The sequence below is a fragment of the Terriglobus albidus genome (assembly GCF_025685425.1).
GTDB lineage: Bacteria > Acidobacteriota > Terriglobia > Terriglobales > Acidobacteriaceae > Terriglobus > Terriglobus albidus.
Map to the genome: position 1 here is coordinate 288357 of NZ_JAGTAS010000058.1, position 57671 is coordinate 346027.

33 protein-coding genes (2 of these 33 cut by a window edge) are annotated in these 57671 nt (G+C 55.9%); 15 read left to right on the forward strand and 18 right to left on the reverse strand.

The features are described from left to right. Positions 1-974: the 5' portion of a LacI family DNA-binding transcriptional regulator gene (locus tag OHL21_RS20405; RefSeq protein WP_263419149.1), read on the reverse strand. The gene continues 49 nt to the left of window position 1, outside the view; the window shows 974 of its 1023 coding nt (coding positions 1-974); the start codon lies at positions 972-974; its stop codon lies off the left edge, out of view. Between the two features lie 135 nt (positions 975-1109). On the opposite strand from OHL21_RS20405, the gene OHL21_RS20410 reads away from it, so the two are divergent. Beyond that, a complete protein-coding gene (locus OHL21_RS20410) occupies positions 1110-2852 on the forward strand; it encodes a glycoside hydrolase family 28 protein (RefSeq protein ID WP_263419150.1) in 1743 nt (580 codons plus the stop codon). 52 nt (positions 2853-2904) lie between these two features. Here OHL21_RS20410 and OHL21_RS20415 read toward each other — a convergent pair whose 3' ends face one another. The 3 genes from OHL21_RS20415 to OHL21_RS20425 form a co-directional block, all read right to left on the reverse strand. Then, positions 2905-4509, reverse strand: a complete 1605-nt coding sequence (locus tag OHL21_RS20415) for a rhamnogalacturonidase (RefSeq protein ID WP_263419151.1) — start codon at positions 4507-4509, stop codon at positions 2905-2907. A 135-nt stretch (positions 4510-4644) separates the two neighbouring features. Then, entirely contained in the window at positions 4645-5838 is a 1194-nt protein-coding gene (locus tag OHL21_RS20420) for a glycoside hydrolase family 27 protein (RefSeq protein WP_263419152.1), read from the reverse strand. A gap of 90 nt (positions 5839-5928) precedes the next feature. Continuing rightward, on the reverse strand, positions 5929-9531 hold the full coding sequence (locus tag OHL21_RS20425; RefSeq protein ID WP_263419153.1) for a TonB-dependent receptor: 3603 nt from the start codon (positions 9529-9531) through the stop codon (positions 5929-5931). 406 nt (positions 9532-9937) lie between these two features. Here OHL21_RS20425 and OHL21_RS20430 point away from each other — a divergent pair, with 406 nt between their 5' ends. Beyond that, the gene (locus OHL21_RS20430; protein ID WP_263419154.1) at positions 9938-11293 is read left to right on the forward strand and encodes an alpha-L-fucosidase; all 1356 of its coding nucleotides are present in this window, start codon (positions 9938-9940) and stop codon (positions 11291-11293) included. Positions 11294-11410: 117 nt separating this feature from the next. Then, a complete protein-coding gene (locus OHL21_RS20435; RefSeq protein ID WP_263419155.1) occupies positions 11411-12583 on the forward strand; it encodes a glycoside hydrolase family 88/105 protein in 1173 nt (390 codons plus the stop codon). Positions 12584-12715: 132 nt separating this feature from the next. On the opposite strand, the gene OHL21_RS20440 is transcribed toward OHL21_RS20435, so the two are convergent. From OHL21_RS20440 to OHL21_RS20450, 3 genes are all read right to left on the reverse strand, one after another. After that, positions 12716-13519, reverse strand: a complete 804-nt coding sequence (locus tag OHL21_RS20440; protein ID WP_263419156.1) for an IclR family transcriptional regulator — start codon at positions 13517-13519, stop codon at positions 12716-12718. Positions 13520-13791: 272 nt separating this feature from the next. Further along, positions 13792-14577, reverse strand: coding sequence for an L-fucose dehydrogenase (locus OHL21_RS20445; protein ID WP_263419157.1), 786 nt, complete (start codon positions 14575-14577; stop codon positions 13792-13794). Between the two features lie 9 nt (positions 14578-14586). Next, positions 14587-15357, reverse strand: coding sequence for an SDR family NAD(P)-dependent oxidoreductase (locus OHL21_RS20450; protein ID WP_263419158.1), 771 nt, complete (start codon positions 15355-15357; stop codon positions 14587-14589). Between the two features lie 345 nt (positions 15358-15702). Between OHL21_RS20450 and OHL21_RS20455 the strand changes: the two genes are divergently transcribed. From OHL21_RS20455 to OHL21_RS20475, 5 genes are all read left to right on the forward strand, one after another. After that, complete coding sequence (locus OHL21_RS20455) at positions 15703-16086, forward strand: RbsD/FucU family protein (RefSeq protein ID WP_263419159.1); 384 nt, start codon at positions 15703-15705, stop codon at positions 16084-16086. Between the two features lie 4 nt (positions 16087-16090). Continuing rightward, on the forward strand, positions 16091-16975 hold the full coding sequence (locus OHL21_RS20460; protein ID WP_263419160.1) for an amidohydrolase family protein: 885 nt from the start codon (positions 16091-16093) through the stop codon (positions 16973-16975). Positions 16976-16977: 2 nt separating this feature from the next. Beyond that, complete coding sequence (gene fucP / locus OHL21_RS20465; protein WP_263419161.1) at positions 16978-18306, forward strand: L-fucose:H+ symporter permease; 1329 nt, start codon at positions 16978-16980, stop codon at positions 18304-18306. Between the two features lie 16 nt (positions 18307-18322). Further along, on the forward strand, positions 18323-19648 hold the full coding sequence (locus OHL21_RS20470; protein ID WP_263419162.1) for an enolase C-terminal domain-like protein: 1326 nt from the start codon (positions 18323-18325) through the stop codon (positions 19646-19648). Positions 19649-20075: 427 nt separating this feature from the next. Continuing rightward, entirely contained in the window at positions 20076-23378 is a 3303-nt protein-coding gene (locus OHL21_RS20475; RefSeq protein ID WP_263419163.1) for a TonB-dependent receptor, read from the forward strand. A gap of 75 nt (positions 23379-23453) precedes the next feature. Here OHL21_RS20475 and OHL21_RS20480 read toward each other — a convergent pair whose 3' ends face one another. Beyond that, a complete protein-coding gene (locus tag OHL21_RS20480; protein WP_263419164.1) occupies positions 23454-24509 on the reverse strand; it encodes an alginate lyase family protein in 1056 nt (351 codons plus the stop codon). A 272-nt stretch (positions 24510-24781) separates the two neighbouring features. Here OHL21_RS20480 and OHL21_RS20485 point away from each other — a divergent pair, with 272 nt between their 5' ends. The 5 genes from OHL21_RS20485 to OHL21_RS20505 all read left to right on the forward strand — a co-directional run bounded on the left by OHL21_RS20485 (position 24782) and on the right by OHL21_RS20505 (position 32827). After that, entirely contained in the window at positions 24782-26662 is a 1881-nt protein-coding gene (locus OHL21_RS20485; RefSeq protein WP_263419165.1) for a PAS domain-containing protein, read from the forward strand. A 575-nt stretch (positions 26663-27237) separates the two neighbouring features. Then, entirely contained in the window at positions 27238-29163 is a 1926-nt protein-coding gene (locus tag OHL21_RS20490; RefSeq protein ID WP_263419166.1) for a TonB-dependent receptor plug domain-containing protein, read from the forward strand. Between the two features lie 65 nt (positions 29164-29228). Beyond that, positions 29229-29768, forward strand: coding sequence for a YfiR family protein (locus tag OHL21_RS20495; RefSeq protein WP_263419167.1), 540 nt, complete (start codon positions 29229-29231; stop codon positions 29766-29768). A gap of 40 nt (positions 29769-29808) precedes the next feature. Then, complete coding sequence (locus OHL21_RS20500) at positions 29809-31995, forward strand: putative bifunctional diguanylate cyclase/phosphodiesterase (RefSeq protein ID WP_263419168.1); 2187 nt, start codon at positions 29809-29811, stop codon at positions 31993-31995. A 112-nt stretch (positions 31996-32107) separates the two neighbouring features. Further along, on the forward strand, positions 32108-32827 hold the full coding sequence (locus tag OHL21_RS20505; RefSeq protein WP_263419169.1) for an MgtC/SapB family protein: 720 nt from the start codon (positions 32108-32110) through the stop codon (positions 32825-32827). Between the two features lie 83 nt (positions 32828-32910). Here the strand turns inward: OHL21_RS20505 and OHL21_RS20510 are convergent, their stop codons facing one another. The 6 genes from OHL21_RS20510 to OHL21_RS20535 all read right to left on the reverse strand — a co-directional run bounded on the left by OHL21_RS20510 (position 32911) and on the right by OHL21_RS20535 (position 43983). Next, positions 32911-36930, reverse strand: coding sequence for a right-handed parallel beta-helix repeat-containing protein (locus OHL21_RS20510; RefSeq protein ID WP_263419170.1), 4020 nt, complete (start codon positions 36928-36930; stop codon positions 32911-32913). Between the two features lie 847 nt (positions 36931-37777). After that, positions 37778-38656: an NAD(P)-dependent oxidoreductase gene (locus OHL21_RS20515; RefSeq protein WP_263419171.1), complete on the reverse strand. Its 879-nt coding sequence runs from the start codon at positions 38654-38656 to the stop codon at positions 37778-37780. A 132-nt stretch (positions 38657-38788) separates the two neighbouring features. After that, a complete protein-coding gene (araD1, locus tag OHL21_RS20520; protein ID WP_263419172.1) occupies positions 38789-39796 on the reverse strand; it encodes an AraD1 family protein in 1008 nt (335 codons plus the stop codon). A gap of 3 nt (positions 39797-39799) precedes the next feature. Next, entirely contained in the window at positions 39800-40972 is a 1173-nt protein-coding gene (locus tag OHL21_RS20525) for an L-rhamnonate dehydratase (RefSeq protein ID WP_263419173.1), read from the reverse strand. Beyond that, complete coding sequence (locus OHL21_RS20530; RefSeq protein ID WP_263419174.1) at positions 40969-42252, reverse strand: MFS transporter; 1284 nt, start codon at positions 42250-42252, stop codon at positions 40969-40971. Before OHL21_RS20530 ends, OHL21_RS20525 begins: the two co-directional genes overlap by 4 nt. Before the next feature lie 12 nt (positions 42253-42264). Next, entirely contained in the window at positions 42265-43983 is a 1719-nt protein-coding gene (locus tag OHL21_RS20535) for a GH39 family glycosyl hydrolase (RefSeq protein WP_263419175.1), read from the reverse strand. A 90-nt stretch (positions 43984-44073) separates the two neighbouring features. Here OHL21_RS20535 and OHL21_RS20540 point away from each other — a divergent pair, with 90 nt between their 5' ends. After that, a complete protein-coding gene (locus tag OHL21_RS20540; protein ID WP_263419176.1) occupies positions 44074-44937 on the forward strand; it encodes a FadR/GntR family transcriptional regulator in 864 nt (287 codons plus the stop codon). A 58-nt stretch (positions 44938-44995) separates the two neighbouring features. Here OHL21_RS20540 and OHL21_RS20545 read toward each other — a convergent pair whose 3' ends face one another. Both OHL21_RS20545 and OHL21_RS20550 read right to left on the reverse strand, forming a co-directional pair. Then, on the reverse strand, positions 44996-48196 hold the full coding sequence (locus tag OHL21_RS20545) for a TonB-dependent receptor (protein WP_263419177.1): 3201 nt from the start codon (positions 48194-48196) through the stop codon (positions 44996-44998). Between the two features lie 259 nt (positions 48197-48455). Then, entirely contained in the window at positions 48456-48701 is a 246-nt protein-coding gene (locus tag OHL21_RS20550) for a hypothetical protein (RefSeq protein WP_263419178.1), read from the reverse strand. A gap of 93 nt (positions 48702-48794) precedes the next feature. Here OHL21_RS20550 and OHL21_RS20555 point away from each other — a divergent pair, with 93 nt between their 5' ends. Further along, positions 48795-50693, forward strand: coding sequence for an alpha-L-arabinofuranosidase C-terminal domain-containing protein (locus OHL21_RS20555; RefSeq protein ID WP_263419179.1), 1899 nt, complete (start codon positions 48795-48797; stop codon positions 50691-50693). A 108-nt stretch (positions 50694-50801) separates the two neighbouring features. Here OHL21_RS20555 and OHL21_RS20560 read toward each other — a convergent pair whose 3' ends face one another. Together OHL21_RS20560 and OHL21_RS20565 are read right to left on the reverse strand one after the other, a co-directional pair. Then, on the reverse strand, positions 50802-55904 hold the full coding sequence (locus OHL21_RS20560; protein WP_263419180.1) for a beta strand repeat-containing protein: 5103 nt from the start codon (positions 55902-55904) through the stop codon (positions 50802-50804). Positions 55905-56319: 415 nt separating this feature from the next. Then, positions 56320-57671: the 3' portion of an alpha-L-fucosidase gene (locus OHL21_RS20565; protein ID WP_263419181.1), read on the reverse strand. 580 nt of this gene lie beyond the right edge of the window; 1352 of the gene's 1932 nt are visible here — the last part of the coding sequence; its start codon lies off the right edge, out of view; its stop codon occupies positions 56320-56322.

Genomic DNA, 57671 nt, shown 5'->3' on the forward strand with positions numbered 1-57671 from the left:
CGGATCACGAGTGTGGAGCTCACCATGGACTGATGTCCTCTTCCGTGAGGATGCTTTGCCAGAACATCCAAAGCCCGAAACAGCGCCTGCGCCAGTTCCTGCCGCGGCAGGCGTAGCGTCGTCAATGCGGGATAAACGATCTCGCAGAGCTCAATGTCGTCAAACCCAATGATCGAGATCTCTTCAGGAATGCCGACGCCCTGCGCACGCGCTACGCGCATGGCTCCAATCGCCGTAAGGTCATTCGTTGCCAGAATGGCAGTCGGACGCGTTTTCATCGCCAGGATCTCGCGCATGCCGGCCTCTCCACCGCTGATCCGGTAATTTCCCGGAAGAACAAACTTCGGATCGTACTTCAATCCGGCTTCTTCGATTGCAGTACGGAAACCCTCCACACGATGCTCTGAGATCGTCAGGCCAAGTGAGCCACCGATATATCCAATGCGGCGATGCCCCAACCGCTTGAGATGTTCCACCGCCTGCTTCATGCCGCTTAGATACTCCACGGCAACGTCACTTACGCCGCGCGCAATACTGCGACGGTCGAGAGTGACAAGCGGAACCCGATTATGCATGAGCGATTCGATCGGTTGCGTTTCTATTTCCGCCGCAAGCAGGGCAACCGCATCCACCTTTCGGATCAACATTCGGCGAATGGTCCGCTGCAGCTTTGCGGGCTGAAAATCGGTCGTCGCCATCAGCATGTCCTGATCGTTGGAGACCAGGATGGCTTCAAAGCAGCGAATCAGTTCCGGAAAGAAGGGATTCGTGATGTCGGGAATGATAAGCCCGAAGGTGCTGCTGCGCCCGTACTTCAGAGTCGTCGCACTTCCATTGGGAACAAAGTTCGTCTTCTCGATCACCCGCTGAACGCGTTCCGCGGTTTCAGGGCGCACGAGGGGCGATCCATTGATGACCCGTGAGACCGTTGCGCTGGATACGCCTGCGATCTTCGCAATGTCTCGCATGTCCATGTGGGAAGAGACTCTCCAAAAGAGCGGAAATCACGGCGAAATTCACCGATTGAACTTAGTTTATAGGTTGACTCATGTATACGAATACATCTATCGTTGTCCCACCTCGAATTTCTTCGATCCGGACACCATTCCATGCCTGAAAACTATCTTCCTTCCGCACAAGGTGCATCTACTCGTCTCACGCGCCGTCAGTGGCTTGAAAAAGCTCCTCTGACAGCCCTTGCCGCGGGAGCTGCCTTCGACATGCTTCCGAAACAGGCTCATGCAGCAGCTCCGTCGCGAAGCGACATCGATCTCGGAAGCCGCGTCTACAACATTCGCAGCTATGGCGCGAAGGGTGACGGCGTTGCACTGGACACTAAAGCCCTGCAGGCAGCCATCGATGCATGCAATCACGATGGCGGAGGCACGGTCCTCGTACCTGCAGGCACCTTCCAGATCGGTACCGTAGAGCTGAAGAGCAACGTTACGTTGCATATCGCTGCGTCCGGCAAGCTGCTGGGATCGGCGGACGGAAAGCAGTATCACGCTGTCGATGCCATTCCGCTTAGCGGAGATACCACGCTCATCGACGGCAACTGGGCGCTGCTGTATGCCGTCAATGCCACCAACGTCACTGTCGAAGGCCCGGGAACGATCGATGGACAGGGTTATCAGTTCCACTCCCCAGTTCGTGGACAGAAGCCACCCAGCGGTCTGGGTGGTAACAGCCGGCCGTACCATATCCTGGCCTATCGCTGTGAAGGCCTCCGTGTACGCGACATCGACCTCCTTGACTGCGCGTATCACAGCATCCGGGTCATTCAGAGCAAGCGCGTCCACATGGATGGCATCTATATCCATAACCGGGTAAACGGCAATAATGACGGTTTCCACTTCATCAGCGCGCAGTATGTCACGGTCAACAACTGCATCATTCTGTCGCAGGATGATGCCTGTGCCTTGTTCGGCAGCTGCCAGAATGTTGCCATCACCAACTCCATCTTCAGCACCCGCTGGTCAGTCTTCCGCTTCGGGGGCGGCTCTCCGCGCAATATCACTGTCTCCAATTGCGTTCTGATGCAGGTATACGGATGCCCGATTAAGTTCCAGGGCAATCCCGGCTCCAGCTATGAAAACATCAACTTCTCGAATATCACTCTGGATCAAGTGACTGGCCCGATTCACGTCAGTGTCGGTCCGCGGCAGCCTCGCGCCAACGCTCCGCGTGCCGATGATATGGCCACGGCTCCACGTGAGGAGTCAGGCGCACCTGCAGTCCTCCGCAACGTCTCGTTCAGCAATATTCAGGGAACCGTAACCACTGATCCTCCGCAGCTTGCGGAGGCCAAAGTCACCAGCAACTACAACCCTGGAGAAAAGCACTCCTGCATCACCCTTACCTGCAGCGGAGGCGCGACCATGGAGAACGTCTCGCTCTCCAATATCAATCTCACCTTCGGCGGCGGCGGAACAGCAGAGGATGCCGCCCGGAGAGACCTTCCTGAGATCGCCGGCGAGTACTTCATGATGGGACCGATGCCTGCCTATGGACTCTATGCCAGGGGCGTCCATGGTCTGACCGTCGAGAACGTGAAGTTCCGGCTCGCCTCGTCGGACCTGCGGCCGGCGGTCATCTTCGATCGCGTAGTCGATGCTTCCATCCGCGGCCTGAATGTCGAAGCCGACAGCCAGACGGAGTCTGCCGTACGCTTCATCAACAGCAAAGAAGTCCTTCTGACAGATCCCCGCATGAAGGGCGCCCCGCAGGCATATCTTCAGGTGGAAGGCGCCGGTTCAGAGAAGATCACACTCGACGGAGGCGATGTCTCCTCGGCGAACCTTGTGAAGTATGCGGCCAACGCAAGCAATGGAACAGTAAAAGTCCGGGCTTAACTGCAACTTGAAGGGAAATGGCCCTCATGCTCTCATGAGGGCCGTTTCTCTTCTAGATATCCCGTTTATCGATCTTTGCCTCTCGAACGTCTTTAATCGACTTACAGCCAAAGACACGGAAGTCACTGACATCCTGAAGATGAAAGGCCGACCCTTCCGGCGCCTTAGTCTTGATACGGAAGCAATCTGCACCATCGACATCATTCATCCAGAAAGCAGGCCTCGCGTCCGGATTTTCAGAGATGATCTCAACATTGCTGAAGTCGATGTTCCTTACGTGGCGGACAAAGAAGCCGTGTGCCGGCAAAGTACCGAACATCCTCGGCTCCGGATAGTCATTCGGTTTCTCGGCCGGCTGTAGAGCCGCCATCTCTGAAGTGCCGCCACCGAACTGATGGACATAGACATCGCTAACTTTTACATCTTCGATGTAGTGCCCGGGAACACCGCTGATAATGGAGGACAGCTCTGTATTCGCTCCATAGCAGGTAATGCCGCTCATGATTACACGCTTGAGCGTGCCGACAGGGGTGCCGGCCGGTCCCCGCATTCTGGTGCCAAGTCGCAGGAAGAGCGGGGAGTTACGAATATCACGCATCGTGATGCCGACGAAGGTAATGTCTTCCAGCAGCGCTCCGTCAACTGATTCGAGCGCAAAACCACGGCAGCTTTCAAAGACGCAATTGGAGATGGTGATGTTCTTGAAGCCACCGTTCGACTCCGTTCCACATTTGATACGGCCGGTTGGAACGACTTTGAACTCAGGTGGATGTCGTTTAAAGGTTCCATCCAGCAGCGTCCCAAGCTGATAGCCGCCGGTCACATAGCAGTTGGTGATGGTCACATTTTCCGTGGCGCGAGCGTATCCGAGCGCGAAGGAGCTCTTGGGGCAGATACCGTCATCCCAGGGAGAGTTGACGCTGCAGTTCGACACACGCACGTTGCGGCAGCAATCGATATCCATACCGTCGCGGTTGGTGTCGATCTTCAGATTGTCGATAGTGAGGTTATCGACGCCTGTGGCCAGGATGCCGAAGTGTCCACCCTCAAGGATCGAGAAATCACGAAGAACGACATTGAAGCAGTTCTTGAGCGCGATTGCCTTGTTACCCGCTCCTGGCTTATCGGCCTTAGGACGATCCTTATCCGATAATCCACGGCTGAGTCCTTTGCCCCAGATCAGGCCGGTGCCGAGGATTGCGAAATCATGAATCCCCTCGCCCCAGATGAGACTGTTGTGCCAGTGATTGTGACCGTAGTCCTGGTACTCCTCCCAGGGCTGACGCTCACCAGGCGGATCGTATCCATCCGTCCCACCCTCAAGGGGTGTACTTGCGGCAAGAATCGTTGCGCCCTGCTCGATATACAGGACGATATTGCTCTTCAAACGAATCGAATAGCTGGCATATACACCGGCTGGGAAGAGGACTGTTCCGCCTCCCGCAGCAGCTGCCGCCTCGATGGCGCGATTGATGGCAGGTGAATCAATCGTCTTACCATCTCCCTTCGCTCCATATTTTCGAACGTCGAAGATTGAACCGACCGCGGGTGTCGGAGCGGGTGCGGCCAAAGCTCTCGCTCCGACAACTGCCGGCGCTAATGCTCCGGCAACACCGGTGCCAACAAGCTTCAAAAAGTCTCTGCGGAATGCGTCCATCGTGAGCTCCCTGTTGTGATTGCTAGAACATTTTCCCTGTTGCTGCGTATCCCAAAAGAGGAGTGCAGCGGCGTTTTCATTACGGAAAACGCCATAGATGCGGACCCCCTACACTCCACCTACAGGGAAAATGCTCTACTGCGATACCTTCAAGAAAACGACTCCGTGTGCCGGGACTGTGGCCTGGAAGGAACTCTTCACATTCTTAAGCTCTTCCCCTTTCCACAGATCACGCGCTTTTACCGGACCGGTAAAGCCCAGAGTGCCGAAGTCGACTGTCGTTGTAAGAGCGGAGTGGTGCCGATTGAAGATACCCACCGCCTGCGATCCATCCGCAAGATGACGAGACCAGACCTCAATCGGACCTTCAGTGCTGACCCGATCCCCCTGCTTCCCTGCCGCATCCTGATCGACAGCGATGACTTCCTTGTTGGTCAACAGAGCGAGTGTCTCGGGAGTCATGGAGGAGAGATCGTTCCCGGCAAGCAGCGGCGCCGCGAGAATTGCCCAAAGGCTCATGTGAGTTCGGTACTCGTCGGTTGTCATACCGCCGTTCCCGACCTCGAGCATGTCAGGATCGTTCCAGTGCCCAGGTCCAGCAAACCGCGCAAGCCCAGCCTGGCTGAAACCGATCTCCGCCATCTTTGCGTACTTGTCGGAGATGTCGCCCGTCGTCCGCCAGAGATTCCCGCCGACCTCAGTGCCCCACCGCCATACAGCATCCTGACCATACTGGCAGAGGCCATAGATGATGGGACGGCCGGTATTGCGAAGCGCGACATCCATCTTCTTATAGGAGTCGATCATGATCTTGTGTGCTTCTTCAGGATTACTTGCAGCCTTCATCTGCTCTTTCAAGCCGCATAGATCGTACTTCAGATAGTCAATTCCCCAGGCAGCATAGGTCTTCGCGTCCTGTTCCTCGTGGCCGAGACTTCCCTCAAACTTTGCGCAGGTCTGGCTTCCGGGTGAAGAATAGATGCCCAGCTTCAAACCTTTACTGTGGACAAAGTCGGCAAGCGCCTTCATATCGGGAAACTTGCTGTTGGTTTGAATATTGCCGTTGGCATCCCGTCCTGCTTCCCAGGTGTCATCGATGTTGATGTAGACATAGCCCGCGTCGCGCATGCCGCTGGAGACCATCGCCTCCGCTTGTGCCCGGATAACAGCATCATCCACTTTGTTTCGAAAATGATTCCAGCTATTCCATCCCATTGGTGGACGCTGAGCAAGCTGATTGGAACTGTTTTGTGCTTGCGCACAAGGCAAAGCAGAGCAAAGCGCCAAAGCGGTAGCGCCAAATACAGAAATGCGATGCAACAGAGACATGACAACCCTTTATTGGTTCCGGCCGGAGAGGCCGAATGAAAAAGTGGGTCACGGCTGTTCGGAAGCCGTGACCCAGGAGGTAACCAACGTCTAGAAGTTGATGCGTCCGGAAAGCTGCAACTGGCGCGGCCCGCGATCGCCGGTCAGATTTCCGAAGGTTGCGAAGTTTGTGGTTCCATCGGTGTTGAAACGCGCCGTGTTATCGATGGCATTGAACGAGGCATGGTTGAAGACGTTATACGCCTCGCAGCGGAGCTGGAAGAGAATGCCCTCCCGTATCGGGACATTCTTATTGATCGCCATATCCATATTGTTTGTTCCTGGTCCACGGAAGACGATGTTGCGCGTGATGCCCGGTGTATCGGGTCCTGGAACCGCCCCGTATGTGGGCAGAACGAAGGCGCTGGTATCGAAGTACTTCGTTACCGTCCGCTTGTCCTTGGAAAGGACCGGGTTCGAGGTTACAACCGCACGGGCTCCGTCTCCACCACCGGTCAAATCGATGCCTGACGTGTTGAGCGTAATGCCGTACGGAGTTCCGCTGACCAGCTCAGCAATGCCGGAATACTGCCAGTTATCCAACACAGCCTTCGTCGCCCAGTTAGACCACAAAGTGCTGCCCTTCGGCAGATCCCACAGCCAGTGAACGACAAAGTTGTTGGTGCGGTCATAGCTGGCCAAAGAGTAGTTCCAGAAACGGCGGTCCTGATAGGTGGCCACTGTTCCGTTCACGGCATCCGCATCGGTCATCGCCTTCGACCAGGTGTAGACCACACCAAATTGCAGCCCTTTAGCAAAGCGGCGTGTCAGTTGCGCCTGCAACGAGTGATAGTTGGATGTGCCCGAGTACGAGCGAAGATTGATAGCGCCATAGCCCGGAGTTGGACGGAAGAAGTTGTCGTTCAGCGGAACAGGCTGCTGAACAGTTTTCATAACCGTCGTCGGCGAAACCGTGTTGTCGATGTTCTGCGCCTGGAAGTGCGAGAGATAAGGCACCAGGTTCTGGTTGATCTGCTCGCTCAGATGGCGTCCGAAGGTACCAACATAGGCAACGTCAATGACCGTGCCTCCGTTGATCGCGTGCTGAACGCCAACCGTCGCGTTGAAGATTGTCTCCATCGGACGGTTCGGCTGCAGGATTCGGGTATCCTGCGGGCTGATCGTAGAGATACCTGCGCCGCTGCAAGCGGAGCCCGAGCAGTTGTTGGCAAACTGGCGGGCATCACCGTAGTTCTGTACTGGATTGGTGACGATGGGTCCAATCAGCGAATAGTCGCCTACCGTACCGCCTCCTTCGCGCATGTTATAGAACAGGCCGCTTCCGCCACGGATCACCGTCTTGGAGTTTCCAAAGGGGCTATAGGCGAAACCGAAACGAGGAGCCACCAGCAAGCCATTGCTATAGCGCAGAGACGTCGGATAGCTAGGATCAGTGTTGACCACCGATCCATTGAAGAAGTCGCCTGAGTTCGGTACGAATTGCCCAATGTAGACGGCAGGCAGCAATGGATTTCCCGAAGAACCTGGGGCGCCAGATGCTCCCGGATCGATGGCGTAACGCGTTCCGCCTTTCGTGATCTGATATGGCCGGTACAACCTCGGCACCTTCGCATTGTTGTACCGGCTCGGAACGTAACCAGCACCGTTGCCCGGCTTCAGCGTCGTTGGCAGGTCATAGCTGAACCGGACGCCATACTCCAGGGTGAGGCTAGGAACCACCTTCCAACTATCCTGCAGATACCATTCCAGCACCTTCCACGTCGGCGCATAGTCGGTCGTGTTGCTTCCTTCGGTGTACGAGTTATAGGAACCAAGAACGGCATTGGCGTAGGTATAACCCGTGTCATTCGGATTTGAAGAGTTGGTATCGAAGGAGAACTGTCCATCGAACGTCGCGCCCGTATGCCGCTGAATATACAGGCCCTTCTGGTAGTAGATACCTGCCTTAGGAGTATGGCGGTTAAAGACCTTCGTAACACCGTCCGTCACCTGCCAGGAACGCGTATCGTCGGAGAGTGGGAAACGGTTATCGAAGAGGATCGATGGGCTGTTGAGAATTGCGAATCCGGTACTGCCAGCGAAACTCGCCCGCGGTACCAGCTTCAGCGGGTTGATAGCGGGGTTGTACTGTCCGAGATTGATGCCCAGCTTATCTTTCTGGAACTTGGCAATGTCAGAAGAGTTGGAGAAGCCGGTTGTCTCATTCCAGCTCGCGAAACCGATGTTGAGCTCATTGATCAGTGTCTGAGTTGGAATATAGGTGATGTTTAATGTCGCATTTCTTGATGGCGTAGAGTAGGTGAAGGGCACACCCCACTGCATCGCCGCATTGACTGCCGGAGCATTCGGGCCGTCGTTCGTGGTCGTCATATGCGTGCCGCGGAAGTAAGTATGCAACTGGGTGAACGGGTTGTAGTCAACCCTCAACACCTGCTGATTCACAGGGTTCTTCGTCACTCCCTGGTTGACGTAGTTATAGCGGCCGCCATTGATCGTACCGCTGGCGTTTGGCAAGGGCAGAATGCTCATCAGCTTCTGCGTGTCGGCGTCGATGCGGCTGGCTGGGATCTTATTGCCAGGAAAACATGCGGCAGTGTTCCCAGCTTGGCATTTCAAGCTGGAAGGCTGCGTTGGATCCCTCACGTAAACCTGGTTGCCGCTCTTGTCGACGCTCTGCGAGAAGTCACCCGTGCGTTCCAGCGCTGTCGGCATCATGAACTGACGCAGCGTTCCAGGCTTCTGCGTAGGCCAGATTTCCTGTGAGAAAAAGAAGAAGATCTTGTCTTTTCTCTCATTCAGAAGGCCGGGGATGAAGAACGGTCCACCAACGTTATAGCCGATGGTGTTGTAGCGGCTTATCGGGCGAGGAACATAGGTCTTATTCTTATTGAAGTAGTCGTTGGCATTGAAGGCTTCGTTGCGGTTGTAGTAGTACGCCGAGCCGTGGAAGTTCCGTGAGCCCGACTTGGTCACAATCTGTACTACCGACCCGGCGGCCTGGCCGTACTCAGCCTGGTAGTTACCCAGAAGCACCTTCACTTCGCCGATCGCGTCATAGTTCATCGGCGTATCGAGGTTCGGGCCACCACGAGTATTTCCCGTGGTTCCATCCACACTCAGGCTGTTGTAGTCGCCGCGTACGCCATTGATGGTACCGGCGCTCTGGGTTCCGAGTTGGCTAGCACCGCCTCCGTCCTTAACGACGCCGGGAAGGACGCGAAGCAGCGCCGTGACGTCACGTCCCGCGGTCATCAGGGTGGATAGTTCCTTCGAGTCGAGGAGCGCCGAGCGTTCACCGCTCTCCGTCTGTACCGGTGTGCGGTCTGCCTGGACCTCGACGGTCTCCGACTGTGCGCCGACCGCCAGGGTAATGTTACCGGCGGAGAGACGCTCGTTAGCGCTGAGGTTCAGGTTCTCTTTCTCGAAGGCCTTGAATCCGATGAGAGCGATTCTGACCTTGAATTGACCGGGCTGGACGGCGGGAAAGACAAAATCGCCCGATTCGGCGGTCTTTGCCTCACGCACTTCCCCGGTTTGCACGTTGAGGAGCTGTACCGTAGCTCCGACAATGTTGGCGCCAGATGGGTCTACAACGTGACCGCTGATCTGGCCGCTGGTGCTTTGAGCATGGATGGAAACAGCGGTCGCGAGCAACACCAGCAGAAGAAATGGCCTCAAAAACGATCTGATCATTACAACTTCCTTTCGCGCCTCAGATGTCGGTCCTAAGCCAGTGAGTATGAATACGTATACAACTCGCGAAACGTATTTATGCATTCAGAGGAGCGGGCATCATCGTGCGTGATCCATTCAGCCTTTGTCAATGAAAAATTTTCTCTGTAAAAACATGCTTTCAGGAATGAATCGCCTCAGAAGCCAGCCCCAGCGTCCGATTACGGAAACCCCAAATCTTTCTTGACAGTGTTTCTTGCACACGTATACATTTCTGTGGCATTTTCCTCCTCTTCCCTAAGAAAATCCGCCCGGCCGCCAGGATTTCATTGACCATCCTTTGATGGTTAATGAAAAATGCTTTTCATATTTGACAATCGCCTATCGCCACAGCTAACCGTCTTACATCGCTTCAGGAGGAACCTTCGTGCTCAGCAAGAAACTTATCGATCGCCGGCAGGCGCTGCTCGGGACCGCGGCTTCGATCGCCGGACTCGCGGCGCCAAAATTCGGCTTCGCCCAGCAAACCGTTTCCAATCAGGCCTACACCGGAAAAGCGCAGCCCGGCGATGAAACCCGCACGCAACGCCTGCAATGGTGGCACGAAGCAAAGTTCGGCATGTTCATTCACTTCGGCGTCTACAGCAGCATCATGCGCCACGAGTGGAACATGGAGAATGAGGCTCCTCCGATTGAGGAGTACATGGCGCACGCGAAATCATTCAAGCCCTCCCGTACCGGGCCTCGCGCCTGGGCCAAGCTGGCCAAACGCGCCGGCATGAAATACATGGTTCTGACGACGAAGCATCACGAGGGCTTCTGCAACTTCGAAACCAAGCTCACGGACTACAACGCCGTCAAACAGGGTCCCGGCTTCGACATCGTCAAGGAATACGTGGATGCAGCCCGCGCTGAGGGGCTCCGCGTCGGCTTCTACTATTCACTTATGGATTGGCATCATCCGGACGGCGCCCACTGCGCTACCGACGAGGCCGCCCGCAAGCGGTTCGTGGAATATACCCACGGGCTGATCCACGACATCCTCTCGAACTACGGGAAGATCGACGTCCTCTGGTACGACGTTCCCTGGCCGCTGGACGCTGACGGATGGGAGTCCAAACGGATGAACGAGATGGTCTTCAAGCTGCAGCCGGAGATCGTGGTCAACAACCGGAACAAGCTCGACGGAGACTTCTCTACCCCGGAGCAGAAGATCGTCGCGGAGACCGGTGGCCGTGCCTGGGAGTCGTGCATGACCCTGAACGATAGCTGGGGCTACCAGCGGGCCGATGATGCGTGGAAGACCTCCAAGACCGTCATCCGCAACCTGATCAGCTGCGCGCGCGATGGCGGAAACTACCTGTTGAACATCGGGCCCAAGCCTGATGGTTCCATCCCGGAGGAGTCCGTCCGCATTCTTACTGAAGTCGGCGACTGGATGTCGGCCAACGGAGAAAGCATCTACGGCAGTGATCTCTGCCAGCCGCGCCGCTCCAACTACGCCAGCTTCACCCGGAAAGGAAACACGCTCTATATGCATGTTCACTTCTGGCCGGGCGAGTACGTTGCGATCGGCGGGCTTAATGTGAAGGTGAAGAGCGCGAAATTCCTCAAAGGCGGCAAGCCCGTCACCTTTACGCAAAATGAGTGGCACGTTAAGTTCACCGGCCTGCCCGAGAAGGCTCCGGACTCGCCGGTAACCACCATTGCTATCGAGTGCGATGGCGAGCCGACTCAGGACAACATTCGCGTCCGCAAAGAAAAACCGCGTGCCGGCGTCTAGCCAGCAGAATTCGTAACCGCCGCCGGGAACCGCATCTGGAAATAAACCGTGCGAGACCGGCGGCGGTTTCGTATCAGAAGCCCAGCACTATCGCTATCTGCCCAAAGGAAGACACACATGACAGACTTCACCCGAAGAGATTCGTTCAGGCTGCTTGCCGCAGCGCCTCTGCTCACCACAGGCCTGCATCGCGCCGCATGGGCGATGAAAGCAGAAAAATCTTCAGCTCAGCCCGACTGGTCCCGCCTGGTGATCGACGGCATGCTGCATCGCACGCCGGACCCGCGCAATCTGAGTGGTTGGGGCTATGCTGTTTCTCTCTTTCTCTATGGGCAATATCTCTTCTATAAGCGAACCAAAGAACGGAAGTACCTGGACTACATCCAGGGCTGGGTCGATAAGCACGTCAACGACGGAGGTGTGATTGACCGTCCAATCACCGCGCTGGACTACGTACTGCCCGGCAATCTCCTGCTGATTCTGCATAAGGAGACCGGGCAGAAGAAGTACAAGACCGCAGCGGACACCATTCGTCACACCTTCGACAATTATCCGCGCACCGAGGACGGGGGATTCTGGCATGCACTCTCACGCCAGCATCAGCTTTGGCTCGATGGCATCTTCATGGGGATGCCTTTCCTCGTGCGCTACGGCGTGGCCTACGGGGAAAGCAAATATACATTCGATGAGGCGGCAAAGCAGTTCCAGATCTATGCCAGCCATCTCAACGATCCGAAGTCCGGCCTGATGTTCCATGCCTATGATGAGTCCGGCGCACAGCCCTGGGCGGATCCCTCCACGCACCACTCGGCATATTTCTGGTGCCGCGCCATTGGCTGGTTTGGCATGGCCCTGATCGAGGTTCTTGAACTGATGCCTCACTCCCATCCGCAGCGGGAAAAGCTGATCGCCCAGCTTCGCCAGCTCTGCGAGGCGTATACCCGTTATCAGGACAAGGAGACCGGTCTTTGGTTTCAGATTGTGGACAAGGGAGACGATCCGAACAACTGGCGCGAGACCTCGAGCTCCTGCATGTACACCTACACTCTCTCGATGGCTGTCAAACGTGGATATATTGCGAAGCGCTATGCCGAAGTTGCAGCCAAAGGCTACAAGGGCGTCCTCACGCAGCTTTCAAAGGATGACGACGGCTTCGGCCATATCGCCAATATCTGCGAAGGCACCAATGTGGGAGATCTGGCGTACTACTACAACCGCCCACGACGAACGGACGACTTCCATGGCCTGGGAGCCTTCCTCATCATGAACGAGCACATGCGCACCGTGTAACAAGACGTCGAGAGCGATGAGACCATTTTCCCTGTAGGTGTAGAGCGGGGCTTCCGCATCTATGGGCGTTTTCCGCAATGAAAACGCCGCTGCACTCCGCTTCCGGGATACCCAGCAACAGGGAAAATGCTCCTAGACGTGCAGTCCGATCGCTTTCGACACTTCCTGTGCCCCGGCACGCAGCATCTCTGTAATGCTTGCCGGAGAGATATGAGCATCCATGTGGTCGATGTACGGAATGGTGATCGCCGCGATGGCTGAGCCGGTGTGATCCAAAACGGGGAAACTGAAGTTGACTACGCCGCGTACCTGGTAGCTCTCGCGCTTCTCGAACCCTTTCTTCTGGATGAGCGCCAGATGGGCTTCGAGGTTCTTCGGCGGTTTGCGGCCGGTCTCACGCTGCCACTCCGTCAAGGTCCGCTCCTGCTCCGCCTTATTCTGGTGAGCCAGGATGACATATCCGGACGAAGCCTCCATGATATCGACCGTCGAGCCAAGCTTGACGTAGAAGCCAACCGAGGTTGGCGCGTTGACCTGCGCCAGAATCACGACACGGCCGCTCTCGACGACACCCAGATGGCAGGACTGCATGGTCTGCGACGCCAGGCGGTGCATAACCGGAAGAGCCTCGCTGATAAGACGCTCGGTGGGCGGATGCTCCTGCACCAGCTTGAAGAGCTTCAGCGTCAGAGAATATTTCTCCGCGCCGGCCTGTGCGATGTATCCCCGATGCTCCAGACAGAGCAACATGCGAAAAATCTCTGAGACGCTGCGGTTCAACTCTCGCGCGATCTGGCTCATGCTCAGACCGACGGTCTGATGGGCCAAAAGCTCGATCACATCCAGTCCCTTGTCGAGGGCGGGAGCGGCGTAATCGTTCTTGAGGTTGCGCTTAGTTCGCGGGCTGGCTTGCTTGGCGGTCTGTTTAAGGCTCATGGGATTTATGTGGATACTTTAGAGCATTTTCCCTGTTGCTGGGTATCCCGGAGGAGGAGTGCAGCGGCGTTTTCATTGCGGAAAACGCCCATAGATACCGAAGCCCTACTCTACACCTACAGGGGAAATGCTTTAATCGCATTTTCCCTGTTGCTGGGTATCCCGAAAGAGGAGTGCAGCGGCGTTTTCATTTGCGGAAAACGCCCATAGATGCCGAAGCCCTACTCTACACCTACAGGGAAAATGCTTTCGCCTGGAGCCTGCCCAGCCTGCTAGGTGAGAGCTCTATCCAGGTGCACGTAGCCGCCATCTGCGCTGAGGTGTTGTCCGGTCGTGTGGCCGGACATCGTAGGAGACAACAGAAAGGCGGTCAGCGCCCCAATCTCCTCGACCGTTGTCATCCGGTGACCGAGAGGAATGCGGGATTTGATGCGCGACAGCTCCTTCTCTGGATCGCCGACAGTCTTCAGCCAGCTTTGATACAGGGGAGTCATCACCTCCGCCGGCACCACGGCATTTACCCGGATACCGTATGGCAGCAGTTCCGCCGCCCATTCGCGAGTCAAGGCAAGCTGCGCCCCCTTCGCAGCCGCATAGGCCGAGGTTCCCCCCTGCCCCGTCATCGCCACCTTCGAACTGATATTGACGATCGCACCCACGGATGCCTTCAAAAGAGGCAACGCGAACTGAGCGAGAGCGTAATAGTGCAGCAGATTCTGCTGCAGGCTCTCCATGAACCGCTCCGGCGTACCGTTCTGCAGGCCGATTCCATCGTTCGCCCCGGCGTTGTTGACCAGGCCAAAGAGTTCGCCATATCTGGCCTGAATATGGTCAATCGCTGTCCGACACTGGCTGGTCTCTGCCAGTTCCAACTCAACCAGTTCACAGGGCAGACCTTTCTGGTCCACCTCTTTCATGAATTGCCGTACAGCAGGGGTGACACGGCCCAGCACCACGACTCTGGCGCCTTCGGCCAGACATGCACGGGTAATGCCCTCACCAATGCCGGATCCCCCGCCCGTAACCGCAATGACCTTTCCCCTGAGTCCCAGATCCATATGCGTCCTTTAGCGGAGATTGAAAAAGCCACCATCGATCGGATAATCGGCCCCGGTCACAAACGAGGAAGCGTCCGAACAGAGATAGAGCGCCAGAAGCGCAATCTCCTGAGGAGTGCCCATGCGGCCTACCGGTTGGGCAGCGGCCAGGCGTGCCATCTGCTCCGCCTCTTTGCCGGCGTAGTTTCGCGCCAGAAAATCGTCGACGAACGGAGTATGCACTCGCGCGGGCGAGATGCAGTTGCAGCGGATACCGTGCTGCAGATAGTCCTTGGCGACAGAGAGCGTCATGGATAGCACGGCCCCCTTGCTCATGGAATAGGCGAACCTGTCTGACAGCCCGGCGGTGGCGGCAATCGAGGCCATATTCAGAATCACTCCGCTCTTCTTCTCGACCATGTGTGCGACCGCAGCCTGCATTACCAGATACGAACCTTTGACATTGATCCGGAACAGGCGCTCAAACGAGGCAACATCGGTCGATAGCAGCGTTCCGATATGTGAAACGCCGGCACTGTTCACCAGGATGTCGGTTCCACCCGCCTCACCGATGGATGCAAATGCCTGCTGCACCTGCTCCGGGTCACTTACATCGCACGGAATACCAATCGCCCCAGGAATCGCCGCAGCGGCGGCTTCTAGCTGCGCGGGATTGATATCGAGAAGAGTGATGCGTGCTCCGGCTTCAGCAAAGGCGGTGGCAATCGCATTGCCGATGCCGCTTGCACCGCCCGTAACGACTGCAGATTTTCCTTCAAGGCGAAATGGAGAGGATGGCATTCCAGTTGTCATTCCCGGAGTTATAGCATCGTAAAAGACCGCTTGCCAAATAAGAATCCGGTGTTTCACACGCCGAGAAAAGGTCGGCTTGATTACCGTATGCGAAAAAATATTTTTATTGACGAAATACGATAGGAAAACATAAACTGCCAGCAATTTACCGAGGGGCAGTCTGGACGCGCCCATGTTGGAGCAAGCGTGACATTGGAGTGCGATAACATGCTCACTGCCATCTGTTTGGGCAGCCCGACGGTCGCGTTACCACATCATCTCTCCCTGCCGAAGGACGAGATGCCACTGCCCGCACCGTTAACCACTCTCGGTATACCAGGAAACGTTGAACGTATGCTGCGAACCGGAATCCTCAATCCCAATATCAATTCGCTGCTTAGCAGAGTCAGGCACACCAATACCCTCGTCATCGCCGACCGTGGCTTTCCCTACTGGCCGATGATCGAGACGGTGGATATCACCCTGGTGGACAACATTCCCAGCGTGACCGATGTGCTGGAGGCACTGCGTCCTAACTTTATTGCCGGAAAATGCTGGATGGCGCGAGAGTTCCAGGAGATGAACGATGCGGCAACGGTAGCACGGTTCACATCGCTTCTTCCTCCCGTCGGCTGGGAGCCACACATCGATTTCAAGAAGCGGGTTCCGCATGCCATCGGCCTGATCCGAACGGCCGACACGATTCAGTATGCAAATGTGATTTTGGAGTCTGCCTGACGCGATGCTTCTGGATTCCAACAAGCCTGATGAGATCAACTCCGCGCGCGTCTGCGTGGATGCACACCATCATCTCTGGGAGTATGACGAGAGCCAGTATGACTGGATCTCCCGGGAGATGCCGGAGCTGCGGCGGGATTTTCTTCCAGCAGACCTGAAGCTTAGGATGGAAGAGGCAGGCGTCGACGGGGCCGTTACAGTGCAAGCGAGACAAACGATTGGGGAAACAGAATGGCTGCTGAAGCTTGCGGCGCAGCATTCCTTCCTTTACGGGGTTGTAGGCTGGGCTCCTATTGCGGAGGACAGCTTCCCTGCGCTTCTGGAGCGCTTCAGTGACGCGCCGAAACTCCTGGGGTTGCGCCATATCGTCCAGGCAGAACCCGCCGGCTTCCTGGATGCTCCGGCCTTTAACCGCGGTATCGATCGCCTGCAGACCTGCGGCCTTATCTACGACATCCTGATCTTTCAGCATCAGCTCGAAGAGGCGATCCGTTTCGTCGATCGTCATCCGAACCAGCAGTTCGTTGTCGACCATGCCGCTAAGCCGCGCATCGCTGCGCGAGAGATCGAGCCCTGGGCGGCCAATCTCCGCGAATTGGCAAAGCGGCCCAACGTCGTCTGTAAAGTCTCAGGTCTGGTGACGGAAGGTGACTGGAAGTTCTGGTCCACCGAAACGCTTGCGCCGTATCTCGACACTTGTCTTGAAGCCTTTGGTGCAGACAGGCTCATGGCCGGGTCAGATTGGCCTGTGTGCCTTTTGGCTACAGACTATAAACGGTGGTGGAATTTCCTGCGGGAGTACTTTGCCGCTCTCAGCGATTCCGAGCGGCAGAGCCTCTTTGCCGAAACCTGCTGCCGCACCTACAAGATTCAAGGAAAGGCGATCTGACGATGGCCGCTTCACAGCAATCAAACGCACCAGGCATCTTCCCCAAGGGAAACATGGCGGTCTTTGTCCTCGTGACCGTTCTCTTCTTCCTCTGGGGTATGTCGAATAACCTCACCGACATCCTGGTGCAGCAATTCCAGAAGTCGTTCGAGCTGACGCAGATGCAGGCCCAGTTGGTGCAGACCTCTGTTTTCTTCGGCTATTTCTGTATGGCCCTGCCGGCAGCCTTCCTGATGGAGCGGCGTGGCTACAAAGCGGGAATCCTGAGCGGCCTTTTTCTCTTCGGCACTGGCATGTTGATGTTCTGGCCGGCAGCAGTTGTCGGGAAATATTGGACGTTTCTGACGGCCCTCTTCTTTGTCGGCTGCGGATCAGCCGTTCTCGAAACTGCCGCCAATCCTTTCATCGCGCAGTTTGGCCCATCCGAAACTTCCGTACAACGGCTCAACTTCTCTCAAGCATTCAATCCCCCTGGAACGATTACCGGTGTCATCCTCGGAGCAACCTTCATCTTCTCCGGTATCGAGCTCAAGCCTGCGCAGATCGCCGCCATGAAGCTCCAGGGAACCTATCAGAGCTATCTGCACAGCGAGATCATGCGCGTAGTCCCGGTCTATCTCGGACTTGGCTGTGTCGTCTTCTTTCTGGCGTTTCTGATCTGGCGAGTCCGATTCCCGTCTATCGACGAGTCTGTTGAGGCAGCCGGCGGAGAAGCCGCCATGTTTTCTGATCTGCTGCATGCTCCGCGGCTGTGGTGGTCCGCGGCAGCTCAATTCTGCTATTGCGGCGCGCAGATCAGCACATGGTCCTCTCTGATCCCTTATCTCCGTCAATACACGACACTTACGGAGAAGAAGGCAGCTTACTGGCTAATCGGAAATCTAATTGCGTTCTCAGTCGGCCGCTTCGCCGCAACCGCCCTGATGCGCTGGATCCGGCCGATGCGGCTGGTACTCGCCTACGCTGCGATGAATCTGTGCCTGCTGTCAGTCTGTATCACCCATCCCAGTCTGGTAGGCGCGGGTGCGATTCTCGCGACCAGCTTCTTTATGGCCCCGATGTTTCCGTCCATCTTCGCAGTGGGCGTGTCGGACCTCGGCCCAGCCGCGAAGCTTGGCGGCTCCACCATCGTCATGGCAGTCGTGGGAGGCGCGATTATTCCGCCTCTCCTTGGCTATGTCGCTCATCGCTTCTCCAGTTATGCACTCGGCTACTCCGTTACAGCGGTCTGCTATCTGTTTGTCGCTCTCTACGCGTGGATGATGGCGAGAAGCATTCCAGTGGCCGAACAAGCAGCTACAGCACAACCCGCAACCGGTATTACCCACTAGTGGAAGGAAACACACCGTGAACGATCTTCGCATTGAACGTATACGAACTATCGACCTTCGCTTCCCGACATCGCGCGAGGCCATCGGCTCGGATGCGGTCAACAAGGATCCTGACTATTCCGCCGCCTACTGCATCCTGGAAACGAATTCCGGACTGGAAGGTCATGGACTGACGTTTACTCTCGGACGCGGCACAGACATCGTTGTCCAGGCCCTCGATTACCTGGCTCGAACCATCAAAGGCCGCACACTTTCCTCCATCGTCTCCAACTTTGCCGCATTCTCCCGCGAGCTTACCGATGAGAGCCAGTTCCGCTGGCTCGGTCCCGAAAAAGGCGTGATTCACCTTGCCACCGGCGCCCTGATCAATGCGGTATGGGACCTTTACGCCAAGGTGGAGGGTAAGCCGCTTTGGAAGCTGCTGGCGGAAATGGAGACCGAACAACTTCTCTCTGCGGTCGACTTCCGGTATATCGACGACGCCATCTCGCGCGATGAAGCGAAAGCGATCCTCGATGCTGGAAAAGCCGGCATGAGCGAACGCCTTGCCAAGCTCCAGGCGGAAGGCTACCCCGCTTACACCACCTCGGCTGGATGGTTCGGCTTCAGCGACGAAAAGATCAGGCGCCTCTGCCGTGAGGGCCTGGCCGATGGTTGGACCCATTTCAAGCTGAAAGTCGGCGGCGATCCGGCGGACGACCTGCGCCGCGGGCGCATCGTCCGGGAAGAGATTGGCTGGGAGAACCGCATGATGGTCGATGCAAACCAGAAATGGGGCGTCACTGAATCCATCGACCGCATTCGCCAGTTACAGGAGCTCGAGCCCTGGTGGATGGAAGAACCCACCAGCCCCGACGACATCCTTGGCCATGCGCGAATCCGCAGAGAGTGCAAACCGACACGTATTGCTACCGGAGAGCACTGCCATAACCGCGTGATGTTCAAGCAGCTCATGCAGGCAGAAGCCATTGACGTCTGCCAGATTGATAGCTGCCGTGTCGCCGGAGTTAATGAGAACATCGCCATCCTGCTGATGGCAGCGAAGTTCGGCATCCCGGTATGCCCACACGCGGGCGGTGTAGGCCTTTGCGAGTATGTTCAGCACCTCTCGTTCTTCGACTATCTTCGTGTCTCCCAGAACCTTGAAAACCGGGTGATCGAGTATGTCGACCACCTCCACGAACACTTCCTGCACCCTGTCCGCATCCGCAAGGGCAGATACCTTCTGCCGGAAGCAGCCGGCTACAGCATTCAGATCTATCCGGAATCGCTGGAGACCTATCAGTATCCCGGCGGCGCCGCGTGGGCCGAACCGTCGTATCAGGAACAGCACGCCCGCTAGAGTATTTTCCCTGTGGGTGTAGTCCAGAGCTTCCACCATAGGTCAATACCGTACCCGCAACTGCCGCCCTTCCAGGCGGCAGTTTTGCTTTAAATAAACAAAACTCTCTCCTATTTCACATGTGAATAGTTGTTTTCGCTTATTGCCAGCAGAAATTGAGAGAAACGGCACTCTTCTCTCGCTTGTTTTCTCATTCGCGCGCCGTTCTTGCTGCGTATGGATTCTCTCTAAATAGCGCGGTATTTTCCATGTTTTGGAATATCGGCTGCCATCGTTCGTGCCATTTTGACTCATTGCAGTTCTTGTCTTTATTCCATATACGAGAATTAAGTTTTACCCTTGACAATCGAAAATCCTGACGAGCAGACTGGCCTACATCCCTCGGGGGTACAAAACAATGATCCGAACTGCAGTACGCATCCTTTGTGTGGCCACGTGTCTCGTTTTCTTCTCGTCCATGGCCGTTGGACAGCTCACAACGGCGACTCTTTCAGGAGAGGTCCAGGACAATACTGGAGCTCTCGTTCCGAAGGCTCACATCACCGTGGTCAATACCGACACCGGTTTCACCCAGAGCACAGACAGCAATGACCAGGGCGCCTGGCGCATCGATCTGCTTCCGGTCGGTGGATATCGACTGACCATTAAAGCTGAGGGATTCAAGACCTTTGCGCAGGCGGGCATTATCCTGAGCCTGGGGCAGTTTGCCACGGTCAATGCAGTCCTCCAGATCGGCGACACCTCTGAAACCATCAGCATCAACTCAGACGTACCGCTGGTGAACGTCACCAACTCGGTGGTCGGCGCTACCGTACAGAATAGCGAGATCGTGAATCTGCCCATCGTAAACCGCAACGTCTATGACCTGTTGACGCTGGTTCCTGGCGTGCAGACGAATACCACCTCATACACTCTCGGCTATCCGCAACAAACCGTTCAGATCAACGGTGGCGTGATGCTCGGGAATGCCGGTTCCACCAGCTACTACATGGACGGCGGCACGAATATGACAGGCCTGCGTAATACCGGCAATACGCAGCCCAATCCTGACGCGGTTAATGAGTTCCGCGTGGAAACCAATAACTACAGCGCCGAATATGGCCGCTTCCCGAATGGCGTCATCAACGTCATCACCAAGTCGGGCACAAATGCCTTTCATGGCTCGCTTTTCGAGTTCTGGCGGGAAAACGCCCTCAACGCACTTGACCGCAGCTTCGTCGCCTCGGCTCCTGCAGCACAGCCCTTGCACCGTCACCAGTTCGGCGGTACCGTCGGCGGCCCCATCAAGCGTGACAAGACATTCTTTTTCTTCAGCTATGGTGGCTTGCGCCAGATCACGACAACTCCGATCAGCAGCGGTGCAGCCGTGGTTCCTTCAGCAGCACAACGGTCGGGTAACTTCAGCGAGAATCTGCCTTCAGGACCGGCGGCGTCTTCTTGCCAGAGTGGCACATCGACCAGCTTCTATGTCTGCAATCCAAAGACCAACAAACCATACGCCGGCAACATCATTCCGGCATCTGACCTCGACGCGACCGTACAGAATATCCTCAAGGGCGCCAATGGGCTTCCATCGATTCCCCTGCCGAACGGAGCCGGCAACACGTTCGCCGGATACATCCGCAACCAAAACAATACCAACGAGTTCCTGATGAAGGTCGACCACCAGTTGACCGCAAACCAACGGCTTACCGGCGAGGTCTTCGAGACAGCCGGTATCAACTCACAGAACGCCGGCGGCAACCTGCCGTGGTCACAACAGAACTATGTATGGCGGCAGTGGAATGCCAATATCAGCCATGTCTATACGATCAGCCCGACACTGATCAATCAGGCCTGGATTTCGTTTGCACGCAACCTGGGCGGCCGCGTGAACACACCGGCGCACCAGATCAGCGAATACGGTTCAAAGTTCCAGGTTCAAGGAACTCCATCACTCCCGCAGATCGCCGTAAGCGGTTATTTCACCGCCGGTAACGCCATTGCCGGCCCGCGCGCCGGCTCCAACTACTATGAAGTGCGCGACACCATCATCTGGACCAAAGGCAAACACTCCATTCGTTTCGGCGGCAATATAGCTCTCGACAAAGATATCCAGGAATCGCTCCTGAACAACTATGGAATTTTCAACTTTACCTCAGCGAAGTCACGCAGCTACAACGCGCTCTCTGACTTTCTGTTGGGCCTTCCCAATTCCATGAACCAGGACGCGCCGAGCATTCAACGCATGAATAGCTGGTATGCAGGTCTGTTCGTCATGGACGACTATCGCATTACCTCCAACCTGACCTTCAATCTCGGTCTGCGCTGGGATGTACAGACACCGCCCGTCGATACCGATAACAAGGTGGAGAACTTCAAGTTCGGTCAACAATCAACCACTATCCCCAGCGCACCGATTGGATTGCTTGTTCCTGGCGACAAAGGTGTTCCACGCGGCGTCGTTCCTGTCCGCTGGAACCACTTCTCTCCGCGTGTCGGCTTTGCATGGAATGTCTTTGGCAACTCGAAGATTGCAGTTCGAGGCGGCGCCGGCATCTTCTGGGGCAGTATCTCCGGTAATGAATGGGGGGCGGCCGGTCAGCCTTTCTCCTTCCGAGCATCTTTCTCCAATGTAAAGTCGATCTCCGATCCCTATGCCAACGTGGCGGGCGGCTCACCTTTCCCCTACAACTACACGCCCTCCGCTCCTCGCTTTACTGCTCCGTTCTCTGTTCCGGGAACGGATCCGAACTTCGACTGGACATCGACCTATCAAGCGAACCTTACCGTCGAACAGCAGTGGACCTCTACATTCGCAACCTCTGTCGGTTACGTGGGAGCGATGGGACGCCACCTGCCGTACACGACAGATGTGAACTATCCGATGCTGGTAAATGTGGGCACTTCGGCGCCTTCCACCAGCAACGTCGATCAGCGCCGGCCGTACCAGCCGAATCCTCCGCTTTCGACCGGTACCGCAACCAACTACCAGGGCATTCCCATTACCTACCAGGGAATCAACATCTTCGGCTCCAACCAGACCAGTGCTTATCACGCAATGCAGATCACAGCGAACAAGCGCATGAGTCAGCACTTCACGGTGCGCAGCTTCTACGTATGGGCTAAGAACTGGGCTAGCCTTGGTATGCAGAACAGCACAGCCTCCGTGGTCAATCAGACCAAGCTCTGGCTGGAACGTGGCCGCTCCGATAACGACTATCGTCACATGTTCACCACCTCGGTCGTGTGGATGCTGGATTATTACAACGGCAATAGCCGCTACATCAAGACAGCAGCGAATGGCTGGCAGGTCTCTCCGATCGTCCGTTTCCGGAGCGGCGCTCCATTCACCGTCACCAACGGTACCGACACCAACCTCGATGGTGCGAACAATGATCGTCCGAATATCGTCGGTAACCCATACCTCGATGCTCACCGGTCGCGGAACGACGTTATTAATGCCTGGTTCAATACGGCAGCCTTCGTTGCTCCAACTACACCTACTGAAGGAACAACCGGCCGGAACACGCTGGATGGCCCGGGGTCGAAGTCCGTGGACGTCGCGTTCTTCCGGAACTTCGCGCTCTGGGAGAAGACGACGCTGCAGTTCCGTGGGGAATTCACGAACGTCCTGAACAACGTGAACCTCAGCAACCCAAATGCAACCTTGAACTCCCCCAACTACGGCAAGATCACAGGAGCAAGTTCTATGCGGCAGACGCAGCTTGGTCTTCGCCTCACGTTCTAACCAACATCACACCAAAGAAAGAGGCCAGCTCAAAGCTGGCCTCTTTCTTTGATCTCTCATAAACCAGAACCATGTTCATTGTGGGGGAAGCCCACCGAGGTACATGTAACTGTGATTCGGAGCCGCCGCCAGCAGCTTTGTAACTACAGGATCTGGAAAGCGGCGGTTATAAGGCTCGGCCCAGCCGATCGCCTCGGCTGTTGGTGGGTCAGGACGCTCTTGCGGAATGCCGGTCTGCTTATCGAAGAATGAGGAGTCGACCAGACCTGCTGTCGAGATCGCAACCAACTTCCTGAGGGCCCCGGCGCGCTCCGCATAAAGGTCGACGCCGTTTGGCAATCCCAATTCCGCCAGCATTACGAGTGGTGATGCAGCATATAGGTGATAGTGGAGTGCACGCTTTCCACGGCGCATCTCTTCTGCGAGCGTTCCATCCGGCCGGATTGCAGCGATACCGGCTTTTGCCTGCTGCATCGCCCAGTCAAAGTCGTTGGGGTTATTCGCCGCAATCCCAATGGCTGCCAACTCCACCGCCGCCCAGTAGAAGTGGTTCTGGGCTCTGTTGCCGCCGCTCTCTTTTGCGCGGTCCTCATAGAACTTCTCCGTCTGCGCACCCACCTTCTCCAGCCACGGCAGAATCAATGCGCGTTGTTCTGCAGTCGCTTTCGCCGGACCATCAATCTTCAGATAGGCAATCGCCTCGGCCCCCACAACCCATCCCTGGACAAAGTAGGCCTGCGAAGATGACATCTTCCCGGTCAGCGCACCCTCTTTTGCCTGTACCTCCAGATGCTGCAAAACACACCGCGCAGCCTGTGCGGATCCGGTCTTTCGAAACTCGTCAGCCGCAGTAACCATCAGATCGCCTTCACGCTTCACCGGCCCGGAAGACTCCGCATACGCCTTCTGTTTCACCGGATCAATGATGGAATGTGTTGGATCGTTGTCTGCGTAGAAGCCATCCGTGACAAAATCCACGGGCAGATGCGGCGGCCCCGGGCAGGTATACGCCGCACTGGTCTCCTTTACTGGATGCGCATCCCAGGGCGAATGATACGGTGCAGCGGCAAATGCCGTGCTTTTGATCGAAGTTGCAACAAATAGGGCAAACACATACCGATACATCGTCATTTGAAAGGTAACTCCGGGCTGAATCGTAATGGAATGTGAGGCTTCTTCGGCAACGCCGCACGACGTTCAGAGCGCGTGAACACCCGCTCCTTAGAAGCATGCCGATCATAGCACCTGCCCCGATAAAACGTATCGATCAAAGAGGGTTGGTATGCCATCAAAGATGGACTCTAAGCAGGCAGACGTTTCTGTCGTGAAGCGGTAAGATTGTCTTCGATTCGTTGCGGGCATCTAAGATGCCGCGTTCCTGATCGGCTACCGCCCGGGTTTCTATGTCATCCGCCGTGCTGCATGTTCTCTTTGTTGACAATCGGGAGACGGATATCTTACCGATTCGGCATGTGCTCGAGTCAGCGGGGCTGACGCACACGTATTCCCTCGTATCCACCGGAACAGAACTCAGAGCCGCCCTTACCTCCTCCGACTGGGATCTTGTCATATGCGGGGACGCTATTCAGGAGCTTCCCGCCCTGGTTTCGCTTCAGATCGTCCGTGAGCTTGCCCCGGCAATCCCCTTCCTCCTTATCTGCGTCTGCGAAATGACCTGCGATGAACACGCAGACACCCTGGTGAAAGCAGGCGCACAAGACTACCTGCAGAAAGACGATCTTTCCCGCCTGCCCTTCGTTGTACTGCGCGAATTGCGAACCGCCACAGAGCGACGAACGAAAATGCAGATGGAGTTTGCCTTACGGCGAAGTGAGGAACGCATTCGCCTTGCCGCTGGAGCTGCAAATCTCGGCATCTGGTCCTATAACGTTGCCGCGAATGTCATTGATTGGGATGCACAGTGTTACGCCGTTGCCGGCGTCCCTCAGGGCACCATCATCACTCCGGAGCTTTTTGAATCATTGATCCATTCCGATGACCGCGCCCGGCGGCGCGAGGTCCTGGCTGAGGCAATTCGGAAGGGCTCCGAAGCCAAGATGGAGTATCGCCTTGTGCGTCCCGACGGCGGCGTACGTTGGATTCTGAGCCATGGCCGCGTTTATCTTCACCAAGATGGAACCGTCAAAGAGATCTTAGGCGTCGCGTCCGACATCACTGATCGCAAAGTTGCTGAGCAGGCTCTTCGCGCCAGCGAAGCTCGCTTCCGCAGCCTCAGTGCATCGAGCCCGGTTGGTATCTTTCAGGCCGATCTGCAGGCGAACGTCTCCTATACCAACCCTCGGCTCCAGGAGATCTGGCACATGAAGGAACCGGAGATCCTTGGGCGAGGCTGGACCGCGCGCATCCACCCAAACGATCTCTCCCGTCTTGTCGAGGGTTGGTCCGAAGCAAGCAGCCGTGGATCCTCTTTCGAAATCGAATACAGACTGCTGTTGCCCGATGGAGAAATACGATGGATCTTCGGACGGTCCACAGTCGTCTTCAACGAAGCTGGCCTGCCGATGGGAACGATTGGGACCGTGGATGACATTACAGACCGGCGGCGAGTGGAAGAGAGCCTGCGGCGAAGCGAAAAGCTCGCCGCCGTCGGCAAATTGGCTTCGATGATCGCTCACGAGATCAACAACCCGCTTGAAGCCGTAACAAACTTCATCTATCTGGCCGAAACCTCCAGCGAAATTAATCAAGAGACGCAGTCATATCTCAGAGATGCCCAGCACGAACTTCAACGCGTCTCCCAGATTGCGACACAAACCCTCCAGTTCCATCGCCAGAGCAACCGTCAAACTCTCACCGCGCCGTCACAACTGCTGGAGTCTGCGCTGGCGCTCTTCGCTCGCCGGCTCAACGAGCAGCAGGTCACGGTAGAACGAGATTTCGCAGACGTACCTGCCATTCTGATTCACGCCTCAGACATACGTCAGGTGCTGGTCAACCTGCTAAGTAACGCTCTTGATGCTATGGCTGGCGCACCTGGAAAGCTACGGCTGCAGCTGCGCCGTGTCTCTACCTCCGCCGATGGCATAGATCGTGTGCGCATCACTGTGGCCGACACCGGCTCCGGAATGGAGTCGGCGGTCAAAGCACGTGTCTTTGACGCATTCTTCACCACCAAAGGTGAAAAGGGTTCGGGTCTCGGGCTATGGGTGAGCGGAGAGATTATCGCCAGGCATGGCGGCAGGATTCAAATCCGCAGCCGTAAAGCCGACTCAGGTGGTGGTACCGTCATCTCGTTCACGCTTCCCGTGAACAGCTTCGAATAGAGCATCTTCTCTGTTGCTGGGTATCGCGGAAGAGGAGTGCAGCGGCGTTTTCATTGCGGAAAACGCCCATAGATGCCGAAGCCCTACTCTCCACCTACAGGGAAAATGCTCTGACCCTCTTCTCATGACCGGTCCCAAATGCTCACGGGCTAAGGCTATCCAGGGAAGCGCCGATAGAAGGATCAGAGGGCCCATTCATCGCATACCGAACCAAAACTAAAATCCATCGTCTCAGCGGAGGCTAACTTTTCAGAGAGCCTCTATGATTTCACAAAACTCACAAATAGATCATTAGAGCATTTTGCCTGTTGCTGGGTATTCCGGAAGGGGCGTGAAGCGGCGTTTTCATGGCGAAACGCCCATAGACGCGGAGGCCCTACTCTACACCGAGAGGGAAAAATGCTCTAGCCTGAGGGGGCAACGTGTCGTTCGGGGGAAAGATTTACCAAAAAACATGGTTGAGACGCTCTAGCGCTTCCCGGAAATCCCCAATAGAGGCAAATCTCTCCCCCGGATTCAGTCATTCCCCACGCCTCGTCCGCTATCTGGCCGCGACGGCGTTTTGGGCAGCGATTGTGCCTCTTCCGGCACAACAGAGACCGGCAGATATCACGGAGCTCTCTCTTCCCGATCTGTTGAATACGCCAATCTCGACTGCTTCCCGGTTTTCGCAGTCCTCCATGGAGGCGCCCGCGTCCGTAACCGTCGTTACCCGCGAACAGATCCAACGGTCTGGATACCGCACACTCGCAGACATTCTTCGAGGAGTGCAGGGGTTCTACATCACCTATGACCGCCAATACAGCTATGTCGGTGTCCGCGGCTTCTCCAACCCCGGAGACTACAACACACGCATTCTGCTGATGGTCGACGGACACCGCCTGAACGACACGATCTTTGAGCAGGCGATGGTCGGCACCGAATTCACCATCGACGTGGATCTTATAGATCATGTCGAAATCACGCGTGGCCCCGCGTCCTCTCTCTATGGCACTAACGCTGTCTTTGGGGTAATCAATGTCATTACCCGCAAGGCCCGCGATCTGAATGGGGTTGAAGCTGCTTCGGACGCCGGATCGTTCAACACATACCGCGGCCGGCTGAGTTACGGCCGCGAGATCGCCGGGATACAAACGCTGCTCTCTGGCACCTTCTATGGGAGCCAGGGGCCTAAGCGACTCTACTATCCCGAATATGATGATCCATCCACCAACAACGGCATGGCCAGCCACGCGGATGATGACCAGTTCATCGACCTGCTCGCAACTTTAAGCAGACGAGGCTTGCGCTTCCAAGCTGCTTATAATGCCCGGGAGAAGGGAGATCCGACCGGAGCCTTTGGCGATGTCTTCAATGATCGTCGCAACCGTGAAGCTGACGCACATGGATATCTGGATCTTCGCTACGAACGCTCCATCGGCAATAGTTCTTCGCTGCTTGTCCGCACTTACTTCGATCGTTACATGTACGACGGCAAGTTTGTGCGGCAGGGGGATAACGGACGCGTTCTCAATAAAGACTTTGGCCGCGGCGAGAGTTTCGGTATGGAACTGCAATCCACCACCCGATTGCGGGACAGATATCGTTTCGTCTCAGGTTTTGAATACCGGAATGACTTTCGCCAGGAAGTCACCAACTACGATGTCTCGCCGTTCGCCAGCTACCTGAAGTACGATCATCCCACCTTCGTCGCCGCGCCTTATATCGAGAGCGAGATCCCCCTTCGTGGATCCTTCCTGCTCGCTCCGAGCATTCGTGTCGACTACAACCCTCGTGTCGGCTGGATGACCAGCCCTCGCCTGGCCTTCCGTTTCTCACAAGGAGACCGCGACCACTTTAAGTTGGTCTTTGGACAGTCTTTCCGTTCCCCGAATGCGTATGAGCTGTACTACTATCCAGCCTATACATCGTCTACTCTGCGGGCGGAACGCAACCTCGCATGGGAAGGCAACTGGGACCGGGAATTCTCGAGGGGCTTTTTTCTATCCACCGCTCTTTATGCCAATCGGATGCGGAACTTCATCGTAACCAATGAGGCAAGCACGCTTGGATTTGAGAACGAAGGCAAGATGGACACCGCCGGCCTAGAAACTACTTTTCAGAAAAAATGGCTCAACGGCGCTACAGCCATCCTGGGCTATAGCAATACGTTCCAGCAGCTAGGCGATGATGGAGAGGGAAAGATCAACTCGCCAAAGCATCTTGGAAAATTGAACGCCAGTATTCCGCTACGAACAAAGAAGGTCTTTGCCACAATCGATGCCCAATATATCGGCAGGCGAGCTACCCTGGCTCAAAACACGGTCAGCCCCTATACGACCTTGAACTTCACCCTGCTGGGCCGGGACATCTTTGGTCGTCTGGATCTCTCCGCCAGTCTCTATAACGCGCTCGACAAGACCTTCTACGATCCCGGAGCAGAACAGCACCGTCAGGATGCACTGCGGCAGGACGGAAGAAGCTTTCGGGTAAAGCTCATCTGGCACGGTGGTGGGCGGTAATGTTTCGCTTTGGGCTCCATTTCGATTTGCGACGGCCGCTCGCGGTTTGGCGCGTCTGGCAGCGCATGTCGATTTGGATCGGCGTCCTGGGATGGCTTTCCCTTACCCCTCTCAGGGCGGTTACCGTCGACGCTCCGGGGTATGACGAATACCAGCTCAAGGCTGCCTTTCTCTTTCACTTTGCCCAGCTCACCACATGGCCGGCATCCGCCTTCCCTTCCGGCGATGAGTCGTTCGTGATCTGCACGGTAAACGGAGATCCGTTTGACGGCTCCCTGGAAAAAACGATCGGCTCGAAGAAGGTTCAGGGACACTCCATCAAAGTAGCCCATGTACAGCGAGCGGCCGAGGCTCACAGTTGTCAGATGGTTTTTATTCCAGCACTGCAGCGCGGAGAGATGAGCGCCATGGTCAACGATCTCGGCAACTTGCCGATTCTTACCGTCGGAGACGACGAATCCTTTACTCAGTACGGGGGCATGATCGCCTTCCGGCGAGAAAATGACCGTTTGCGTTTCGACGTCAATCTTGGAGCCATCACAAAATCCAATCTGAATGTCAGTTCGATGTTGCTATCTCTCGCAAGGGCGGTTTCCACTCGATAGATATAGTGCGCGGTGAATAGCTCGGACGGGCTCACAGACGATGAAACTCAAACTCCAAATCCGCGACATCCCTATCCGGCAGAAGCTGCGGCTGCTCGTGATTGGCTCTACACTGCTCGCGCTGACACTGGCATTGATCGGCTTCTCTGTCTATGAACGGGCACAGTTCCGGGCCACAGCCGAAGCGGAACTCAAAACACTTGCAGGCACGGTCGGTTCGAATGCGGCGGCATCGCTTGCGTTCAATGACTCTCATACGGCCGAGCAGATCCTTCACGCGCTTGCTCAGGATTCGGACATTAGCGGCGCATATCTCTATGACATCGATGGCGCCCTTTTTGCCCGTTACGATAGGGACATGGAGCACGCCGGACCGGCACCCATACCTCCACGCAAGGGAGGTGCATCATTCGCCGACGGCCGTCTGCTGTTCGCACGGCCAGTTTATCTGGATGGCGAAAAAACGGGCTCAATTCTCATTATCTCTACGCTCGATGGATTCCACGTCAAGCTTCGCCGCTATCTCCTCATCGCCTCTCTGGTCCTTATCATTTCCATTTGTATTACCTACCTGATCTCCGCATTGCTGGTCTCCGCAATTGGTGAGCCGATTGCACACCTGGCTCGGCTTGTGACTCAGGTCGCCGACAGCAAGGACTACTCTCTGCGCGCCCAGACTGGAGGTTCCGACGAAGTTGGAAGCCTGATCCAGTCCTTCAACCAGATGCTAGAGAAGATCGAGGAAAGAGACTTTGCCCTGCACAACGCAAACGGGGTGCTCGAGAGCAAAGTCCTGGAGCGGACGGCCGCCCTGCAGAAAGAGATCACCGAGCGAAAACAGGCAGAGGCCAAACTGCTTTATGAAGCGCACCATGACTCGCTGACGCACGTCGCCAACCGCCGCTACTTTGTCGAGCACCTCTCCAGAACCGTTGCCCCGGAAAACAGGGATGGGGAGACGAAGTTCGCCGTTCTTTTTATTGATATCGATAGATTCAAGACCATCAATGACACCATCGGGCATATCGCCGCGGACGAACTTATTAAGGAGATTGCAAAGCGACTTCTCTACTGCGCCGCGCGCCATAGAGCACTCAACGAAGGCACAGCAGCCAGCCTGAACTCAGATGTAGTTGCCAGAATCGGCGGAGATGAATTCGTGATCCTTTTGAATCCCGTCGACACCATCGCAGACGTCGAACTCCTCGCTGAATCGATTGTTGCTGAACTCTCGCTCCCTGTCTTCATTGGGGATGAAGAAGTCATGGTGACGGCCAGCATTGGCTCATCCCTCAGCGCAGTCGGCATGGATAACGCCAAGGATGTGCTGACAGATGCCGATACCGCGATGTATGAAGCGAAGCTGGAAGGCCCAGGAAAACATCGACTCTGCGATCCGGAGCTTCATAACAGAAGTGTCAATCGCCGTAAGTTGGAGAGTGACCTGCGAAGCGCCTTCGAGCGCCAACAGTTCCGCGTCCATTATCAGCCGATTGTCTCACTCGATACAGAAACCGTGCACGGATTTGAAGCTCTCCTGCGATGGGACCGCCCGGGAATCGGCATCGTCGCTCCAGGGCACTTTATCTCTGCCGCCGAAGAGATGGGACTGATTATTCCGCTGGGAGCCTGGGTAATGCGCCAGGCCTGCGCACAGATCGAAGAGTGGAACCGACGTTTCAATACTCGTTTCAAGGTTTCGGTCAACGTCTCAGCAAAGCAGTTTGCGGACCCGGATCTTTTGAACTCTATTGCCTCCATGCTGGAAGAGACTCGTCTTGCGCCGGAGTTCATGACTATTGAAATCACGGAAAGCCTCACGATGACCAACGCGGCTCAGGCCGAGATCACCCTCAAAAAGCTGAAGGAGATCGGTGTCGGGCTTAGCTGCGACGACTTCGGGACAGGCTTTTCCTCGCTAAGCTATCTTCATCACTTTCCGTTGGATACATTGAAGATCGACCGGTCATTCATCTCGTCAGTGGACTCCCCCCGCAATCCAGAGAGGATCGTTGAGCTGATCATTACTCTTGGTCACCAATTAGGGATGGAGCTGGTCGCAGAAGGGATCGAGACCCAGGAACAGGTCGACAAGATACGGTCTCTTGGATGCGAATTTGCACAGGGATATTTCTTCTCTCATCCCCTGGCGCCCGAAGCAATTACAAATTCTCTTTCCCAGCCAGATTCTGGTACAGAGCTTTCTGCTCTGCTCGCGCTCCAGTAGAAAATGCCGGGATGCAAAATGTACGGCGGATGAGAAGATTTTCAGAATCCCGTAAAGAAAGAATCGGACACTGGTGGCGGCAGATGTCAAATTTCTCTTCTGATACGGCACGATGCACACCATAAGCTGGCAGCTCACGCTGCAATTCACCTTTCGACTGCTCCTTGCGTTTTTGCTTGGAGCGATTGTTGGACTTGAGCGGCAATGGCGCCACCGAATGGCGGGTACACGCACCAACGCCCTTGTAGCTGGAGGAGCATCAGCATTCGTCATGTCGGCATTGCTGATCCCCGGAGATCCGTCCGCCGCGGGCCGGATCGCCTCCTATGTCGTGTCCGGCGTAGGTTTCCTCGGAGCAGGGGTCATCTTTAAAGACGGCGCCAACGTCCGTGGCCTGAATACGGCGGCTACGATCTGGTGTTGCGCGGCCATCGGCGTCCTTTCAGGTTTCGGCGCCCCGATTCTCGCATTGCTTCTGACGATCACCGTCGTACTCACCAACATCCTGCTTCGGCCGCTCGCCCATCTTTTACATCCAGTCCTGACCTCCTCCGCATCCACCGAAGCGACCTACGAGATATCCCTCAATTGCCGTCCCCAGGATGAGGCACACCTGCGCGCACTGCTGCTGGGGACCATCGCACAAACCACGGCGATTCTGCAGTCATTGCACAGCGAGGACACCGAGCCGGAAACTTCCATGCAGATCAAAGCTGTATTCCTTACAACAGGACGGCATACAGACGTTGCTGAGGAGATCGTTCGCAGGCTCTCATTTGAGAGCAGCGTCTCCGCCATCAATTGGACACTGCAGACGGCTCATCTGGAATAGATTCGGATTGGGTTCTTTGAAAGCATCCGATAAAAAAGGTCCTGCCGCTACCGGCAGGACCTTGTGGCTATCGCATTTACCAGTTAGAACTGCGCAATCACCCAGGTTGATGCTCCACCGGCGTCAATGCCCCATGCTGTCTGACCGCTTTCAAATCCAGGATTTGACAAGACGTTGGTTCCGCCCGCAACGCCCATGAAGCAATCATCGACGACAAGCGTGCCGGCTCCCGAATAGGAATTCTTGAGTTGGAACCTCAAGCCTGTGTAGCTTCCCGTGCTGAAGGCCGGGGTTGAGCATTGCGTCCATATGGAAGTCGCCGTGCACTTTACAGTAGCCAGGTTAGTGGAGTTGTACATCGCATCCAGTTCCACCGAACCCGATCCTTTGATCCACACACTGGCGACATAGGTTTGATTGGCCGCCACCGGCATCTGCTGATGCGTAGAGGTCCAGTTAGGGCTGGACGGTAACGTAGCCTGCAGGCACCAGAGTCCGGTTCGGCAATTACCGCTTCCCGAATAGGCGCCAATGCTGAGAAGTGTCGTAAGCGGATTTTGATAATAATCCACCCCGCCACTATTAGAGACAGCCATGCCTGCTCCCGCTGCTGGAGATCCCGGCTGCAAGGCATATCCTGCGGGGCATGGTTGCGGACCGTTTGCCAATGATGCCGTCCAGATGCAGGTGCCGCCATTGCCAGCACTGCTAAGCAAAGGGTCCCCATACACGGGACTTGATTCGCTGCCGGAAGAGGCCCACGAAGATGCGGTGGTATAGGTTGTTCCATTCCATATCCACTGTGGGTTGTTGGGAGTGTAGTAGAGATTGTTGCTGAAGGTTAGCCCGCTGATCGAATTCACGTCACGGACAAACTCCACATTATTGGCGGAGTTTGGATTCGCCATATAGCAGATGTTGTTCTCGATCATCGACCCCGATGCAAATGTGCCCGAGCCATTCCACATCGCGAGGTAGAAGCACGCACTTGGATCTGTCGAGATAGACGATTGCGCGATATTGCTGAGGAAGGTATTGCCGTAGACATAAACCGGATTCGGTGCAGGATTCGGTGTCAGGCCAAAGAGCCCTCCGATCCCCCTCACCAGGTCATCGTTCTCAGAGATGTTGTAGCGGAATGTGTTTGGTCCCCACGTGGTGCCACTGGGATTGCCGTCATAGCCCAGTATTCCCGCGCCGCCATTGTGATGGGTGTAGTTGTATTGAACGGTTGAATTGGTTGTGCCCCCATCAAGATCGATGCCGTCCCAATCGCATCCGGTTGTGAATGCAGGCAACGGCTGTACGTTGTAGACCTCGTTGTACTGGACGAAGATGTTGTTCGCGTTATAGGTCTCAATGCCACTCGTTCCACCGCATGTGGTGACGTTTGCCCCGATGTCATGGATGAGGTTGTATTGGATGATTGCACCATTCATGCCATTCGCGTTCAAGCCGGCGTAAGGGGCTGGGCTTCCCAGGTTATAAACGGTGTTGCCCTGCATCAGAACATTCGTGATATTCCGCCCATATCCCCACCCGGCCACTCCGGCTCCGTCGGTAGAAGTCGGATCGGTTCCGTGGAGCGTATTGTTCAGAATCTGGATGTTGTTGAGAGGACCATTGTTCCCATTCAGAGCATAGCCAAGGATCCAGATCTCTCCTCCGCTCTGCCCGCCGGTTGTTGCAAATCCCATTACCTCAGAGTTCTTGACAGTCATTCCCTGGGTTGCCCAACTGACGGAACTGTTTTGCAACAGAATGCCCCAGTTCGTGGTCGCTCCATTCACGACCTCCAAACCGTCCACGGTGAATCCATTAATGTTGTCCCCGATGATCGCGGCGGTATTCTTCCCGGAACAACTGGACGAAGACTGAATAGTAGCCACTCCTCCACCATAGGAGGTCACGGTAAAGGGATTTTGCACCGATGAAGTCGGCACGATGGTTCTGGTGAAGACCAGGCATCCAACGAAGGTCTGGCCTCCCTCGAAGGAAACCGTGCTTCCTTCCGGATAGGTAAAGCTATTCACCTTGGCAATCGTCTGCCATGGGGTTGAAGGCGTTGTGCCGTCGTTGCTGTCGTTCCCATTCGGAGAGACATAATACTGCAGTTGCTGCTGGCTGAAGGTCGCCGCAAATGCCTCGTTCGATGGGCTTGAAGTACCGGCGCCATTCACCGCCTGCACGAGGTAGTAGTAGGTTGTAGCATGCGTCAGGCCGGTATCTGTATAGGGAGAGCCAGCAATTCCCTGCGCGACGAGATTCGACGGGGACGGAGTAAATCCACTCGTCAGGCTGCGATAGATGTTATAGCTCCAGGCGTTTGCAGATGGCGACCATGTCAGGCTTACCGTGCTGACGGAGGTCGGAGTCGCAGTCAGGCCCGTTGGTGTTCCAGGAGGTGTCGTGCTTCCGCCGCCGCTCCCTCCACCTGTACCCGAGTATGCACCAATACTCGGAGGACTGGTCAGCGCGCTTTGATAATAGTCCACGCCTCCATTACCAGTGATAGCAGCTCCCGCCCCCAATCCTGGAGAACCGGATTGAAGTGCATACGCCGAAGGACACGGCTGCGGCCCATTGCCCAACAGAGGAGACCAACTGCAGGTCCCGCCGTTACCGCCGTTGCTAAACAGAGGATTACCATACACCGGACTCGTTTCCAGGCCGGTCGCCGACCACGCCGCGATAGTAGTGTAAGACGTACCCCCCCAACGCCAGGTGGGGCTTGTTCCCGCGTAATACAGATTGTTCTGCAGCGTCATCCCACTCTGGGCGTAGGGGTTGTAATAAAAGTTCCCACTTCTGCCGTACTGATCATGGTTATTCAGGTAGCAGATGTTGTCTGCGATCAACGAGCCGCTCGCCCAGGTTCCACCACCATCTCCAAAGTTGAAACAGGCACTGGAACTCGTCTTCGTATTCTGTGAGATGTTGCTGAAGAATGTATTGCCATAGATAGAGAGGGCGTTTGCCGGCGGTCCTGGTACGACATCAAAGAGAGCGCCCTGAGCCCTAGCCCAGTCGTCGTTCTCCGAGATGTTGTAGCGATAGATATTTGGCCCCCACGTGTATCCGCTTGGTTTGGAGGTATAGGCGAGAAACCCGCTGCCGGCATTGTGATGCGTGTAGTTGTATTCGACCAGAGAGTTGGTCGTGCCCCCGTCCAGGTCGATCGCGTCCCAATCACACCCTTTGGTAAAGCCTGGCGACGGCTGAACGTTGTAGACCTCGTTGTAGCGGATCGTGATGTTATTCGAGGTATAGGCTTCAATACCGGAGGTTCCACCGCACGAGGTCACATTCGCGCCGATGTCATGCAGAATGTTGTATTGGATCAGGCCGCCGTTCCAGCCATCCGCATCGATCCCCGCCCAGACGGTCGAGGCCGGCATGCCGTTGTTGTAGATCGTGTTTCCCTGAACCAGAACATTGGTGATGTTCTTTCCGTAGCCCCATCCATTGATGCCACCTCCATCGGCGGAAGTCACCGTGGCGCCATGTAACGAATTGTTCAGAATCTGGATGTTGTTCAGCGGACCATTGTTGCCGTTCAGAGCATATCCAAGAATCCAGATCTCTCCGCCGTTCGAACTGCCGCTCACCGGCGCAAATCCGGTCACCTCGGAGTTTTCAATGACAATCGTCTGGGTCGGTGAATTCGATGTCTGGTTTTCCAGCAGGATTCCATAGATAGTGCTGCTTCCATTCACTACCTTTAATCCGTTGAAGTAGAAACCGCTCACGTTATCGATGGTGACGGCAGCTCCCGTCGTTCCGGAGCAGTTGGACTGGATCGTCGCAACGCCCGTTCCATAGGAGTTCACGGTAAACGGCGTCGAGGCTGACGACGCAGGCACATTCGTCGTATTGAAGACGAGACATCCCGTAAAGGTCTGCCCTCCCTGGAACGAGACCGTGCTTCCCTGCGGAAAGACAAAGCTGTTGACCTTGCTGATCGACTGCCACGGGGTAGCGGTCGACGTTCCATTGTTGCTGTCACTGCCATTCGGCGAAACGTAGTACGTTTGCGCTGCCAGAGATGACACAAAAATCATAATCATCGCCGCAAGCCAAAAGACCTGCATGGGCTTTTTCATAAGCTCCTCCAGAAAATAACTTCGATCGTGCTACTGCTGTATCGCGATTGATCCCGGCGCCGTGAAAGCGTGCGGAGGCGCAGGAATCCGCAGACGGAAGATCAGGAGGTGTTTGGGCGCCCCTTCTATCTTTCCGTAGAGGTGAACTCTGGGATGTATCTGGTTCAAATGAGACAGCGAGGCCTCAGACGTCTGGCGCTAGAGCATTTTCCCTGTAGGTGTCGTCCAGAGCATTCGCATCTATGGGCGTTTTCCGTAATGAAAACGCCGCTGCACTCCTCTTCCGGAAAACCCAGTAACAGGGAAAATGCGATAGAGCATTTTCCCTGTAGGTGTCGTCCAGAGCATTCGCATCTATGGGCGTTTTCCGTAATGAAAACGCCGCTGCACTCCTCTTCCGGAAAACCCAACAAGCGGGAAGATGCTCTAGTGCCGTCCGCAGGCTACGCACATCTTGAGGTTGGAAAGGAAAGAGTATTCGCAGAGCCAGAGGGGCGACGGTACATCTCGAAAGCTGCTTCATGGGTAGCCTTATCGGAAGTCCAGTTTTTAAACCGGCGGGAGACGAGGCTGAATCTCCTCATTCTCCGCACGGCTGAGAACTATCGTCCCTGGGGCCTGCCCACGGGAAGTTCCAAGCCGTTACATAACGTAACAGCCAGTATTTCCCCGAAATTCAGTGGATTGTTTCACAAGAGGGCTGGGTTGATGCCTTTAGACAAACGTTTGTGTATTCGCACGAAAAGGTATCATACCCCTCCCGAAGATCGATAATCACCGCTCCAGGAAAAGCGTTTTACCTCTCTCTTAAGAAAGCCGTTGGCCTGATCTGACGATTTGGAACGGACTACGCTATACCTTTTCCGCTGCGGAACTGCTCCACGACGGAGGACATATCCTGTTCTCCATAGCCCAGTTCTTTCGCTCTCTCCAGGAGATCCAGCGCGCTATCGGCCGTACGAAGAGGGATGCCGGCGGCCTGGGCGTCCTTCTGCGCGTATACGATGTCCTTCCCTAGAAGGCGGAGCAGAAAGTTGACCTGATAGTCCCGTTTCATCATGCGTTGGGACATGGTCTTCAGCAACGGACTTCCGGGAGCGCCCGTACACAGTACGTCCAGGGCAAGATCCATATCCAGCCCCGCGCGCTCCATCCATCCAACCGCCTCCGCGAGCGAGGCGAGCTGCGCCGCGCATAGGAAGTTGTTAATCAACTTCAGGCGGCTTCCGCTGCCCAAGGGCCCCACATGAACGACCTTCTTTCCCATCGCCTCCAACACCGGCCGAGTTGTCTCAAGCTGAGCCTTCGGCCCACCTACGAGGAAGGTGAGCTCCCCTCCGGCCGCCTGCAATCTGCTTCCGGTAACAGGAGCGTCCAACAGGACGCACCCTTTCTCCTGCCCTGCATGACCTAGCTCCTCCACCCAGTCCGGAGTCACCGTACCGCACTCCACCAGAATGGAGCCGGTGCCGACTGATGCCAGCGCACCCTGGTCACCCATCCAGACCATCCGCGATGCCTGGTCGTCAGCCAGCATGGAGATCACAATCTCTGCCCCGCGGGCAGCTTCGGCCGGTGAAGCGGCTACAACCGCGCCGGCGTCCCGGAGGGTCGCGGCTTTTGCAGCTGTACGGTTATAAACCGCCAGTGAGAATTCCGCATGCAACAGGCGCTTCCCCATACCGGCGCCCATCGTCCCCAAACCCAGCAATGCAATCTTTTTCATGTCATTCTCCCGGTGTCGGCTAGAGCATTTTCCCTGTAGGTGTAGTGTAGGGCTTCCGCATCTATGGGCGTTTCCGCAATGAAAACGCCGCTGCAAGCCCCGTCCGGGATACCCGGCAACAGGGAAAATCCTCTAGGCGAGTGAACGCACGGTAATCAGGCGATCGCGCTGTGGCGGCGCCACCCGCAGTGGATTCCGCAATGGACGCCCAAACCCCTCAAACGCAACCTGCATCCAGTCGCCGTCTACCAGACTAACGTTGTTGCTGAAGCTGAGTGCGGCGGCGCCAAGAAAATGCACATGCAGGTCGCCCGGAATACGATGGATCTCAAATTTGAAGTGATGATGTTCCAGATTCTGAAGGCTGTGACACATCGCCTCTTCCCCCGTGTCAATCGCGGCTGACCAGAGTTCCTTCCCCTCTCTCTCAATCGAAACCCTGCCTGGCACCCGTTTGAAATCGTCGGTTACCACCAACTCCGGCCCCAGAGCGCATGTCCGCAGCTTCGAGCCGGCAAGGTTCAGGTAGTTCTTCTTCTCAAAAACATGGTCTGAGAATTCATTACCCGCCGTGAATCCAAGGCGTTGCGGCATGCCCTCATCATCGATGAGGTAGATGCCTGCGACCTCGGCTTCTTCACCACCGTCTTCGCCATAGAACGGCAGCTCGAGCGGCTGAAGATGAGCCCGCACCAGCGTACCGGTTCCTTTGTAGAACCACTCCGGAGCAATGCCGACCTTTCCCTTTCCGGGATTCCCTTCCTGCAAACCCCACTGAAACATGCGCATGCTGTCTGTCATGGCCTCAGCCTGCACCGCATGCATGGCCTGGCGTGAAGCGGCGCTACCCAGGTGCGTGAGACCGGTTCCGGAGACGATGCAGCGCGACGGAATGTCCGGTACATCCACCGGCGGCAGCAGACGCCACTCCGACTGACCGCAGTAGATCGGCTCATACCTCAATGTCGCATCCACCTCCAGCGCTTCGACATACACCGCAAGCGAACGTCGTGCACGAACACAATCGCGCGCCAGGTCGTACACCGATGAGATATTGCTGAGGCACATCAGGCCGTCGCCGTCGACACGAGCGACCCGACGCTGAACTCCGTTTGTGAGCTGTACCAGATGAAGAGCCATCGCTTATCCAATCACGTGAAACTGCCGCAGTGAATCTTCGTTGACCGTAAGACCAAGTCCCGGTTTACTCTCATCCAGATTGATATAGCCATCCGTCGGGACCGGTTCGCCATCGAAGATGTACCAGAACAATTCGTTCCCAACCTCAACATCGACCTTGGGGAAGAACTCGGCGATTGGCGAGTTCAGGCTCGCCATTACGACATGATAGTTATGCATCTGCCCTGCATGCGGTACGACCGGAACCTGGAACGACTCCGCGAGGGCCGAGATCTTCCGTGCCTGGCTGATGCCGCCAACGCGATTCGTATCGAACTGAATATAGTCGAGAGCGTTATTCTCCAGGAGTTCGCGGAAACCGAAGATGGTGAACTCGTGCTCACCGCCCGCAATCGGAATGCGGCCGTAGCTCTTCAGTTCCTTATATCCGCGGGTGTCATCGGGGATTACAGCCTCTTCCAACCAGCGCAGGTGGAATGGCTCCAGCAGCGGCAGCATTCGCTTGGCATAATCCAACGTCCATCCCATATAGGCATCGGCCATAATATCGACGCCGTCGCCGACGACCTGTCTCACTGTGCGGACCAGCTCAAGGTTCTTCTGCATGCCCTCAGCACCATCCAGCGGTCCCCAGCCAAAGCGAAGCTTCATCGCTTTGTAGCCTTCATCCTTATAACGCTGCGCTTCAGCACGCAGTTCAGGAATCGGCATCGCATAAAGGCGGCTGGCATAGACGGGAATCCGGTCTTTGGTGCGTCCGCCCAGCAGGCGGAAGACCGGTTGCTTTGCGTCTTTGCCCAGAAGGTCCCAGAGCGCGATATCGACCGCCGAGATCGCTGTCAGCGCAACACCTTTGCGTCCAAAGGCCAAAGTTCGCCGATACATCTGCTGCCACAGGAACTCGACATCCCAGGGATCAGCTCCGATCAACAGGGGCCTCAGATAGGTATCGATCAAAGTTTTGGTCACCAAAGGAGATAGCGCCGCGTTACCAAGCCCAACCAGCCCGTTGTCCGTAAAGATCTCTACCAGCACCCAGCCATGAAAGGCGAAGTTGCCCATCGATGCCCGCCGAAAGCTGACGAGGTCCATGGGGTTGGTGCAGAAATGCGGGGGCAACGGTACCGTCTCACCTTCCCATTGCACAACACGTGTACGGACTTCAGTGATCTTCATGCGAGGCTCTCTATCTCCCGGATGTCTTTTGAACGAAGTGGTTGAATTCTGCCTCCCAGCCATGCCAGAGCCAGGAAGCCGATAATGTGGAAGGTACCAACAAGAAAAAACAATGCGGTATAGCTAAAGCCGTGTTGCAGCATACGGCCGGCAATCATGCCGAAGATCGCTCCGCCCATCGATCCACCGAAGCCGACCAGTCCGGAGACAGTTCCGACCGCCGAAAGCGGAAACACATCCGCGGGGATGGTCATGATCAATCCGGACCATGATTGCTGTGAGAAGAAGGCGAGGCTGAAAAGAAAGATCGCTGCGCTTACCGGAACAAAGGGCACCAGCATCACCACAGGCATTGTCGCCGCATTGATCCCAAGCACCAGCTTGCGTGAGAAATTAAGCGACCGCCCGCGCTGTAATAACCGAGCGGAGAAATAGCCGCCCAGGAAACTACCCACCCCTGACGCAGCATAGGGAATCCACGCGTAATAGCTGACGTGCTTCACATCGAAACCACGGGCGTCATAGAGATACTTCGGCAGCCAGAAGAGCAGGAAGAACCATGCCGAATCACTCATGAACTTGGCGAAGACCAGCATCTGGACGCTGCGCACCCCTACAATCTCACGCAGTGACAACTTCTCCGCCAGCAGACGTGCATCCTGCGTACTCATGGTCAGGGTTGCAGGATTATTGCGGTAACTCAGCGCCCACCAGAGTGTCCACGCGAGGCCGATTGCCCCGGCAACAAAGAAGACAGAACGCCACCCGGTATTGAGGATGAGAGCTCCAATCAATGGGGGCGCAAGGACAGATCCAAATGCGGTGCCGGCGTTGATCAGTCCCATCGCGGTCGAACGCTGCTCTCGCGGCATCCACTCCGCAACCACGCGGGTCGCAGCCGGAAACGCTCCCCCCTCGCCCATACCCAGCAGGAACCGCATGCCCAGTAACCAGGTGAAGTTCCGCGCGAATCCATGAAGCGCACACGCCAATGACCACCACAGCATAATCAGCAGGAACCCACGCCTCGTGCCGATGCGATCCAGAAGCCGGCCGCCGGCGACGTACATCGCCGCATACGCCAGTAGAAACGCCGTCTGCAAATACGAGAACTGCTGCTCGGAGATCGGGATCGTCCGCTGGATCGCGGCGATCGCCACCGAAATCGTCTGCCGGTCGAAGTAGCTGATGGCGATGGCCGCCGTCACGAGTACGACGTAGTACCAGCGCGTCTCCAGCAGACGGTTGCGCTCACCTCGCATGGTCGTGGCCATCGTCATCGCCCTTTGCTGTTACCAAGTCACCTGCAGCAGCGAGATGGACTCACGCGGCATCTCTGTGCTGATCTTGATCTGCCCATCCACCACATCCATCCAAACTGGGGAGTCGAGAAGCTGCAGGCCCGCTTTATCCACCAGCTCGGCATACTGCTCCGAGGTCGGGTGCTGCGGCGATCCCATCGCCTTCCACACAGTGTATGCATTACTGTGATTGGCATCGATGCGGAAGTGTTTGACCAACACGCGCTTCGCTGTCACCGGAAGCCCCTTGACCGAAACGCTGGTCGGCGCCGCGGCAGCCGGCTCGTCAGCATCATGATAGTTCCACAGCAGCACATCCGCACGACGTGTTCCTGTGGTTGCCATTGCATCGACATCAGCAGCTTCACGCACGCCATTCGCTACCAGGCTCTCCAGAGGAACCTTGCCGTCGCTCGATGTCGCCACCCGTGTGGGTCCCATCAAGGCAAGCATGCGGAAAAGATTGAGAACGGGCTTGTTCACTCCATTCGAGGAGAGCGAACGGAAGCCTTCAAAGTACTCGCGGCCTTCAAACTCAAACGACCAGCTCAGCATCGAGATCAGGTTGACCTTGTGCTTGTCCTGCAACTCGAAGAGCGCCTTATACGCTGCCGCTGTATACGCGGGATAGAGCGTTCCGTTGCGATAGTTGTTCGCCGGGTTAACCTTACTGGAGCACGCCGCGCATCCCTCCGGATCCGCCTCACTCAGAATGATTGGCAGGTTCTTGAATTTGGCGAACGAAGCAATGGTCGCAAATCCGCGGTCGGCGTCCTTCAGCTCCCGATCGATCCCCATCTGTACGTGCCCGTTGGTAATGGTGGGCTGCCCCTTTACGTGAAAGGAGATGAAGTCCAAAGGAACTACGCTACCGGTTGCTGCACTCTTGCCCGTGTTCACATGCTCGAGGAAGTTCTGCAGAAACCGCTGCGCTTTATCGGAACGCGGACTGGTCGTCGCTGGCCCACCGACCCGGGCGCCGGGCAAAGCCGCACGAAGACCCGCAACCGCATAGTCATAGAGCTTCCAGTAATCCTCAGGAGTGGCGTGCCAATAGTCGATATCGGGCTCGTTCCATACTTCGAAGTACCACTGCAGGACAGTCTCGCGGCCGTAGCGTTCGACCAGATGTGCGGTCAGCACACGCACGAGCTCGCCCCACTTCTTGTAGTCCTTCGGTGGATTGTTGGATGCTCCGGAGATGGCGCTCTTCGGATAGTGGACCTGGTATTCTTTCCGGTCCGGAAGCGGCGCCGCCAGATCCTTCGGCATAAAGCCGAGTTCTACCATCGGCCGCACACCAGCCGCCTTGTACTCGTCGAAGATGCCGTCGATGATCTTGAAGTCATAGATGGGCTTGCCATTGGCGTCTTCACTGTAGATGTTGGTCGAGCTCCACTTCAGCTCCGGCACTCCATTTCCGGAGGTCAGTAGATGATGCGCGCGGATGTAGACCGGCACTGGGCTAAGGTCCCGGAGTTCCCGCAATAATTTCTTTCCATCGCGCATGGTCGTGTAGTTGCCCTCGTCATAACCAAACCAGCTGTAGATTGGCTTATTGGGCGCAACCGGTCTGGACAGATCCACAGAAATGGCAACCGGCTTTTCACTCGATGCCGGTAACGGCGCAGGAACTGTGCCCTGAGCACTCACAACACCGGCAGACACCGCCAATACAAAAGCCACCTGGCTGAGCTTGATGAGCTGCATTACATCCCCTTTATGCGAGGTACTTGAATGCGCCAAAGGTAGTACCATTACAAAACCACTGTCAAGCTCTTTCGCCCTCTTCGCAGAAGAATGCTTGCTGCGCTGGAATTCTTCGTGCACCATTACGTCATGCGTGGACGCGGTAAAACGAGATTGTCTCTGGCGGCGCCCGGAGGCAAAGACAAAGGAGATGTCACTCATCTTCTGATCCTTCGTTTTCAGCAAATGCTGAGCGATGGATTGCTCTCCCCTGGATCGAAGCTACCTTCGGAACGTGAGCTTGCGCAGCACTTCGGTGTTGCCCGGTCGTCTCTTCGGCAGGCGCTGAAGGTCCTGGAGATCATGGGCGTCATTCAGCAGAAAGTGGGCGACGGCAGCTACCTGAATCCCGACGCTTCTTCCGTATTGGCCGTACCGATGGAATTCCTTTTCCTGCTTGACGACATCTCCTGGCAAGAGCTGATGGAGATGCGGCTAATCATGGAGCCGGCGTTGGCCGCACGTGCCGCCGAGCATGCCAACTCGGCCGATATCGCGCTTCTCAAGCAATCTCTCGATGACTTCGAAAACAGCAAAGGCGACCACTTTCAAATGGTCGCTTCCGATCTCCTGTTTCATCGAGCCATCTTCATTGCGTCGGGCAATCGCCTGAGCGAGCGTCTGTTTCACCTCATCCATCGGGCCATGCTCAATGTCATGCTGGTGACATCACAGCTTGTTGAACTGGAACACACCCTCGCATTTCACAAGCCGATCTTCAACGCGATTAAGCAGCGGGATGCGGAGCTGGCGCGGAAGCTGATGACGGACCACCTGAACGATGCCAACGATCTCTTGCTCAGGGGCCGGCAGCGCGAGTCGGAACGCGTTCTCCAGGAGCATCTGCGCACGAAGCGCAGTGCGGAAAAGCCCGCCAAAACCGCTGCAGCTCGCCGCCTGAAGGCCTCGACCTGACGCAGGCGATGTCTTACGCAAAAGGCCGCCCGCGTCTATATCGCGAGCGGCCTTTTGGTTAGAACCGATACTTCAAGGCAAGCTGGATGCTGCGTGGATTCACCGAAGTAGCGCTAACCTGCCCTCCGGCTGTCGCATCGATCGTAGCATTGGGAGCCGCGAAGCTGGTTGTGTTCGACACGTTGAAGAATTCCGCACGGAACGACAGAATGCTCTCTCCTGGAAGGGAGAAGTTCTTGAAGATCGATGCGTCATACTGTCGGAACAAGTCACTGCGTTGCGTATTGGCTCTCACATTGCCATAGGTTCCTGTTGGAGCGACCACGTAGCGCGAGGTATCGAACCACTTTGTCAACGACTTCTTGAAGCTCGGCGAACCTCCCGCAGGATTCAGATTCGGTCTCTGGCTGCCAACACCGGTCTTTGCCACGTCGCCTGAGACGACCGGTGTAAATGGCGTTCCACTGCGCAGGATTACGATTCCCTGCACCTGCCATCCTCCGATGAAAGAATCGACAAACCCATTGGCATTACTCAGCATCTTTCTCCCACGCCCAAAGGGGAGCTCATACTGCCCGCTCATGGCCAGGTTATGAGGCACGTCATAAGCAGCGAGCGCATACTCGTACGCGGAGTTCCCGCCGAGCGCGGAAGCCTGGTTGTACTGCAATGTCTTCGAATAGGTATAAGCGCCAAGGAGGCTAAAGCCGCCATGGAAGCGGTGCTCGTACTTGGTCTGCAGTGAGTCATAGTGATTGGTGACATCCTGCGTGTTGTAGGTGATATTCCCCCATGGCTGATACGGCCGGCGCGACTGCACCGAGCTTGTGCCAGTGGTTGGAGGGGGAACGTTGATATCGTTCGTCCCATTCAGATGGACGCCGCGATTGCCCACATAACCGATCTCCAGAACATCGTGGTTTGAAAACTGCCGCTGAATGTTGAGGCTGTAATGGATGTTTGTCCCCATGTTCAGATGGAGGCGGGTTGGCGACAGCGTGGGATTCGCCGTCGTCGAACCAAGCTTCGAACCCTGGTAGTAGTCGGCAAGCGTTTTTACAGTTGGCCCGGAGAATTGCGTCTGAGCCACCGTCTCCGACAAGCGGAAAGGCAACGTGTTCAGGTTCACCCGGCCGCTGGTTCCCTCCGGCTCGTAGAACATTCCGAATCCCGCACGAATCACGGTCTTGTTGTCCAGGGAATAGGCTAGGCCGATTCTTGGGCCAAATTGGGTTTTGTCAGTGTAGGTAGCGTTCCTCGGAAGCCTGGCTTGTGCGGTGGTTTGAATGAACTGACCGAAGAATTGATAGGCCGTAGGAGCCGCAGGCTGCGCCGTCAGATCCGGTACCGTGCCGTCACCAGAGACGATGATCGGCTTCGACTGAGATGGATCGAAGGTTCCGACCTGGCCTTTGTAACCATCCAGCCAGGGAGTGTACTCATAACGCAAGCCAAGATTCAACGTCAGTTTTCCCAGGCGTATGTCATCCTGCACATAGAACTGCTTCGACCAAACCTGTCCTCCGAAGTTGACCGCAGGAAAGGCCCGGCTTCCCGTATTCGGCAGGCCCAGCAAAAAGTCGGCATAGGCGTCGCCACTGGCGCTCCCACTGAAACCGAAGGAGCCGGCATAGGTCTGGCTGTCATAGCCCAGCCACTGATAGTAGCGAACCAGCGTGCCCATCTTGATGGACTGCTTCCCTTTCAGGATGGTGAAGTTATCGCTGATCTCCCATGCCTTGCGGTCCTGCGACTTCGGGCGCTGGTCAAAGGTCGATCCCTGAATCGGAGAGTATCCGCTGAAGCTATAGTCGGGAAACGAGCTCTTCCCATCCCTCAGCGTCTCACTCAAACCGGCAATGCCAAACTTTGCATTGAAATCCGGGCCTTGCAGAAACGCCTGCAGCCGCACATGACTGGGAAGGAAGTGCGAGCGAATCTCGTTCACCATGGTCGACCCGATATTCGTGATCAGCCCCGCCGCAATGTCCTGTCCGATCGAGGTGAGATTGGCGGTTCCCAGCGCCGGCGCATTGTTCGGATCGACCTCGTGGTTGGTCACATACACCCACCGGGCGAAGAGTCGGTTCCTGGCCGTCAGCTGATGATCAAGCCGAACGATGTACTGATCGAAGTCGATTGCCTGCGAGGGTACAGCGGCGAAGGTTCCCGAAGAGGTGTTCTGACGCGGGATGTACTGCTGAATGGCCAGGGCCTGCGAGGAAATACGATTCGTGGGAATCGTATTGTTCGTAAACGCCACTCCGGTCTGCGGATCCCGAATTGTCTTTGTACCGAAATTCCCAGAGCGCTGCGCATCCGAAGGAACAATCATATTGACCACCAGACCATTACGCAGGCGCTGCCCTTCATAGTTGACGAAAAAGAAAGTGCGATCCCTGCCACTGTAAAACTTCGGGATGAAGAGCGGTCCACCAAGCGAGGCTCCAAATTGATTGCGCTTCAGGATTGCCCGGGTAGGAGAAAAGTAGTTGCGGGCATCGAGCTTCTCATTTCGCAGGAACTCAAATAGTCCACCGTGAAAACGATTGGTGCCGGACTTGACCGTAGCGTTGAAGAACGCGCCGCCACGGTTATATTCAGCGGAGTACGGGCTCTGCTGTACCGAAAACTCCTGCAGCGCATCGATGGAGGTCTGAATGAAGGTTCCGCCCTGGTGCTGCTCGCTCACATCGTTGCCATCCAGCAGAAATGAGGTGGCACTACCGCGGATTCCGCTGATTACGTTTCCATTCACAACCTCCGGACGGATCGCGAGCGAATTTCCGGTGGGCGGCAGCAAAGCTGCTCCCGGGGTTAGGGATGCCAGGCGATAGAATCCTCGTCCATTGATGGGAAGCTCCGTCAATTGCTTATTGGTGATCACCTGTCCGACGGTTGCGCTGTCGGTGCTCAGCAGCGGAGCCGTTGTGCTCACCTCAATCGTCTCGCTGGTCGAGCCGACCTTCAGGCTGAAGTCCTGGCGGACAATCTGCGCGACCTGCACCTCGATCCGCTGGGTTACAGCGCCTTCAAAACCTTGTGCAGCGACTTTTACCGTGTAGTTTCCCGCCACAACCGACGTAATCACATAGTCGCCGTTCTCGTCGGTCTTCGCTGTCTGTGTGATGTTGGTGTCAAGATTTGTGGCGCTGATAGAAGCACCCGTTACAGCACTTCCCTGCGGATCGACTACGTGACCAACGAAGCGTCCCTGGTCTACCTGCCCCAGTGCGGACACGACCATGAAGAGAGACATAAATGCGGCGCTTCCTAGAGCCTTTTTCCTGATGCTGGGCATGCCGGCAGAGGAGTGCAGCGGCGTTTTCATTGCGGAAAACGCCCATAGATAGGAAATCCCTACTCTACACCTACAGGAAAAACACTCTAGCGACCTGGCAATTTTCGCGAGCAGCATATCTCGAACCATCACTTCCCCCCTGAATGCGAGGTACAGGCTTTCAAATCCGCCTCTCCTCAAAATCGGGTCAAAAGGTACTACCTTTAAGAAAAACGTGTCAACGGAAGTTTTCAAAGGTCCGCGTCTCCAAGGTGAAGTTGAGAGTCTGAATGCCGGGTTCCAGTGGCTTTCCTGTTACCACGGCTCGCAAAAATAAAAGAATTTCAGGGGCCTTACCGCCATCTTCCAGCCGTTTGGGATGGATTGCCTGACATCCCTTTCCGGATGGGCTCACCCGTGCAATCTCGCCGATCTCTTTTTGATTGGTAGGCCCATTCGCCATGGCCGCAATCGTCAGGAGCAAGGGATTGCTTGACAACACCTGGGGCGGATCGTATCGTCGTCTTTCTAGAAAACGTTTACCCAGATCCACGATCCAAATCTAACGGGAGACCGCATGAACACCCTCGCCAGGACAGTTCTCACGCCGCTCATCGCCTCCGTGTTTCTAAGTTTCGGTTCCAGCCAGATATCCGCACAGAGCGCAACCCTTAAGGTTGAAACCGACGCAGCCCTCTCCCCCGTCAGCCCCACCCTCTATGGCCTGATGACAGAGGAGATCAACTACTCCTACGACGGAGGTCTCTATGCGGAGCTAATCCGTAACCGCACCTTCCAGCACCGGGGCAAAAGCTTTGCCTCCTGGCTGCCTGCCTCTCGCGGCAATGGTGAGGTTGAGATCGACGCCGGATCGGACGGCCCCAGCTCAGCGCTTAGCTCAAGCATGAAACTGACCATCAAGGTCCACGGCGCCGGCGACGAAGCAGGAATGGCCAATACTGGTTTCTGGGGAATGGGAGCCAAACCATCCACGACCTACACCGGCAGCCTTTATGCAAAGGCCGACTCGCCTATGAAGGCGCATCTCCTCCTGATCGCTGATCAGACGGGAGAAGCTGTCGCGGAGACAACAGCCGACCTGAGTGGCGGCACATGGAAGCAATACGAGTTCAAGATGAGCTCAAAGGCTGGAATCCCTGCTTCCGCACAGCATCACCTCGAAGTCCTCTTTGATCAACCAGGCACCGTCTCATTGCAACTGGTCTCCGTCATGGGCCCGACGTATCACAACCGCGCCAACGGAAACCGTCCTGACCTGATGGAGCTTATGGCGGCTATGAAGCCCAATTTCCTGCGTCTTCCTGGCGGAAACTACCTTGAAGGCGACACCATCAAAGAGCGCTTCAACTGGAAGGAGACCATCGGTCCTCTCGTCGATCGTCCCACACACCGGAGCCCGTGGAACTACACCTCTTCCGATGGCCTGGGCCTGCTGGAGTTCCTGGAATGGTGTGAAGACCTGAAGATCGAGCCTGTACTGGCGGTCTACGCCGGCTACTCCCTCAAAGGAGAACATGTCACCGGCAAGGATCTGGAGCCGTTCATCCAGGATGCTCTCGACGAGATTGAGTACGTGACCGGCGACACCAGCACAAAGTGGGGCGGGATCCGGGCCAAGAACGGCCATCCTGCTCCCTTCCCGCTGCACTACATCGAGATTGGCAATGAAGATTACTTCGATAAGTCCGGTTCTTATGATGAACGCTTCCAGGCATTCGCGAAGGCGATCCGTGCCAAATACCCGCAATACAAACTGATCTCAACCGCGCCCAACACCAAGGGAGATCCTGATGTGCAGGACGACCACTACTATAGGAATCCGGAGGAGATGTTCGCCCTCGTCCACAAATACGACGACGCAGACCGCAAGGGGCCGAAGATCTTTGTGGGAGAGTGGGCGACGCGCACCGGATCACCGACACCCGACTTTGGAGCCGCGCTCGGCGACGCCGCCTTCATGACCGGCATGGAACGCAATAGCGATCTCATCGTGATGGCCGCATATGCCCCGCTGATGGTGAACGTCAATCCGGGTGGAATGCAATGGTCATCCGATCTGATTGGCTATGATGCACTACGTTCCTACGGATCGCCTTCGTACTATACCCAGGTGCTCTTCGCGAACCATCTGGGTGATCACACGGTGAAGACTACGGCAAGCGGGGAGAATCCACGTTTTTTCTGGTCGGCAACTGTTTCCACGGCGGAAAAGGTGCTTCACCTCAAACTGGTCAATGGATCGAGCTCTGCTCAAGCGCTGACGCTCGAGATTCCAAATGCAGCGTCAGGAAATGCTACGGTTTATACCCTGCACGGAGCCAGTCGCTGGATCACAAACACCATCGAACACCCCGACGTCATCAAGCCGGTAAAGTCGAATGCAACCTGGAAGCCACAACTCTCTCATAACGTGCCTGCAAATACGATTGAGGTCATTGATATTCCGCTGAAATAACTCCCAGGGCTCTCGCCCTCATTTACAAGGACGTCGACTGGGATCATATACTCGCAACAAAAAAGCGCCGGCCCATTGCGGGGCCGGCGCTTTGGTTTGCCTGCTGGTTTAGTTGATCGTGATCGTAAGAGTTCCTGAAGCCGTCGCTCCCGGATTGGTTGCCACCACGGAGGCACTTCCGGTCGTGGTCAAATCAGAGGCCGGAATGGCGACGGTCACATGGGTTGAATCCACAATGGTGGTAGTCCGGTAGCTTCCGTTCCACGTCACCGCGACACCCGGCAGGAAGTTACTTCCTGTGAGTGTCAACAACGTGTTGCCGGTTCCATGAGTGATGGTTGACAACGAAGATGAAGTGAGTGTCGCGGATGTATTTGTGCCCAGGAGTTGTGGCACAACGAATGGTCCACGAAGCAGATAGAGATGGCCGGTTGAGGTTACTAGAGCCAGACCATCCTGCCCCCAGCGGACGACATCCTGAATGTTAAAGCTCGTTGTTCCTTCAATCGTCGGGATGTTCAACGAGATCGCACCGGTTCTCAGATAGGTGCCTGTATCGTAAGAGACGATTCCATCCGTATTTCCATACGATTGGTTGGACGTATTCCCTGCGAAAAATATCGTGCGCAGAGAGGTGTCCGGCTCCATGGCCGTAGGGTTCGCACTATACGAGCTAGGCATCGTGAAAGCTCCGGTCTGAGTAACAGCACCGCCGGACGAAAACGTTGCCACTCCACCGTTGTACGAGTATCCCTTATTGCCTGCAAGCTTGAAACAACCGAAGCGGCTGAGCGCTGAGGCCGTACCTGAAGTGGATGTCAGACCATTGCTGTCTATTCCAAAGTAGGTGACGGACGAGTTGTAATCCAGACTGGCGAACAAGGATGCCGAGTCAAGATAGCGCAGACACGTCGCATTGTAGTAATAGCTCGAGTAGTTCGTACGACGGGTGAGTGTATTCGAAACGGTTGAATAGTCGTAAATTCCCAACACGTATGGATAGTAGTTGGACATGGATAGAGCGACGGTGTTTTCACTTCCCGGAGATACAGCAATCTCCTGCGGAACCGCACCGCAATAGGTGCAGGTTGTGCTGCCAGGAATGGAGAGAGTGGTCACTGCCCCCGTAGCCATGTTGTAACGATCAATGGTCTGGTTCGAGTTGTTTCCGAGATACAGTGTCTGACCGCTGTTGCTCAGAGCAAGCTTATTAGGCACAACGCTGAGAGCGACAGGGGTTCCGAAGGTCGCCGTCTCCGGAGTGAGTGCAACCAGCGAACTGCCGGCAATCGTCGAGGATCCAGTCGAAACGCTGGTCATCAGCTTGCGGCTATAAGGGTCGTACACAACATGGTTCACACCGAGCGAGAGCGCGGTGTAGATGGTAAGCGGAACAGCATTTGAAACACCACCTCCAGGAGCCGGTGTCGAAACAGTAATTACCGACCATCCCATGCTTGTCAGGAGAGATGCGGGCACCATTGCTGAGAGTTGAGTGGAGCTCGTGAAGGTAGTGTTGAGAGCCGTTGCTCCCAACATGACCACAGAGTTCGCATTGAAGTTCAGACCGGTAATCGTAATTGCTGTATCACTGCTTCCACTCTTAATGGCATTCGGGGAAACAGAGGTCAGCGCCGGCGCAAGATAGTAATCAGCCCCGGTGACATTCAATGACGCGTTGGCAGAATCATTTGTGCTGGTGTTGTCGGTGGTAGAACTGCTGACGAATGCCGAGAGAGTCGCCGTGCCGGCGGTCGTCTGTAACACCGTGACGGTTACTGTCACGCTGGCCCCGCTTGCAATAGAACCGAGGCTGCAGCCCCCGGTGGAAGCAGCGCAGCTTCCACTCGATGATGTCGCGTTCTGCAGCTTGCCCGTGGAAGGAATCTGTAAAGCAAGTGCGACGTCAGTTGCGGTCTGAGGACCACTATTCGTGACAGTCACGGTATAGGTAGAGTTCGCCCCGGTCGTGGTATCGCCGGAGGCAGATACGGCGACAGAAAGATCGGCTACCTCGGAGGAGATATCCTGCACATTATTCGACCGGAGCGAGAAGATACCGCCGGTCGTATGGAATGCGAGGCCATTTCTTCCCCAACGGACCAATTTGTGCGGAGACAGGTAGATCGATGATCCGGACGAATTAGTGATGTAGGACGGAACAGAGATCGGAATCACCGCACCGGTCGCCGTCGAGTCTGCCGGATTGAAGACCTGGATCTGGTTGTAGCTGGAGCAGCAGTATCCGCTGGAAGAGTCCAGGATGAAGACCTTATTCAGAGTTGTATCCAGGAAGGTTGGCCCCTGAGCTACTGTTGTACCCGAAACGTACATCGAAGATAGCGTTGTTCCCGCCTCTGCATCGTAGACCTTTCCGAAGTTGCCATAGAGCTTTCCACTGGAAAGCTGCATGTCATCCAGCGAACTGCTCGCTATCTGAATATTCGAATTGGTATTGCTTGCCTTCGCCGTGATACCGGAAGAGCTATAGGTATATGTGTACAACCCAGACCCGCCCACATAGATCTCATTGCGGCTTGAATCAACCTGCAACGCATATTGCGAGTAATAGGAATTCGTGCCGAGCGCTCCACGCAACACTCCCGCATCATAGATCGCGAGCTGTGAGGAGTAGTAGCTACCCTGCAGCAGGATCACGGAATCCGTTTGACCGGGCATGGGGATCATGCTCATCACCGTGCCGGCATTGCTTGATGACCCGGAAATATTCAGAGCAAACTGTAATCCGGCTTGCTTTGTTGTCAGATCTACTTTTCGGACGCCGAAAGAACCGTCCAATCCGACCCAGAGATATTTGCCGTCCGCCGTAACAGCCATCTTATTAGGCTCGTTGCCGACGAAGATAGGTGCACCAAGAGCGCCTGTTGCAGGATCCATGGACACTACAGAATTCCCATAGGGAGCTCCTACACCGGAGGGAATTGATAGATAGAGAAGCCCGTCCACCGGGTTATAAACCATGCTATTGCTGACGATCGGAACATACGTTGTATAGCCCAGTGCGGCAGATGTGCCGCCACCGGGCGCCGGCGTGGTCACAGTAAAGCGGCCAATCCCTGGGAACTGCAGACGGGCGGCCGGCACAGTAACCGTCAGAGAGGTAGAGCTCACGTAACTCGTTGTCAGGGGGTACCCATTGAACGATGCCACTGTGGCCGCGGTGAAGCCCGTTCCATAAAGGGTCAAACTCGTGTCCTTAGCCACTGGTCCTGCTGTTGCGGAAAGACTCGTGAGCGTCGGCACCGGGGGATCGGTAATACTAAACGTCACTGCGTTCGATGTTGGGTTCGAAGCAGTAGGGCAATACGCCGTGATGCTCACGTTCCCCTTGGTGGCAAGATTCGACGCTGAGATTGAGGAGTACAGAGAATACCCGTAGGTATATGGATAACTGCCGCTGGGATTGTATATCTGACCGTAGGTGTAGCCCGTCGGTATCGAAACCCCATTCCATTGCAGGGTGCACGACGATACAAATCCCGCCGACAAGTATGCATACAACTGCACTGACGAAGATCCGACAATCGCGCTTGAAGGAGAGATCGAGCTGATAACCGGAGACACCGTCGGCGTAACGACGGAAAGCCGTGCTGTATCGGAAATGCTGCTGTTCGGAGCGGGATTAACCGCGGTGATGTTAAGCGTGCCTGTCGTCGTAACGTCAGCCGGTAGAAGGATGAAGCTCACCTGTGATGCGCTGAAATAGGTGGTTGCCCTGGGTGAGCCATTCACCTGAATTGTCGTGCCGGGCTGGAAGTTTGCGCCGCCAACCGTGATCGTCGTGTTCGTCGTCCGACCGGCCGGAACCGAAGATGGCGATACTGTAATAGCACCCAGCGTTGGATTGTTTATGGCAATGGAGGCCGCGCTCGATGTTCCCCCTCCCGGGGCCGGAGTCACCACTGTGATGGAAAGACTGCCGGAGGTCGCTTGATCGGCAGCAGTAAGGGTTGTAAGCAACTGAGTCGAGGACACATAAGTCGTTGGACGCGCATTTCCGTTCACCTGCACGACCGAGCTCGAAACGAAATTGGCTCCTGTGACAGTAACCTGCGTTTGGGTGGCCGTCCCGGTAGCAATGGTGCTTGGAGAAACCGTCAGAGCACCCGGCACAGGGTTGTTGATCGCGAAGCTCGCGACCGCACTGTTGCCACCTCCTGGAGAAGGTGTCTTCGCAACAATGGATAGACTTCCGGCCGTCGCCAAATCGGCGGCGGTAAGGGAGACAATCGCTTGCGACGAGCTGATGTAGGTCGTCGCGCGTGGCGTGTCGTTTACATAAATCACGGTCGAAGGAACAAAATTACTACCGGCCACACTCACCTGCGATGCGCCCGATCCACTTAAACCGGAAGACGGTGTCAACGTGATCGCTCCCGGAGCAGGATTGTTCACAGCAAAGGCTGAGGTGGATGAGATACCACCGCCGGGGGCAGCATTGATCGCGGCGATCGCCAACGTTCCAGAACTCGCCAGATCTGCCGCGCTAAGCACTACCTTCATGCTCGTGTTGTTGACAAATGTTGAAGGCCGCGCAGCGCCGTTCACCAGCAGATTGGTACCTGCGACGAAGCCTGATCCCGTAATCGTCACCGTGGTTGCCGCGGATCCGGCACTTCCGGTGTTTGGAGAAACAGAGGTAATCGTGGGCGCCGGGTTGTTCACCGAAAACGCAATCGTACCTGACGCGCCTCCACCGGGTTGGGGATTAACCACGTTCAGCAGTAATGGAGTAGCATTTGCAAAATCGTTCGCCGTAAGGTTCGCGGTCAATTGCGTCGCACTGACGTAAGTCGTAGTACGAGGACTTCCGTTCACCGACAGTGCAACTCCTGAAACAAAATTGGTTCCGGAAACAGTAACATCCGTGGCGGCTGAACCGACCAGAATATTGCCCGGAGACAATGTCGTAACCGTGGGAACTGGATTGCTAACCTGGACATTATTGGAAGTGTCCGCTGCAATAACCTTCGCTCCGTCCTTCAGCGACAGATTCAGAATCGCACCCGTTGCAAGCTGGGCGGTAGATATCGTCGCACGCAACTCGGTGCTGCTGATATAGCTCGTCGTCTCAGTCACGCCATTGAGAACGATCTGGGTGCTTGCTGTAAACCCAGTGCCCGTCACCGTCAAGGTAACCGTCGTCGAACCAGCCGGGATGTCTTTGGGCGCGACGGATGTAATGCTCATCGCAGTAGACTGCGATGAACCCGTATTCGAATTGGAAGCGGGGTTCGCTGAACAGCCGGTCAGGACTGACAGGGACGAGACAGACAAAAACAGGCAGAAGAAGCTCAGAAGCCGGGCCAACAAGTTTTTCATGAGAGTCGCTAGGGTACCCTATCGGTCGTCACCAATCAATAAAAACTTGCTGCCCCCTCCTCGTTTCTAACTTCTTCTCGTAAATGAAACATAGTATTCACATCTATGCCCTATTGCCTATCTGAACCGGAGCGGTTGTGCTAGAACATTTTCCCTGTAGGTGTGGAGTCGGGCTTCCGCATCTCTGGGGGTTTTCCGCAATGAACGCCGCTGCACTCTCTTTCCGGGCTACCCAGCAACAGGGAAAATCCTCTAGTCTCTTACTTCATCGCATGGCCGTCTCTTACTGCACCGGCCTCAACTCCAGCTCAAAAAGATGCACGGCTTCCGTCGAGCCCTCCATGGTTATGGTGATATCCCGCAGCGTCCCCGATGGAATTTCAAATGTTCCAGCACTCGCAGTCTTGATCTGTTTTGGATTCGCTGTCGCTTCAATCGGAACGGTCAGGACATGGTCGCCCATCTTCACCACGAACTTTCCTCCGGTAGGATTGGAACCTTTTGGAGTCGAGTACTTCACCTCAACCTCGTATCGCCGCGGCTTGTCCGAACGGACGTTCCAGGAGAGAGAGTTCCCCGCCTTCTCCAGCCCATCCACGTAATACTGCGCGGTCTTACCGTCCCCATAGACGAAGCCAGTTCCGTGAGAAGCGGCATCGAAGCCAAGAAGCCGGTTCGGACCTGACGTCGCCTGCAGTAGCCGGCCCATCTGCCCGCGAACAGGACCGTCGGTTTTCAGCACGATCACGGTATCAACCGAGTCCGGAGCTGTTGCCGGAACATGCACCAACAGGTCATTTCCTTCCGCGGCGGTCTTCAAGGGATGCTTTGCGGTATCGCTCAACAGATAAGCCTGCGTCACTTTGCTGGTAAGTCCCCCAACCAGGAGCTTTCCGTCTGACGGCCAGTTCATGACATGCAGGTACAAAGTGTTCCCTTTGACGGTGGAATCACCCCAAGCCTGGCGGTCCAGAGGAGTTCTCTCCGTGCCATGAATGCTTTCTCCATTCACCGCCATCCACTTTCCAATGCCTGCCAGAATCTCTGCATCCGGCGGATCGATGGTTCCGTCTCCCTTGGGTCCGATGTTCAACAAAATATTGCCTCCCTTTGCGGAGGTCTTTGCCAGCAACTGGATGAAGTACGGCACCGGCTTATGCACTGGATCGAGCTTGTCATAGCCATACGACTCGTTGGTGGTGGGGATCGCCTCCCAATCCCCCGGAGTCGGCCGCAGTTCCTCGGGACGATCGGCCGTGTCCAGGTAGTCGCCGAGATTCACTCCTTTTGTCCGTGCTGCGCGGCCATTGATCACCACATTGGGATCAGCTCCCCGAACCGCCTTCACGATCCTTGCCTGCTCATAGAAAGGCAGCTTACTGGGAGTATCGAACCAGAGAATGTCCGGGTGATATCTGGCGATGAGCTCCTTCAGTTGAGGAATCGCTTTTCCATCGATGTACTTATCGACTTTGGCCACCAGCTCCGGATGCGCGTTGTACCAGTTGATTCCACCAAAGAGAGCCTTGTCGCCGGCGGGATTGGTATAGTCCCAGTCGTTTCCAGGAGCATTGGGATCTTCCCAATCGAAGGCGTGCGAGTAATAGAAGCCGACATGCAGTCCCTCTGCCCGAG

What these genes read in the sequence shown, in the direction of transcription:
- OHL21_RS20495 (WP_263419167.1), top strand. Translation starts at nt 29,229, where the DNA reads ATGTCGATTTGGATCGGCGTCCTGGGATGGCTTTCCCTTACCCCTCTC.
- OHL21_RS20515 (WP_263419171.1), bottom strand. Translation starts at nt 38,656, where the DNA reads ATGAAAAAGATTGCATTGCTGGGTTTGGGGACGATGGGCGCCGGTATG.
- OHL21_RS20480 (WP_263419164.1), bottom strand. Translation starts at nt 24,509, where the DNA reads ATGACGATGTATCGGTATGTGTTTGCCCTATTTGTTGCAACTTCGATC.
- OHL21_RS20440 (WP_263419156.1), bottom strand. Translation starts at nt 13,519, where the DNA reads ATGAGCCTTAAACAGACCGCCAAGCAAGCCAGCCCGCGAACTAAGCGC.
- OHL21_RS20560 (WP_263419180.1), bottom strand. Translation starts at nt 55,904, where the DNA reads ATGAGCATTACATCCGTCGCGCCCAAAGACATCCCGGCTGGTTCGACG.
- araD1 (WP_263419172.1), bottom strand. Translation starts at nt 39,796, where the DNA reads ATGGCTCTTCATCTGGTACAGCTCACAAACGGAGTTCAGCGTCGGGTC.
- OHL21_RS20535 (WP_263419175.1), bottom strand. Translation starts at nt 43,983, where the DNA reads ATGCAGCTCATCAAGCTCAGCCAGGTGGCTTTTGTATTGGCGGTGTCT.
- OHL21_RS20410 (WP_263419150.1), top strand. Translation starts at nt 1,110, where the DNA reads ATGCCTGAAAACTATCTTCCTTCCGCACAAGGTGCATCTACTCGTCTC.
- OHL21_RS20555 (WP_263419179.1), top strand. Translation starts at nt 48,795, where the DNA reads ATGAACACCCTCGCCAGGACAGTTCTCACGCCGCTCATCGCCTCCGTG.
- fucP (WP_263419161.1), top strand. Translation starts at nt 16,978, where the DNA reads ATGGCCGCTTCACAGCAATCAAACGCACCAGGCATCTTCCCCAAGGGA.
- OHL21_RS20455 (WP_263419159.1), top strand. Translation starts at nt 15,703, where the DNA reads ATGCTGCGAACCGGAATCCTCAATCCCAATATCAATTCGCTGCTTAGC.
- OHL21_RS20505 (WP_263419169.1), top strand. Translation starts at nt 32,108, where the DNA reads ATGCACACCATAAGCTGGCAGCTCACGCTGCAATTCACCTTTCGACTG.
- OHL21_RS20510 (WP_263419170.1), bottom strand. Translation starts at nt 36,930, where the DNA reads ATGAAAAAGCCCATGCAGGTCTTTTGGCTTGCGGCGATGATTATGATT.
- OHL21_RS20460 (WP_263419160.1), top strand. Translation starts at nt 16,091, where the DNA reads ATGCTTCTGGATTCCAACAAGCCTGATGAGATCAACTCCGCGCGCGTC.
- OHL21_RS20420 (WP_263419152.1), bottom strand. Translation starts at nt 5,838, where the DNA reads ATGTCTCTGTTGCATCGCATTTCTGTATTTGGCGCTACCGCTTTGGCG.
- OHL21_RS20445 (WP_263419157.1), bottom strand. Translation starts at nt 14,577, where the DNA reads ATGGATCTGGGACTCAGGGGAAAGGTCATTGCGGTTACGGGCGGGGGA.
- OHL21_RS20525 (WP_263419173.1), bottom strand. Translation starts at nt 40,972, where the DNA reads ATGAAGATCACTGAAGTCCGTACACGTGTTGTGCAATGGGAAGGTGAG.
- OHL21_RS20415 (WP_263419151.1), bottom strand. Translation starts at nt 4,509, where the DNA reads ATGGACGCATTCCGCAGAGACTTTTTGAAGCTTGTTGGCACCGGTGTT.
- OHL21_RS20450 (WP_263419158.1), bottom strand. Translation starts at nt 15,357, where the DNA reads ATGCCATCCTCTCCATTTCGCCTTGAAGGAAAATCTGCAGTCGTTACG.
- OHL21_RS20425 (WP_263419153.1), bottom strand. Translation starts at nt 9,531, where the DNA reads ATGATCAGATCGTTTTTGAGGCCATTTCTTCTGCTGGTGTTGCTCGCG.
- OHL21_RS20545 (WP_263419177.1), bottom strand. Translation starts at nt 48,196, where the DNA reads ATGTCTCTCTTCATGGTCGTGTCCGCACTGGGGCAGGTAGACCAGGGA.
- OHL21_RS20435 (WP_263419155.1), top strand. Translation starts at nt 11,411, where the DNA reads ATGACAGACTTCACCCGAAGAGATTCGTTCAGGCTGCTTGCCGCAGCG.
- OHL21_RS20530 (WP_263419174.1), bottom strand. Translation starts at nt 42,252, where the DNA reads ATGACGATGGCCACGACCATGCGAGGTGAGCGCAACCGTCTGCTGGAG.
- OHL21_RS20540 (WP_263419176.1), top strand. Translation starts at nt 44,074, where the DNA reads ATGCTTGCTGCGCTGGAATTCTTCGTGCACCATTACGTCATGCGTGGA.
- OHL21_RS20485 (WP_263419165.1), top strand. Translation starts at nt 24,782, where the DNA reads ATGTCATCCGCCGTGCTGCATGTTCTCTTTGTTGACAATCGGGAGACG.
- OHL21_RS20500 (WP_263419168.1), top strand. Translation starts at nt 29,809, where the DNA reads ATGAAACTCAAACTCCAAATCCGCGACATCCCTATCCGGCAGAAGCTG.